The following is a 57671-nucleotide window of genomic DNA, read 5'->3' as shown; positions in this document are numbered from 1 at the left end:
GATCGCCGGGCTGGAGGAAACCTCGCGCGGGCAGATCGTCATCGGCGGGCGCGACGCCACCGCCGAGCCGCCGGCGCAGCGCGGGCTGGCCATGGTGTTCCAGAGCTACGCGCTCTACCCGCATATGTCGGTGCGCGAAAACATGGGCTTCTCGCTCAAGGCCGCAGGGGCGAGCAAGGACGAGATCACCAGCAAAGTGGACGAGGCCGCGCGGGTCCTGAAGCTGGAGCCGCTGCTGGAACGGCGGCCCAAGGACCTCTCGGGCGGGCAGCGCCAGCGCGTCGCCATCGGGCGCTCGATCGTGCGCGACCCCACCGCGTTTCTCTTTGACGAGCCGCTGTCGAACCTCGATGCGGCGCTGCGCGTCGAGATGCGCTACGAGATCGCCAAGCTGCATCAGGCGCTGAGCGCGACGATGATCTACGTCACCCACGATCAGGTCGAGGCGATGACGCTGGCTGACCGCATCGTGGTGCTGGAGGCCGGCAAGATCAGCCAGGTGGGCACCCCGCGCGAGCTATACGAGCAGCCCGGCAACCTTTTCGTGGCGCAGTTCATTGGCTCGCCGAAGATGAATGTCTTCGCCGCTACGACCTCCGGACTGACTATCGCCGAGCCGCTGCCGCCGGGAGCCGAACAGATCGGCATCCGTCCAGAACACATCACCCTGACCGGGCCCGGCACCGGGCAGATCGACGGCACGGTGGACGTGCTGGAATACCTCGGGGCCGACACCTATGTGATCGCCGACTGCGGCGAGGCCGGCAAGCTGACGGTGCGCGCGCAGGGCGAAACCGGGCTTGCGCCGGGCGACCGCTGCGGGCTCGCCTTCGACCCCGACCAGATGCACGCATTCGATGCCAAAGGGCTCGCCCTGCGCTGAGCCACGCCTCTTCGTCTAGACGCAAATATCCCGGGGGAGGCCGCGCCAGCGGACGGGGGCAGCGCCCCCAAGGCGCTCCTTGCCAGTCGCTGCAACACAGGGGCTTGTGCGCCCCCTCCCCTGCCGTGTCATGATGGCGCGGTACATTTGCTCAGCCGAAAGACGCCCAATGGTCCGGATCGCCTGTTTTGCCTCTTTGACGACCGCCCTGTTGCTGCTGGGGCCATCGCTGCTCGAGGGGCGCGGATCCGCCGCTGCGCAGGTCTCGCCGCAAAACATCGATGCCGCACAGAGCCGCGCGCCCGCCTATCGCTGGCCGTCTCGGCCCGGCTGGCGGCCCGATCACCACGATCGCCCGGACCGGCCGTGGCGACCGGACCGGCCCCACTGGCCCCAGCGCCCCTCATGGCCCGGGTATGGCGCAGGGATCGGCCTGTCACTGGACCTTGGCAGCAACCTGCCGGGCGCCGACGGATCGGTGCGCGAGCCGGTGATGACCATCAAACGCGACAGCGCCGCGGGCACCCGGCAGATCCGCAACACGCCCGGCGCCCCGGTCCCGCGCAGCGACAGTTCAACCGCGCGGCTGAGCCAGCCGCCGATCGTCGAGCGCGCACCCAGTGTCCTGCCCGGCACCCCGCCGCGGGCGCGGCAGGGCGTCGGCGAACTCAACGGCGGTGGCAGTGCGCTTGGTCAGGTGCTGAGCGCCGACGGCGAAAACTACGTGCTGCTGCTCACCTTGCCGCAGAGTCGGGTGACCTGCACAGGCCAACTCGACGGCCCGCCGGAGTTGTTTCCGACCATGGGCGCGGCGCTCGCCTGCACCGATGGCGCGCAAGGCAACGCGCTCTTTGCCACGCCGGAGACCGGCGAGGGCATCAGCGCCAGCTTCACGCTCGATGGTGGGCGCGGCGGCTATCTGATGTTTCCCTGAGACGGCTCAGCCAGCCGCCAGCGCCAGCGCCCGCGGGAACGAAGCCGCGAACGTCGCGCCGTGGCCCAGTCCTTCAAGCACCTCCAGTTCCAGCGCCAGATCGTCACGCCGCCGCAGCCGGTCGGCCAGCGCCATTGTGGCCGGCGCCGGACGCGGCTTTGCGGGCTGAGGCGTGCCCCGGCGGTGCTCGCGGTCACCCAGCATCAGCAGCACTCGCGCGCGCGCGCCGCCGCGCAGCGGAACGGCCGAGCGTTCCACTGCGCGCAGCGCCTCGCCTCCGAAACCCACCGAGGGGCTGACCGGCACATAGGCCCAAAACGCATCCGGCTGCGCGAAGAGCGTTGCGAGAACAAAAAGCCCGCCATAGGAGTGCCCCCAAAGGCTACGCCGCGCCGAGTCGAGCGGCGCGTGATCTGACAGGGCTTCTGCGATCGGCCCCAGCAGCCGCGCGCGAAACGCCGCCTGACCGCCGAACTGCCAGTCTCTGCCGCGTCCGTGGCGCGGGGGCTGCACCGGGACCGGCGTGTAGTCGCGCGCCCGTGATGCGCTGTCGAAGCCCGTCTCCATAGGATAGCCAACGCCGATCACCGCCAGCCCCGGATGCGCGGCAAGATGCGCCGCGCTCAATCGGCTGAACGCTGCGTTGCCGTCGAGCATCCACAGCGATGGCCAGCCCGCCGAGGGGGCCTCGGCGCGCGGCACGGCGATGAACAGCCGGTAGGTGATGCCATCCGCCCCGACATCGAACTGCGCCATGGCATGGGATGCGGGCGGTGCGTCGAACAGTGGGTAGCTGACCGGCGTATCCCGCCGCTGCGCCAGCACGGGGCCGGCGGTGCAGGCGAAAAGAGCGGCCAGCGATGTCATGAAAGGTCTGCGCGCGAGGTCCATGCGCCGTCTCCTGAACAATCGGAAAAGGGTCGGGCTGGCGCGGGCTGGCTCACGGCTTAGGGTGTAGACGAGCGCGCCGAACGAGGCAATGCGCGACGGGTCGGTCGAGGTGAGCCGGTTGAGGTGGGGTCGGGCGAGGCGGGGGTCAGTCGAGGTGGCGCACGAACAGCGCCGCGCCGCGCTGCGCCTGCAGGGCCCAGGTCATCTGCGCCTCGGTCTCAACCGCGCAGGGCCGCAGGTGGCGCAGCCGCGCCAGCGCCTCGTCGGGCGCTTCTCCGGCCTCGATCATCAGGCGCAGCGCCAGCATCCCCGAGCGGCCACAGCCGCCCCGGCAGTGCACCAGCACGCGCCCGCCGCCCGCAAGCGCCCGCAGCACCCGCGCGCTGATCTCTGGCCAGCGCGTTACCATGGCTTCGGGTGGCACGCCGAAATCAGGGATCGGCAGGTGCACCCAGCGCGAGCCATGCGCCTGCACATGCGCACCAAGGCCTTCGGCGCCGGCTGCCTCCATCTCGGCGACGGTCACCAAGGTGATCACCATCGCCGGGCGCCACTCGGCCACATGCGCGATATCTCCGGCGAAATCGCCGCTCGCCCCCGGCAGGGGCGAGATGGCAAGAATGCCGTCCGCAACCGCAAGCGCGTGGATGATCATCGGCTCAGATGTCATCGCTCGAAAACGTGTCGCAGGCGGCGATATTGCCCGCCTCGTAGCCGCGCCCGAACCAGCCCGAGCGCTGCGCGCTGGTGCCATGGGTGAAGGTATGCGGCTGCGGCACGCGCCCCGCGCGTTTTTGCAGCAAGTCATCGCCGATCATCCGCGCCGCGTTCAGCGCCTCTTCGATATCGCCGGGCTCGAGAATTCCATCGACGTAGCTCGCCCAGACACCGGACAGGCAATCGGCCTGCAGTTCGAGGCGCACGGTCAGCGCATTTGATTGCACCTCGCTGGCCTGACGGCGCAGGTTCTCGACCTCGGGCAGGATGCCCAGCAGGTTCTGCACATGGTGCGCGACCTCATGCGCGATCACATAGGCGGCGGCGAAATCCCCCTCGGCGCCAAGCCGCTGTTCCAGCGTGGCGAAAAACTCGGTGTCGAGATAGGCCTGCTGGTCGAGCGGGCAGTAGAACGGCCCGGTGGCCCCGCTGGCACCGCCGCAGGGCGAGGCGGTCTGGCCGGAGAACAGCACCAGCACCGGCGGCCTGTAGTCCACCCCGGCCTGCTCGGGCAGCACCTGTCCCCAGACCTGCTCGGTGGTGGCCAGCACCTGCGCCGAAAACTCCCCGGCGAGCTGTTCCTGCGGTGTCAACTCACGCGGTTCAGAGGAGGTCTGCATGCTGCCGTCGTTGAGCAGTGGCGTGACGTCGACCCCGGCGAAATAGCCGATGGCCAGCACCACAAGCAGCGCGATCCCGCCAAGCCCGCCGCCCATTGCCACACGACCGCCGCCGGACCGCCGGCGGTCTTCGACATTGCTGCTGCGGCGCACACCTCTCAGTCGCATGATAAAATTCCTTATATGAAAAAATGCCTGCCGGCAGCGCCAATGATAGGCCCTGCCGGGGCGTTAGGGAATATTTTTCCCGCATATGGCGAAGGCTAGCGGCGTCCTCTCCGGCTCAGACGACCTGCCCGGGATGCGCCTCGGCCCATTCCGAAAGCACCGCCGACAGGTCGCTGCGCCCGACCATCCCCAGCACCTTGCGCGGCAGCGCGACGCCCTGTTCCAGCAACAACGCTAGACAGCCGAGGTGGTCCCTCTCCGGTCGGTCTGGCGCGGTCTCGGCGCCATGCAGCAGCGCGCCAAGCAGCGTTCCCCCGTAGCGGTTCACGTGCCCAAGGTCGGGCCGCAGCGACAGGAAGTAGGCCAGCAGATCGGGATGGCCGCCCCAAGCCGCCGCCTGCACCGGGGTCACCCCGTCCGCCGCATCCGGCGCGTCATAGGGCAGCCCCAGAGCCACCAGCGCCTTGATCTGTGCCAACCGCTCTGGCCGCTCCGCCAGTCCACGCATCAGCCCGTCATAGGCGGGCGGCAGCGCCGCGGGGTCGATGTAGGCGCCGGGGGACGCACGGCCCTCGGCAGCCTCAGCCATCAGGGCTTCCTCGCGCGACAGCGGTGTGGCCAGCCCGCGCGCCTGCAGCGCCGCGGCCAGTGGCACAGACCCCATCACCCGCGCATAGGCATAGGGGGTCGACCAGCGCCACTCACGCGCCGGATCGGCCCCCGCCTGCAGCAACAGATCGATCATCGCGCGGTCGCAGCCGCGCCGCGCGGCGTGGTGCAATGCGGGGATCGGCGCGCCGGGCTCGTTGGGGTCGGCGCCATAGGCAAGCAGCAGGCGTACCGCTGCGTGATCGTTGAAATCAAGCGCCCGCAGCAGGGCGTTGGTGCCCGCCGGTGCCGCGCCATGCGCAAGCAGCAGCCTCAGCGCCTCGCCCCCGCCGGGCTCCGCCGCATGATAGAGCGACTCGCCATCATCGGGCGCGGCCCCCTGCTCCAGCAGCCACCGCGCCAGCGCGATATTGCGCCCTTGGCAAAGCGCACCGTAGAGCGCCGAATGGCGCGTGCCATCGGCAAGCTCCTCGGTCTCATTGACGTCGACGCCATGGGCGACCAGCAGCCGGGCAATCTCCAGCGCGGCCGGCACGGTGTCCGGGTGCCGCGCGGGCCAGCGCGAGAACGCAAGATGCAGCAACGGGCTACGCGGCCCGCGCCTCTGGGTGGCAAGGCCGGGCGTGCGTGCAAGCGCAGCCGTCACGGCGGGCAGATCGCACAGCGCGCATTCCAGCCCGAACAGCCCTTCGGCAAGGTCCGGCGTCTCGGCCAGCAGCGCCTCGGCCACCGCCATCTGCCCGTGATAGAGCGCGATCTTCAGCCGCTGGAGGCGCGCCGCGCGGTCCAGCCCCTGCGTCTCTGCCGCGAGCTTGAGCTTGGGCCAGCTTTCAAAGCCGCGCTCGCGGGCCACCACCTGCAGAAAGTCCGCGCGCCGAAGCACGCGGCCATCGCCACGTGGCGGCAGATCGCGCAACCGCTCACGCGCTCCGCGGTCACCCGCCTCATAGGATTTGTGCAGTCGGCGCGCCTCGCGGCGCAGATCGTCGATGGTCGGAATGGGCCCTGAAAAGAGCATGCCGGTATCCTCCGTCATCGCCCGTATGTCCGCTGGTCCGGGCAGGAGTGAAACCGAAAAGATCTGGGATCGGCTCGAAACGCAGGTGCGCGCGCTTTCCGCGGACGGGGCGGCCCCCTGCTATCGGGCCTGTGCCTTCATACCAGAGCGGCGGCGCGGGGAAAAGGGCGCGCTGGCCCGCCAGTTCGGACGGCAACAGGGGCGCGACCGGAGCCGAGGCTCCGCTTTACCTCCTCCCTCCCCCGCCTTACCTTGGCCGCGACCGAAGGAGCGCCACGGATTCCATGACTGACGACAGCCCCAAGTATCAGGTTCTCGCCCGCAAGTACCGCCCCGAGACCTTTGCCGATCTCGTCGGGCAGGATGCGATGGTGCGGACCCTGAAGAACGCCTTCAAGGCCGACCGCATCGCGCAGGCCTTCATCATGACCGGCATCCGCGGCACCGGGAAAACCACCACCGCGCGGATCATCGCCAAGGGCATGAACTGCATCGGCACCGATGGCACCGGCGGGCCAACCACCGAACCCTGCGGCCAGTGCGAGCATTGCCGTGCGATCATGGAAGGCCGCCACGTCGACGTGCTGGAGATGGACGCCGCCTCCAATACCGGTGTCGGCGACATCCGCGAGATCATCGACAGCGTGCACTACCGGGCGGCCTCTGCGCGCTACAAGATCTACATCATCGACGAGGTGCACATGCTCTCGAACAGCGCATTCAACGCGCTGCTCAAGACGCTGGAAGAGCCGCCCGCGCATGTGAAGTTCATCTTCGCCACCACCGAGATACGCAAGGTGCCGGTGACGGTGCTGTCGCGCTGCCAGCGGTTCGATCTGCGCCGCATCGAACCCGAGGTGATGATCGACCTGCTGCGCCGCATCGCCACCCGCGAAAGCGCCGAGATCACCGACGACGCGCTGGCGCTGATCACCCGCGCCGCCGAGGGCTCGGCCCGCGACGCCACCTCGCTGCTTGATCAGGCGATCAGCCACGGCGCGGGCGAGACCACCGCCGATCAGGTCCGCGCCATGCTTGGCCTCGCCGACCGCGGCCGGGTCATGGATCTCTTCGAAAAGATCATGCATGGCGATGCGCCCGGCGCGCTGACCGAACTGTCCGAGCAATACGCCGAGGGCGCCGACCCGATGGCGGTGCTGCGCGATCTTGCCGAGCTGACGCATTGGATCTCGGTGGTCAAGATCACCCCCGAAGCGGCAGAAGACCCCACTGTCGGCCCCGACGAGCGCGCCCGGGGCGCCGCGCTGGCGCAGAACCTCGGGATGCGCGCGCTGACGCGCATGTGGCAGATGCTGCTGAAAGCGCTCGAAGAAGTGGCGCAGGCGCCCAATGCGATGATGGCCGCCGAGATGGCGGTGATCCGCCTCACTCATGTCGCCGAACTGCCCTCGCCCGAGGAACTGCTGCGCAAGCTGCAGGACACGCCGCCCCCGCCCGCCCCCGGCCCCAATGGCGGCCCCGGCGGCGGTGGCTATGCCCATGCGCCCACGAGCGCGCCGGCCGGCGGCGGCGCGCAGGCTTATGGCACTCAGGTGCAGCCGACGCACCCCGGCCCCTCTGGTCCCAGCGCCAGCTATGGCAGCGCCGCGCCGGCTGTCGCGCAGCAGAGCGCCCTCGCCCGCTACCCCACCTTCGAGCACGTGCTGGAACTGATCCGCGCCAATCGCGACGTCAAGCTGCTGGTCGAGGTCGAGGGCGGTGTGCGCCTTGCCGCCTACCAGCCGGGGCGTATCGAATTCACCCCCGCGGGCAATGCCGCGCCCGATCTGGCGCAGCGGCTTGGCTCGGCGCTGCAGCGCTTCACCGGCGCGCGCTGGGGGGTCTCTTTGGTCAATGGCTGCGAGGCGCCGACCGTGGTGGAAAAACGCGACGCGGCAGAACTTGAGCTGCGCGCCGAGGCCGAGCAGCATCCGCTGGTACAGGCCGCCATCGCCGCCTTTCCCAAGGCCAAGATCGTCGACATCCGCACCCCAGAGGCCGAGCAGCAACAAGCCGCCGAGGAGGCGCTGCCCGAGGTCGAAGACGAATGGGATCCCTTCGAGGAGGACTGAGGCGGGAACATCCGCGGCGCTGCCGGGTTTGATCCCAGTCAGCTACCCGTCACACCCGGAGGACCCGCCATGGATTTCGACACCAGCAAAGCCACCGATCTCGCGCATAAGGCCAGCCTGCCGGCGCTGCGCGCCCGCGTCGGCGAGGCGCTGCCCGCCAGCCGCCGCGAGCGGCTTTCCCCGATGCTGTTTGCCGGCGGCCTGCTGGCCATCGGCGCGGTGCTGCTGAAGACCAAGCCGCGCATCGGCCATGTTCCCGAACCGCGCCAGTTCGGCAACCTGCCGCGCCGCTCGAAGGCGCGCCGCGCGGCCCTCGCAAGCCGCGATCAGGTCGCAACCTTCGCCCCCACCAACGTCACCGACTCGCTCGGTCGTTCGCTGATGATCGGCGGTGCCGCGCTGCTGCTCACCCGGCTGCTCGACGAGGCCGCGGGCCGCGACGGCAAGTAACGGCAGATAAGCGCGGGCGCCCCCACGCCGGGCGTCAAGACGCTTTCATCTTTCCCAAATACTCACGGCGCAAGGTCTCCAGCCCGCGCCCTGCCCTCTATTGTTCGGCAAATCCGTCCGGCCTGCCCTTGTCGCCTGCCCGCGCGATCCGTATCTAGAGAGCCAAGCCTCAGACAGGAGAGATCAGATGTTCAAAGGATTGGGCGGTCTTGGTGACATGACCAAGATGATGAAGGCCGCGCAGGAGATGCAGGGCAAGATGGCCGAGCTGCAGGAAGGCCTGCACACGACCATGGTCACCGGCGAGTCCGGCGCGGGCCTCGTGAAAGCGACCGCCACCGCCAAGGGAGAGCTGAAAGGTCTCGACATCGATCCGTCGATCTTCAACAGCGACGACAAGGAAGTGGTCGAGGACCTGATTCTCGCGGCGATCAAGGACGCGCAGACCAAGGCGCAGGAGCGCGCCGAGCAGGAGATGCGCAAGCTCACCGAAGAGATGGGCCTGCCCGCCGACATGAAGATGCCCTTCTAAGACGCCTGCCGCGAGCTGCGTCCGGCCATGAAGAGAGCGGAGCGCCCCGGTGCTCTGCGCTTCTGGTCCCGCCGCGCAAGCGCGCCCGAGGATGATCCCCACAATGCCCGACCGCAGCGAGATCGACGCGCTGATCGATATGATGGCCCGGCTTCCGGGCCTCGGGCCGCGATCCGCGCGGCGCACCGTGCTGCATCTCATCCGCAAGCGCGAATTGCAGCTGACGCCACTGGCCGAGCTGATGGGCCGGGTCGCGGCGACCGCGCGCGAATGCCTCAACTGCGGGAACGTCGGCACCGAGGAAATCTGTTCGATCTGCGCCGACGAACGCCGCGGCAACGGCCAGCTGTGCGTGGTCGAGGATGTGGGCGATCTGTGGGCGATGGAGCGCGGCGGCAGCTACAAGGGGCGCTACCACGTGCTGGGCGGCACGCTCTCTGCGCTCGACCGCATCGGCCCCGAAGAACTGCGCATCCCGCAGCTTGTGGCGCGGATCGAGAGCGAGGGCATCACCGAGGTCATCCTCGCGCTCAACGCCACCGTCGATGGCCAGACCACCGCCCATTACATCGCCGACCAACTCGAAACGCGGGTGGCGCTCAGTTCGCTGGCACAGGGCGTGCCCATCGGCGGTGAGCTCGACTACCTAGATGACGGCACGATCACTGCCGCGCTGAACGCCCGCCGCAAGCTTTGAACGCCGCGTAACGCTTCTGTGACGGGGGCCATCTGGGCGGCCCGCGACTTTGGCGCTAAAGCGCGGACATGAACCGTGCTCTCCCCCTCCCGCTCGCCATTCTCTTCAGCCTCTCCCTCACCGCCACAGCGGCAGAGGCGCAGGACGCCGCCGCGCTGTCGCAGATGGATCTGCTGTCGCGCGAGATCGGCCTTGGGATCGGCCATACCGCCATCGACACGCAGAAACAGAGCAGTTTCGCCTCGGGCTATGCCGCAGGTGGTGAGACCTCTCCCGAAGGTGCGCAGGGCTCCAATTACGACAGCCGTGGGCTGGTGCTGGGCTACGGGTTCGGCAGCGGTTTTTCGGCCTTCATGGGCTATGCGCAAGGGGCCTCTAACCTCGACGACGACACTCACGAAGCCCGAATCCGCTCGTATTTCCTCGGCGCGGGTTACACAGGCGCGGCACACGGCGTGGACTATGCCGCGGCGCTCTACATGGGGCGCACCCACAACAAGATCTCTAGCCCGGCGTGGGCCAGCGGCAGCACCGACCATGACGGCCGTCTCTTCGGGCTGAGCCTGCAGGGCGAAACCCTGCTGCGGCAGGGTGAGGCGCCGGGCACGGGCATCGATCTGCTGGTGTCGGGCGATGTGGTGCGCCACGCCACCGCCGACTACGACCTCACCGGCAAAGACATCGAGGTTCAAGACCGCGTCAGCTATGCCACGTCGATGCGCCTTGAGGTGGGTGCGCCGATGCGCGCGAAGGGCGGCCTGCTGCGCCCCTATGCCGCCTATGTGGTCAACGGCGGCGATCAGCCGGACCTCGACTACGCCTCCGCAGGCAGCCTCGAGGCCGCCGACCTGCTGAGCGAGGACCAGCTGGCCATCGGTCTGGAATTCGAGACCGGCAGAGGCCTTGGCGCGCGCATCGAGGCAGCCTCGGATTTCGACGGCACCGAGGCGCTGAGTGCGCGGCTGACCTACGCCTTCTGAGCCGCGCGGATCGGCGGCCGCCGCCTTATCCCACGCATCTACTGCAGCCTCGTTGGCGCCACGGGCTTCCAGCCATTCGCCAAGCCGGACCCAGCCCGCGGCCCAGCCGGGCACCGTCTCCAGCAGGCTCATCAACACCTCGATCGCACCGGCCATGCACCGGCCATGTCGCCGAGATGCGCCAGAGCCTCGGCAAAACTCGCGCAACGCCCGGGCGCGGGTTCCCCACAGGGAAAAAGCTGTACTCAGCGCCACTTGTCTGTTCCAAAGGCCCGCGCATTTGCCGCGATTGGCCGCGCGGCGGGCGATACGCCGCCCCCAAAGCCCGTCAATCGCGGCCGCGAGCGCCGCAGCCGCTGCAAGGCCCCGGCACGCAAAAGAAAAGACCCGCCACAAACACTTGCGGCGGGCCCGTCAGGCAAACACTGGACGCGAGGCTCAGCCGCGCGGGTCCTCGCTGTCGTCCTCATCTTCGTCCTCATCGCTGGACGGCAGGTTGAAGAAGCTGTCGGCGTCGGAGAAATCGCTCGGGCCCTTGTCCTCTTCGGGCTCGTCCTCTTCACCGCGCGGGTCGGACAGCGAGAAGGTCTCCAGACCCTCGATCGCCGACGGCAGGCGCGGCTCGGCGTCCATCCCGAGGCTCTGTTCGGTCGACACCAGCTTGCGGCGCTCGTCGTCGGTCATCACCTCGTCACGGTTCTTCGCGGCCTTGGCGACGGCGGCGTCCAGTTCCGACTGGCGGCACAGGCCAAGCGCGACCGGGTCGATCGGCTGCATGTTCTGGATGTTCCAGTGGGTGCGCTCGCGGATCGACTGGATCGTCGGCTTGGTGGTGCCCACCAGCTTCGAGATCTGGCCGTCGGTCAGCTCGGGGTGGAATTTCACCAGCCACAGGATCGCGTTCGGACGGTCCTGACGCTTCGACAGCGGGGTGTAGCGCGGGCCGCGGCGCTTGTCTTCGTCGACAGCGGCGGGGTTGTATTTCAGCTTCAGCTTGGCCAGCGGGTTCTTCTCGGCGCGATCGATGTCGATCTGCTCGATCTGGTTGTTGGCGACCGGGTCGAAGCCCTTCACGCCGCCCGCCACGTCACCGTCGGCGATGCCCTGGATTTCCAGCTCGTGCATGCCGGTGAAATCCGCGATCTGCTTGAAGGTCAGGGTGGTGTTGTCGACGAGCCAGACAGCGGTCGCCTTGGGATGCAGCAGTTTTGCCATGGGTCATCTCCTACGTAAATCTTCTCCCCTCCCCCAAGGCGCTGGCCTCGGGAGGTCCCGGATTACTTCTCCAGGACGGGTTACCGTTGTCGGGGAACTTCGGGCCTATATAGTCTCGCGCAACTCAAGAGGAAAGAGAAAATGCGTGCCCTGCTGATCCTGCTCGCCTGTAGCGCCCTTGCCAGTCTTGCCGCCCCCCTCCGCGCCGACGGCGACCGGGCCGGGAGTTTCGACTACTACGTGCTGTCGCTGAGCTGGTCGCCGACATGGTGCGCGCTGGAGGGTGAGGCGCGCGACTCGCCGCAATGCGACCGCGATCTGGGCTGGGTGCTGCACGGGCTGTGGCCGCAGTATCATCGCGGCTATCCCAGCTATTGCGACACCTCGGCGCGCCCGCCGAGCCGAGCCGAGACCGCCGCCATGGCCGACATCATGGGCACCGGCGGTCTGGCATGGTACCAATGGAAGAAGCACGGTGTTTGCGCGGGTATGCCCGCGCAGGATTATTTCGCCCTCGCCCGCCGCGCCTTCGCCGCCGTCGAGCGTCCCGAGATTCTGCGGCGCCTCGAAGAGCCGGTCACCCTGCCCGCGCATGTCATTGAAGATGCCTTCCTCGAGGCCAACCCCGGCCTCGAGCCGGACATGCTGACCGTGACCTGTAAGGCCGGGCGCATCCAAGAAGCCCGGCTGTGCCTGTCGAAAGACCTCGATCCGGTGCCCTGCGGACAAGATGTTGTTAAGGATTGCAGCCTGACAGACGCGCTGCTCGACCCGGTGAGATAAACACGGCGGAGCCCCAAAAAGAACCAGAGGATGGGCGGAAAACTGCGATCAAATGCTTGCCAGCATACAGAAAACGGAAACGACCGTCAGAAAGGCCCACCCTCTGGCGCGGCCCATATATGCTTCCGCTCGGGGCCACGCCGTCAGTCAAATCGCCTGCGCGTTAAGAAATGGTTAACAAAAATCGGAGCCGTCCATTAACTGACTTAATTCTTCGGTTTCTCTGCGCACTGCGCGAAGAGACAGCATTCTGCGCTCAGTCGAAGCGGTAGCCGAAGCGCGCGATGTCCTCGGCGCAGCAGTCGGCGACGTGCTGCGCCATCTGCTCTGAATAGTAGCCTCGGTAATCGCGGCGGCGCGCAGACGCATTGTCCCACGGCACCTCAAGCGCAAACCCCAGATGCGCCTCGAAGGGGGGCAGGTCCTCGGCGAGATGCTCCAGCCGCAGCCACAGATCACTTCGGTCCGCTCCGGCGGCATCACGCAGGTAACGCTTGCTTGGCCACGCGCGCAGGCTGGCGCTGGTCTGCGGGTGCAGCAGGAACGCCGGGAAGTCGCAGTGCTTGGCCAGCGCCACCTGCGGATGGGAAAACCCCTGCTTGCGCAGCCAGTGGTAATAGCTGACCATCCGGTCCCACGGGTTGCGGACCAGCGTCACCCGGCGCATCGACGCGATCTCCTCGGGGGTGACGACACCGTCGATATCGGCGAGCGTGGCGTGCTTCCACAGCCGCCCGCGCGGCGTCAGCCCGCGCAGCCGGCCGCGCCGTTTCAGCGCCTTTGGCGTGTCACCGATCAGGATGTCGTCGCGATGCGCCCGCGCCTCCAGCGCCCGCGCCAGCGAGGTGCCCCCGGTCTTGGGGATATGCACGAAGATATAGCCACGCCCGCGTGAGATGATCATGCCGCGACCCTAGCCAGGCAAGCGGCGCAGGAACATCGCCAAGCCCGATCCTCGGCGCGTCTTTTTCGCCACCGTGGCCGACCAGCCTGCCCCTGCTGGGCGCAGCGCGCGTGCGGGCGATTGCTCCTGCGCAGGGAGCTTGCTAATCAGATGCCAGCCCGAGGCGAGACGCCCCGAGACGGAGCAGAGAAGACCCGAGTGAGACCGCCCCCGAGACCGCCCCACGCATGACCGCCCTCAAGGAGTACCAACGCCTCGAAGCCACCGCGCTTTGGCGTCCCGAGCCCGACGCTCAGCGGCGCGAGGTGATCCTGTCGATGGGTGACGCCACGCTGACCGTGTCGGATATTTCCGGACGGGCGCTGTCGCATTGGTCGATGGCGGCGGTGGTGCGGGCCAACAAGGGCCGCTCGCCCGCGCTCTACCATCCCGACGGCGATCCCGGTGAAACTCTGGAACTGGCCGAGGACGAGGCGACGATGATCGACGCCATCGACCGCGTGCTGCGCGATATCGAGCGGCGCCGCCCGAAGCCGGGCAAGCTGCGCCTGCGGCTGATCGGCGGGGTGGCGGTGCTGGTGCTGGCGGGCGCGCTGTTCTGGCTGCCGGGCGCCCTGCTCAACCACGCCGAGCGCGTGGTGCCGCGGGCCAAGCGTGTCGAGATCGGACAGGCGCTGCTGACCCAGATCACACGCGTTGCGGGCCGCCCCTGCACCACTCCCGACGCGGCGCGCCCGCTGCGCCATCTGGCGGCGCGGGTGCTGGGCGACAGCCGCCGCACCGATCTTGTGGTGCTGCCCGACGGCGTGCGCGACACCGCGCATCTGCCCGGCGGGCTGATCCTCGTCTCGGGCAGCCTGCTGGAAGGCTACGACGACCCGGATGTGGCGGCGGGCTATATCCTCGCCGAGTCGCTGCGCGCCAAACAGACCGACCCGCTTGGCGACCTGCTGGGCCACGCGGGCCTCTGGCCGAGCCTGCGACTTCTGACCACCGGCTCGATGCCGGAGGCGGCGCTGGAAAGCTACGCCGAGCACCTGCTCACCCGGCCGCATGATCCACTGCCGCAAGACGACCTGCTCGCCGCGTTTGCGCGGATCGAACTGCGCAGCTCGCCCTATGCCTATGCGCAGGACATCACCGGCGAGAGCGTGCTGTGGCTGGTCGAGGGCGATCCGCGCGCCAATGAGGGCAGCGCACAGGTGGTCAGCGATGCCGACTGGGTGCGGCTGCAAGGCATCTGCGGCGGCTGACCGCGCAGGCCGCCTCCCGGGCAGGCGTTTTTGGGGGCGCTGCCCCCACCCGCTGACGCGGGCTCCCCCGGCGTATTTTTGAAGAGAAGAAGCGGTGGCGGTCAGCGCAGGGTCGCGGAGCGGTAGCCCGTGGCATGAACCTCGGCCAGCGCGCGGCTGGCCGCGCGGGCATCGCTGTAGGGGCCGACGCGCAGGCGGCGCATCTGGTCCGAACCGCGCTTGAGCATCTGCACAGGCAGACCGGCTGCCTGCAGGCGACGAGTTGCCTCGGCGGCCTTGGCACCGGTGGTGAAGGCCCCGATCTCGACAAACCGCGGCGCGGCGGCGGGCGCCGAGGCGCTGTCGGAGGCCGCCGCGGTGACCGTCGTGCTGCGCACCCGCGGGCCTTGTGCGACCACGAGATCCGGATCGCCCTCGAAGCGCACGCGGGGGGCGACCGGCGCCGTGCGGGTCCCGGCGGTCGAGGCGCGCGGCACCGATTGCGTCCAGACGCGCTGGCTATCGTAGTAACCGGCGACCGTTTGCAGCCCGCGATGCGGGTTGAGCCGGTCATCCTCCCACGCCGGGCGGTAGCCTGCGGGCAGGATCGTACGCTCGGCCGGGCCTTCCTCGTAGAGATGGCGCGGCAGGATGCGGGTGCTGCCGGGCACCATCAGCTTGCCGTCCTGCCAACTGCCGGTGCCGCCGCGCTGGTTGTAGTAGACGTTCTTGCCGGACGTGGGCGCCTCGCCGCGACGCACCTCGGTGATGAAGGGCTCGGCCTGCGGTCCGCAGCGCACGCTGCGGCCGTTGCTGATGATCTCTCCCGAAAAGCCCTGCGGACAGGCACCGCTCGACAGCTTGCTGCCGGGGGCCACCGGCGCTGGGGCACGGCTTGGCGCCGGCACGGTGGCAACGACGCGCGGCGCCGGGGCCGCGGGCGGCTTCGAGGCCGGCGCCTTGACCACCGGGGCCGCGGCACTGGCGGGTTTCGAGGCGACCGTCGTCATCGGCCGTGCCGCCGTCTCACGCGTGCTCGGGGCACGGCGGGCCGGCGCCACGGCGGGCGCTGTCGCTGCTGCGGTCGAGGCAGGCTCGGCGGCGGGCGCAGGATCGGGGGCTGCTGCCGGTTCCGGCGCCTCGACCGTGCGGGTGGCGGTACGGGCGCTGGTGCCGAGGCTGGGCGCATAGCCGCAGACCGGATCGCCGGCCCGGCTGACGCGCGGCACCCAGATCACCGCGTCATCAAAGCCCGCGCGCACAAAGACACAGCCCTTGCTGTCGACATATTGCGCAGCCGCGTAACTGGCCGGCGGCACCTCCGCCGGCTCGCTGATCGTGTCGATCCGCTGCGCCAGCGCGGGCGCGGCGGACAGGGCGCCGACGGCAAGGATGGCGGGACCCGCCAGGCTATTGGCCAGGACTTTGAAACGCATGTCGTCCCCCGGGAAACTACCCCGCCAGCTTTGCATGAAGCCCGCAAAGCTGTAAAGCGTTGCGAGGGCTTATTTTGTGCCGAACATGCGGTCGCCCGCATCCCCTAGTCCCGGAACGATATAGCCCTTCTCGTTGAGCTTCTCGTCGAGCGCGGCGGTGATGATCGGCACATCCGGGTGCGCCTCTTCCATCCGCTTGACGCCTTCCGGCGAGGCCAGAAGGCACAGGAAGATCACGTTCTTGGCGCCTGCCTGCTTCAGCAGGTCAATCGCCGCGACCGAGGAATTGCCGGTGGCCAGCATCGGATCGACAGCGATCACAGTGCGGTCTTCAAGGTTCTTGGGGACCTTGAAGTAATACTGCACCGGCTCCAGCGTTTCCTCGTCGCGATAGAGCCCGACGAAGCCGACGCGCGCGGCGGGGATCAACTCGAGGATACCGTCCAGCAGCCCGTTGCCGGCGCGCAGGATCGACACCAGCGCCAGCTTCTTGCCCTCGATGGTGGGGGCCGCCATCTCGCACATCGGCGTTTCGATCTGCTTGGTGGTGACCGGCAGCTCGCGGGTGACCTCATAGGCCAGCAGCAGGGAAATCTCGCGCAGCAACTGCCGGAAGGACGCGGTGGAGGTGTCCTTCTCGCGCATCAACGTAAGTTTGTGCTGCACCAGCGGGTGATCGACAACGGTTAGGTGTTTCATGCGCTCTCCAGTCTCTTCAGCAGCGCCTCGCGCGTCTCGGCCGAACAGAAGGCCGCGTTGGCAGAGGTTTTGGCAATCTCGATGAAGTCCTCTTCCTCCCATCCGAAGGTGCGTGCAAGGTTTTCATACTCCTGCACCATCGTGGCATGGAAGAACGGCGGATCGTCGGTGGAAATGGTGACCTTGGCGCCGCGCGCGCGCAGCTGCTGGATCGGGTGCTGGCTAAGCGAGGGGTAGACGCCCAGCCGTACGTTCGAGCCGGGGCAGACCTCCAGCGTGATGCCCTTCTCGGCGATCAGGTCGACCAGCGCCGGATCCTCGATGGCGCGCACGCCGTGGCCGATGCGCTCGACGCGCAGATCCTCGATGGCATTGCGCACCTCGCGCGGCCCGCGCCATTCGCCGGCGTGGGTGGTCAGCCGCAGCCCGGCCTCACGCGCCATGTCAAAGCTATAGGCAAAGTCGCGCTGCTCGCCCTTGTTCTCGTCGCCGCCCATGCCGAAGCCGACGATCCACTCGCCCGCCGTCTCGGCAGCGCAGAGCGCGGAGCGCTTCGCCACCTCGGGGCCGAAGTGCCGCACGCAGGTGACGATGCCGCGCAGGGTGATACCCATATCGCGCTCGGCCGCCTGCGCCGCCTCCTGCATCGCGTGCAGGTACTCGCGCCATGCGCCGACATCCCCTCCGCCGCAGAAGTCCGGAGAGATGAAGGTCTCGGCGTAGATCACGCCGTTCTTCGCGCACTCCTCAAGCACCGCTGACGTCAGCCGGGCGTAATCCTCGGGCGATTTCAGCACCGAGGTCGCCGCCTCGTAGGTCTGCAGGAAATGCACGAAATCGCGGTACTCATAAGACCCATCCGGCGCGAACACTCCGTCGAGCCGCACGTTCTTCTCCTGCGCCAGACCGCGGATGAAGGCTGGCGGCGCGGCGCCCTCGATGTGCAGGTGAAGCTCGACCTTCGGCAGCCCCTTGATCCGGTGCAGGCTTTCCTCGTCGTGATCTCGTGGGTCTCTCAAAGGAAGCTCCTCCCGGGTCCTTGCGCGGGCACCTTCAGATGCGCCGCGATACTGGCTGCCACATCGGCAAAATCGATCAGCCCGATCTGCCCCGACTTGCGGCCATGTTCAAGCAGATGCGCCAGCACCGGCACCCGCTCGCGGGTGTGATCCGTTCCGACCCATGTGGGATCATTGCCATGATCGGCGGTGAGCAGCAGCAGATCGCCCGCGCGCAGGCGCGGCAGAAGCTTGCCAAGCTCGGCGTCGAACCATTCAAGCGCTCGGGCATAGCCCGCAACATCGCGCCGGTGGCCGTAGAGACTGTCGAACTCGACGAAATTTGCGAAGGTCAGAGAGCCCTCCGCTGCCTCATCCACAAGGTCCGACAGGTGCTGCATGAGCGTGGCATCGTCGCCCTTGCGCACCTCGTCGATACCCTGCATCGAGAAGATGTCGCCGATCTTGCCCACTGCGTAGACCCGACGCCCGGCGTCCTGCACCCAGTTGGTGAGGATCGGCTGCGGCGGGGTGATCGCATAGTCATGCCGGTTGGTGGTGCGCGTGTAGCTGCCGGGGTCGCCGACGAAAGGCCGTGCGATGACCCGGCCAACCTTCATGTCGTGCAGCGTGGGCGCGATCTTCTCGCAAAGCGACAGCAGCCGGTCTAGCCCGAAGCTCTGCTCATGCGCAGCGATCTGGAAGACGCTGTCGGCGGAGGTGTAGCAGATCGGCCAGCCGCTGCGCTGGTGCTCTGCGCCATAGTCCTCCAGCATCACCGTACCCGAGCCATGGCAGTTGGCCAGCGTGCCTTCGACCCCAGCGATCTCGCAGACCTCGTCCAGCAAGGCTTGCGGGAACACCGGCTGCTGCTCGGGGAAGTAGTGCCAGTCCCAAGGCACCGGCAGCCCCGCCAGTTCCCAGTGGCCCGAGGGCGTGTCCTTGCCCTTCGAGCTTTCGCTCGCCGCGCCCCAGAGGCCCGACGGCTCCGCCTCCAGCCCCGGCACAGAGTCGCCGCTGGCCAGCCGGACCGCCGCACCAAGCCCCAGCGCATCCAGCACCGGCAGGCGCAGCGGCCCGCTGCGCCCCTCCTCGGCCCGGCCTTCGGCGCAGGCCTGCGCGATATGCGCCAGCGTGTTGGCCCCGGTGTCGGGCTGCCTCGCGTTGAAATAGCCTGCAGCATCCGGCGCGCCGCCGATGCCAACCGAGTCCATCACCACCAGAAATGCCCGCATCAGGCGATCCTTTCGCGTATCAGCGGCGTCTTTTCCGGTGCATCACCGATGCGGATGGCGGCGCTCACCGCCGCCGCCACCGCGTCCGCCGCCTCACGGCTGGCCGCGTGCACCCGCGCCATCGGCTGCCCCGGCTCAAGCCACGTACCAAGCCGCACCACGTTCGACAGACCCACCGCGGGATCAACTCGGTCGGTCTCGACCTCGCGCCCGCCGCCAAGCTGCACAACGGCAAGCCCAAGCGCTTCGCCATCCATTGCCGCCACATGGCCCGCCTCGCGCGCGGGCACCTCCAGCACCACCGGTGCCTCGGGCAAAATCTCCCGCCAACGCTCGGTGAAATCCGCCGGCCCGCCAAGACCCTGCACCATGCGGCCAAATCGCTCCGCCGCCGCGCCATTGCTGATGGTCTCGCGCAGCCGATCCGCGCCCCCCTCGATGCCGGCGCTGGCCAGAAGTTCAGCCCCCAGCGCCACCGACAGGTCCAGCAGTGGCCCCGCCGCGCCCTCGGTCAGCACCTGCATGACGCAGCGCACCTCCAGCGCGTTGCCAAGCGCATCTGCGAGCGGCTGGTCCATATCGGTGATCAGCGCCGAGGTCGGGCAGCCCGCGGCATTGGCCGTCCCGACCAGCGAGCGTGCGAGCGCCCGCGCCTCCTCCATGGTCTTCATGAAAGCCCCCGATCCGACCTTGACGTCAAGCACCAGCCCCTCGAGCCCCGCCGCCAGCTTCTTCGACAGGATCGAGGCGGTGATCAGATCAAGGCTCTCCACTGTGCCGCTGACGTCGCGGATGGCGTAGAGCCGCTTGTCCGCCGGCGCGATGCCCTCCGAGGCCGAGACGATGGCGCAGCCCGCGTCCTGCAACACCGCGCGCAGCCGGTCTTCGCTCGGCGCAGTGTCATAGCCGGGGATCGCCTCGAGCTTGTCGAGCGTGCCGCCGGTATGGCCCAGCCCGCGCCCCGAGATCATCGGCACATAGACCCCGCAGGCGGCCAGCATCGGCGCCAGAACGAGGCTGACGCAATCGCCCACCCCGCCGGTGGAATGCTTGTCGAGCACTGGCCCCGGCAGGTCCCAGTGCAGCACATGGCCGCTGTCGCGCATGGCCAGCGTCAGCGCCGCGCGCGCCTCCTCTGAAAGCCCCCGCAGGCACACCCCCATGGCGAAGGCCCCGGCCTGCGCATCGCTCACCGCGCCGCTGGCCAGACCTTCGGCGAACCAGCGCAGCCCCGCCTCCGAGGGCGCCTCGCCCCGGCGCAAGGCCGCGATGACACTCCGCGCATCCATCAGGTGCGGTCCATGTGCCCCGTGCCAAAGGCGCCGGGCAGCAGGTCCCCCACGGTGGTTTCCAGCGTCGCACCATCGGTGGTGGCCAGCGTCACCTTGGCATGGGTTTTGCCGAACTCGGCCAGCTTCTGCCGGCAGCCGCCGCAGGGCGGCAGCGGATGCTCGCAATCGGCGATGACATAGGCCTCGACGATCTCGGTCTCACCGGCGGCGACCATGGCCGCGATGGCGCCCGCCTCGGCGCAGGTGCCTTCCGGGTAGGCGACATTCTCGACGTTGCAGCCGGCGTAGATTTTCCCCGACGGCGCCAGCATCGCCGCCCCCACCTTGAATTTCGAATAGGGAACATAGGCGTTTTCACGCACCGCGCGGGCGGCTTTCTCCAGCGACATATCGCACCTCTTGTGGTCTTTCGCCGCGCATGTTGCGGGCCACCCCGTGCGAATGCAATCCCCGTGCGCGCCCCGCCCTTCGTCTAGAGAAAAATATCCCACGGGGGTCCGGGGGTGTGAAACGCCCGGTGGCGCGACCTGCAGGTCAGGTCGATCCCTTCGGCAACGGCGTGCGGCCCTTGTTGTAATCGGACCAATCCTCGATCTGCGGGTACCACTGCCGCCGCCACGCCTTCACCTTGGGGTTCATCACCCGCCGCCACACCGGCGGCACCATCGCCGCCATGGTCATCACCGGGTAGCCGTAAGGCAGCTGCGGCGCCTCGCTCTCGGCGTAGGTCTGCAGCAGCGGGAACCGGCGGTCGGGCTTGTAGTGGTGGTCGGAATGGCGCTGCAGGTTGATCAGCAGCCAGTTGGTCGCCGTATGCGCCGAGTTCCACGAATGATGCGGTTTGACGTGCTCGTAGCGTCCGTTTCCGAGGTGCTCGCGGGTCAGCGCGTAGTGCTCGACATAGTTGGTCAGTTCCAGCTGCCAGATCGCCACGCCCGCCTGCACGACGAACAGCGCCAGCCCGCCCCAGCCGCCGAGCAGAAGCGCCAGCGCCAGCATCGCCGCCTGCAGCCCCAGATAGAGCCAGAACGGGTTGCGCCGGTGCCACCATGGCAGGCCACGCCGGGCCAGCATCTTGCGTTCGGCCCGGAAGGCCGAGACCGGGCATTCGCGCAACACCCGAGGGTAGTAGCGGTGAAACCCCTCGTTGTAGCGCGCGGTCACCGGATCGCGTGGCGTGCCGACCCAGACGTGATGCACCAGCAGGTGCTCCGAGCGGAAATGCGAGTAGAGCGCCATGGCCAGCAGCCAGTCCCCGAGCCGCCGCTCGAGCTTGTTGCGCTGGTGCAGAAGCTCATGCGCGTAGACGATCCCCACCGTGCCGGTCATCACGCCGGTGCCGAAGAAGACGCCGAACTTCTCCCAGCCCGTCAGACCGTCGTTGCCGCTGACGTACCAGATCAGCGCAAACAGGGTCATGAATTGCACCGGAGCCCAGAGCATGACGCCGGCGCGGTACCAGAAAAGCGCCCGCTCCTCGGTCTGCGGATCGGCGTTTTCGGTGTTGAGCCCCAGCGCCGCGTCCAGCGCCGAAAACAGGTACCATGTGGCCAAGGGCGGCAGCAGCACCCACAGCCCGCCGTTCAACGCCCCCACCCAGATGAGTACCGGCAGCAGGTAGACCAGCCAGAACGGCGCGGCGGCGGTCCAGCGCGAGAATTTGTCAGCAGAGATCATGCACTCGTCCCCAACGGCGGCACTCAACATCGCCTCTGGCTGGCGCACGGCGCGTGCTGAGGGCCTTGCGCTACAGCTTGTCCCGATCCGGCGGGCCCGGTCAATGCGACGCGACAGCCGATTGGCGCGCGACGTGGGCCGTGTGGCGTGGCCGCCCAGCCTTAGCCAGAGATCAGCGCAAAGGCCTTGCGCATCACCGTGGGCAGGTCCTTGGGGTCAAACACCTCGGCCTCGACAAAATCGCCCCGCTCGGGGGCGCGTTCCATCGGCACCAGCGCGGTCTTCACGGTCAGGCGCAGGTGGAAATGCGTGAAGGTATGGCGTGCCTCGGCGTTGAGCGTCTTCCACTCGGCGCGGATCGGCGGCGCATCTGCGGGCGCCTCCTCGGCCCAGTCAGAGCCCGGCCAGCCCAGCATGCCGCCCAAGAGCCCGCTGTCTGGGCGACGTTCCAGCAGCCACGCGCCGTCCACGCGCTTGACCAGATAGGCGATGCCGTGGCGCGTCGGCTTGCGTTTCTTCGGCGCCTTCTTTGGCAGCTCGGCTTGTGTGCCATGATCCCAAGCGGCGCAGGCGGTGCGCCACGGGCAGAGGCCGCAGGCGGGATTGCGCGGCGTGCAGATGGTGGCGCCCAGATCCATCACAGCCTGCGCGTAGTCGCCGGGCCGCTGCTGCGGCGTCAGCGCGGCGGCGTAGTCCGTCAGCACCGGCTTCGACTGCGGCAGCGGCATGTGTTCATCGTGCAGCCGCGCCATCACCCGCTCGACGTTGCCATCGACCACGGTCTCGGGCAGGTCGAAAGCGATCGCCGCCACCGCAGCAGCGGTATAGGGCCCCACCCCGGGCAGCGCGCGCAGCCCGTCCAGCGTCTGCGGAAACACGCCGCCATGCTCCTCGGTCACCACCCGCGCACACTTCAACAGGTTGCGGGCGCGGGCATAATATCCAAGCCCGGCCCATGCGGCCATCACCTCGGCGTCCTCGGCGGCGGCAAGGTCGGTGACGGTCGGCCAGCGCGAAGTGAATGTTTCGAAATAGCTTTTCACCGCCGCGACGGTGGTCTGCTGCAGCATGATCTCGGACATCCAGACCCGGTAAGGATCGGGCCGCACGCCTGCCGCATGCGCAGCGGGGCTCACCCGCCATGGCAGGTCGCGCGCGTGGCGGTCATACCAGGTGAGCAGATCCTCGGCCCGCGCGCTGTCACGCATGGCTGACATTCCCTTGATCATCGACGACAAAAGCGATTCCTTGCTGGCACGTGAATGCGGGGTCACTAGAATAGGTCCGCAGAGAGGGATTCAAGATGGCACGGCGCAACACCACCACATATGGCTTCGCCAAGACGTCGGGGCTGCTCAACGCGCAGATCCGCAAGGCCAGCGAGAGCCGTGGCTTTGCGCAGTCGCGCCTGCTGACCCATTGGGACGAGATCGTCGGTGCCGACGTGGCGGCCATGGCCCGCCCGGTCGAGGTCAGCTACGGGCGCCAGCAGGGGCTTGGCGCGACGCTGACGCTGCTGACCACGGGCGCGATGGCGCCGCTGCTTGAGATGCAAAAAGAGCAGCTGCGCGAAAAGGTCAACGCCGTCTACGGCTATAACGCCATCGCCCGCATCCGCATCACCCAGACCGCCAGCACCGGCTTCGCCGAGGGCCGCGTCGCCTTTGGCCACGCGCCAAAGGTTGAAAAGCCCGAACCCTCGCCCGAGATCAAGGCCGAGGCCCATCAGGTGGCCGGGGACATCCATGACGACGGGCTGCGGCAGGCGCTGGAGCGGCTGGCCGGCAACGTCATTTCGAAATCGCGGCGCTGACCGCCGCGGCAAGGCAACCACAAGAGGACCTTACATGACCCGCATTCTTCCCGTCGCCGCGCTTGCGACCGCCTTTGCCCTCGGTGGCGGCTGGCTGCTCGAAGCGCCCCGCGTGACGTCCACGGGGATCGCCCTGCCCGGCGGCGCCGCCGCACAGGAGGCCAGCAGCGAAGCCGGCTCCGAAGACGCGCCCGAGATCATCGAGATGGTGAAGGGCAATGCCGACGCACCGGTCGAGATCATCGAATACGCTTCCTTCACCTGCCCGCACTGCGCCCGCTTCTCCAACGAGGTGCTGCCGCAGATCGAAGAGAACTACATCGACACCGGCAAGGCCAAGCTGGTCTACCGCGACGTCTACTTCGACAAATACGGCATGTGGGCGGCGATGGTCGCGCGCTGCGGCGGCCCCGAAAAGTTCTTCGGCATCTCCGACATGATCTACGAAACGCAATCGTCCTGGGTGCAGGCGGGCTCGGATCAGGGCATCGCCGACGAGCTGCGCAAGATCGGCCTGATGGCCGGTATCGGCAAGGACAAGCTCGATGCGTGCATGAACGACGGCGCCAAGCTCCAGGCGCTGGTGGAATGGTATCAAGAGAACGCGACCCGCGACGACATCACCGCGACGCCCTCGTTCATCATCGACGGCCAGTCCTACTCGAACATGTCCTATGACGAGTTCGCCGAGGTGCTCGACGAGCACTACGAAGACGCCCAGTAAGCGCGATGACATGCAGGCTGCCTTTTGCAGCCACCATTCCGGGGCGTGCCATGCGGCGCGCCCCTTTGCATGTTATCCGTGTGCACATGCCCCTCCGCACATCCTCTGCCGGACCGTATGTCTCGAAACCGGTACATCTTCGTTCGAACGGCTGCGTCGCAGCGGTTCCCCTCGCCTGAAGCAGGGGCTAAAGCTGGATTCCCCAAGAGCACAGAATTTCATCGAATCGAAGGTGACCATGGCAAAGGAAATCGAGCGCAAGTTCCTCGTTGCCGACGACTCATGGCGCAGCCGCGTCGCCCGCAGCGAGCAGTTGCGCGACGGGCTGCTGGCGACTGAGAACGACCGCAAGGTGCGCGTGCGCTTCTACGACGCAAGGGCGACCATCTCGGTCAAAGGACCGCGCGACGGGCTGGTGCGGGACGAGTTCGAATATCCGATCCCTGCCGAGGACGCGCAGGACATGCTCGACAACCACTGCCGCGAGGTGGTCGAGAAGCGCCGGCACTACATCCCCGAGAACGGGCTGGAATGGATCGTCGACGTCTATTCGGGCCTGCTTGCGGGCGTGGTCATCGCCGAGGTGGAACTGACCTGCCCCGATCACGTGCTGACACTGCCCGCGTGGGTCGGCACCGAGGTGTCGGGCCGCCAGGAATACCGCAAGACCAACATGATCCGCGCCCGCCGCGGCGCGCGCGACAGCATCCGGAGCGCTTGACGCCAGGTTCCCGGCGGCGCAACAGTTCCGGCGCCGCGCCCCTGCGCCTGCCGCCCCCGCCTCTCGGGGCCATCGGGGGGCGCGCTGCGACAGGGAACCGACATGCTGATCCGCACCGGAGATGACCGCACGACGCGCGTGGACCTGCTCCTCGCGGCGCTGCTCTCGTCGATCGCCGGGGCGCTCAACGCGGTCGGCTTTCTGATCGCTGGCTCGTTCACCGCCAATATGACCGGGAACGTCTCGGCTTTGGCCGATCACTTGGCGCACGGCGAGGTGCTCGCGGCGCTGGCCTTCGCCGCGCTCACCGCCGCCTTCATCTGCGGCGCCGGCCTTGCCGCGCTCGGCGTGCAATGGGGAACGCGGCGGCGGATGGGCGCGATCTATGCTCTGGCGATCGCTGTGGAGGCCGGTCTGCTCCTGCTGCTCGGCGCCGCCCTGATCGATGCGCCGGGCGGCGGCGCGGAAACCCTGCTTGTCCTTGGACTGAGCTGCGTGATGGGGCTGCAGAACGCGGTCACGACGATGATCTCACGTGCCCGCGTGCGCACCACCCATGTCTCGGGCATGGCCACCGATATCGGCATCAGTTTGGCCGCACTGTTTGACGGAGAGACGGCAAAGCGCGAGGCCCTGCCGAAACTCACGCTGCACGGGCTGACGCTGGGGTGCTTCGCCCTCGGCGGCATCGGCGGCGCGCTGCTGTTCGGGTGGGTCGGCAACTGGCTCTTCGTCATCGCCGCCGCGGCGCTGCTGCTGATCGCGCTGTGCGAACTGGCCCGCGCCCGCCGCATGTGACCGCCGGCCACCCCCCGGCGCGCATGAAAACGCCCCCGCAGTAACCTGCGAGGGCGCAATCCTGATACGAGGCCCCAAAACCGGAGCCGCGCCGGGTCAGCCTGCCTGATCGACGCGCATCATACGCTGTGCAAGGCTTTCGACCCCGCCCAGCCAACGCGACACGAGCTTGGGATCAGATGGCGCCGCCGAAACGCCCGGCTTGATCTCGCGGTTCTGCACCGCCTCGATCGCCCAAGACACCGGCATCGACACCAGCCGCGCCATGGCAGAGCCACGCGCGTCGCCCCAAGCATCCATCACCCAGGTCTTGTGCCAGACCGCCTCGCCCGCCTTCTCGGCTTTCAGCGACACGCAGAGCACCACGCGGTCGGGCTCGCCCTCTTCGTATTTGTTCTCGGCCAGCAGTTCCCCTGCCAGCGCTGACAGCCGCGCATCGTCGGCAGTCTCGACCTCGGCAAACACATCCTTCCACGCTTCCGACCAGCCGTTCAGGCGCAGCGTGCCGCGCACGAAGTCCTTCACCTTCCAGTCCTCGCCGAACTCGTACTGCTTGATGAACGGCAGCGAGTCGCGGTTGGGGTAGACCTCGAAGCTCTCGGGCGGATCGAGCGGCGCGTCATAGCGCGACAGCGCGTCCCACGGGCGCTGCACATTCAGTTCCTCGAAGTGGCGGATCGAGCGCGAGGGCGAGCGCAATGCCTTCAGCACGCCGACCGGCGCCCAAGAGAATTTGTAGCGGAAGGCGTTGGCCTCTTTCGGCACGCCGCCGCAGTAACTCAGGAAGCTGATCTCGTTCTCGGCATCGAAGGCGTCGGACGCCCGGTAGGCCGCGACGAGGTCATGCGCCATCAGGTGGTCGATGCCCGGGTCGAGCCCGACCTCGTTGACCAGCGCCACACCAGCCTCTTCAGCCTTGGCCGCCAGCGCCTGCATCTCCGGCGAGATATAGGACGACGAGACGAAATGCGCCTTTTTCTTGATCGCGATCTCGGCCAGCTTCACGTGCCAGTCACCCGGCAGCATCGAGACGATCACGTCGCCTTCCTGCACCGCGGGCTCCAGCACCTCGGGAGCGAAGGCGAGGATGCGGTTGGTCAGGTCGCCCACCGCCTCGCGGGCCTTGGTTTCGGTCCGGTTCCACACCATCACGTCATGGCCAGCTTCGATCAGGCGTCGCAGCCCCGGGATGGACGAAAGCCCCGTTCCGCACCAATGAATCATGCAAGTTCCTCCTTGAGGTATCTGTTATAAGTCGCCGCCGCCCGGCCCCAGACACCCGCGTCAAGCGCGGGCAGGGTCAGCAGATGCGGCAGCAGTTGCGCGGCGAAATCCTCCGAACTCTCGCGCGGAAGCAGCGAGGGGAGGTTGTCGATCGCCATGACGTCGAGCGGCGGCTCATCGTGAACCCGCAGCGCCGGCGTCTGCCAGTCAGTGACGCGGTCATAGACCTTCACCGGCGAGAAGTCACTGTCGGGATCGCAGGCGATGTCGCCGATCGCGCGCAGCTTGCGCGCGTCGGTGGTCGCCGAGGCCGGCACGAAGACCGGCGTGCCGGGCCGCGCGAGGATGCAGTTGAAGAAGATCTCATGCGCCAGCACCTGCGGAAACGGCCCGCCATGCGCGGTCTCGGCCATGTCCCACTTGGAGACCTGCAGCCCCAGTTTCTCGCACAGGTCGCTGGCCCCGGTCCCGACGCGCCCCAGCGCACCGATCACCAGCGCCTTCGGCCGCGCGCCGCCCGCCGCGTCCAGCGCATCGCGCACCGCCGCCTGCATTGCCCCGGCGCTCGGCCAAACCGACACCGGGCCGCACAGCGCGCCCTGCTGCTGCGCCGCATAGGCCAGCAATGTCACCGCCGCGCCCGCATACCCCGCCCAGTAGCCGAAGGCGGCGACGCGCCGACCGCTCGGCTCGACAAGATACTCCAGATCGTAGAGCGCGCCGCCGCCCGCGACAAAGCGCTTCAGCAGCACTTGCCCCGCCGGCTGGCCCTTGAACGCATGGCCGAACATGATGTGGCGATGGCGCAGCGGGGTGCCGTCTTCGGGCAATTCCTTGAGCCCGAAGATGATCGCATCGGCGGGCGCCTCGGGCCAGCTGTTCTCGGGCGCGATCTCGGCGCCGGCGACGCGATAGCCTTCGATGCCGATCACCCGCGCGCGGCTTTCCTCGACGGTGACCCGCAGCCCCGCCGCGATCAACGCCTTCACACCCTCGGGCGTCACGCCCACCCGGTCCTCGTTCGGCCGCTGCTCGGCGCGCACCCACAGATGTGTCATCTATCTCTCCACAGCCATCCTCCCCGCATGCCTATAGAAAAGCAGGCGAAGGTGAAAGCCGCCGGGCAGAGATGGCTCAGATGTGCGTGCGCGACAGCGCCCGCTCGGCGCCCTCAAGGTGCGGCACTGCATTGAACAGCGTCAGGCACAGGCCAGTGGAAATCGGCTGGAAGCGATGCACCGAGGTGTTCTCGATGGCAAGGCAGGCATGCGCAAGCGCCTTCATCTCCAGCCCCATGGTCACCCGCATCGCCATGCCGATCAGCCCGCCCGAGGTCACCACCACCGCGCGCCCCGCACCGGCGCTGATCTCGGCCAGCACGTCATCCACCCGCGCCTCGAAATCGGCAAAGCTCTCGGGCGCGCCTTCAAGCCGCCCCTCGCGCCAATAGGTGAAGAGCTGCGGCAGGTGCAGGATGAACCCCTCGCGGTCGGGCGGCAGCGCAATTCCGTGCTGCTCGTGCATGAGCGTGGCCATGGTGAAGTATTCCAGCTCGTTGAGCCGCGCGTCTTCCACCACCTCAAGACCCAGTTCCATCTCGGACGCCGTCTCGCGGTGGCGCCGCAGCGTGCCGCTGTAGGCGCGCGCAAAGACCTCGCCGGTGCTGCGCATATGGCCGCCCAGCCAGCGCGCCTGCTGCCGCCCAAGATCGCTCAGCCGGTCGTAATTGATCTCGTCCTTGGCGTGGGTATTGGCCTGCCCGTGCCGCACGAGGGTGACATGCGACATGCCAGCACCTTTCATCTTTCCGAAAATACTCCGCGGGTGAGCCGCGCAGCGGCGAGGGGGCCGCGCCCCCTGCCACGCTCAGCGCCCAGCAAACCTCAGCAATAGCTCTCCGGCCCGTTGGCCTGCCCCGCCGAATAGCGGTCGCCATGCGCCCAGCCCACCGGCAGCACCTCGTCGATCAGCGTCAGGTCCTCTGCCGACAGGGTGATCTTCATGCCCGCCAGAAGCTCCTCTAGGTGCGTTACAGAGCGCGTGCCGGGGATCGGAATGATATGCTCGCCGCGGCTCAGCAGCCATGCGATCGACAGGCCCGCCGCAGGCACGCCCATCTCGGCGGCCAGCGCGCGGAACCGGTCGGTGATCGCAAGGTTGGCGGTCAGGTTGGGCTCCACGAAGCGCGGGTTCACCGAAAGGAACGCGCTGGCGGCAACCGCCTCGCGCGACAGCGGATGGTCGGTCAGCAGCGAGCGGCCCACCGGCGAGAAGGCGACCAGCGCGGTGCCCAGATCGGCGCAGGCCTGCACCAGCCCCAGTTCGGTAATGCGGGTCTGCAGCGAGTATTCCGACTGCACCGCCGCCACCGGATGCACCGCTGCGGCGCGGCGCAGCGACGACGGGGCGATCTCGGAGAACCCGAAGGCGGCGATCTTGCCCTTCTTCACGAGGCCGGCCAGCGTTTCGGTCACCTCTTCGATGGGCCGCGCCTGCTCGCGCCGGTGCACGTAGAAGAGATCGACCTGTTCCACCCCGAGCCGCTTCAGCGAACCGTCGAGTTCGGCCTCCAGATGCTCGGGCGCGTTGTTGAAGCAGCGCTTGCCCTCGGCGTCCTTGGTGATCCCCGCCTTGGTGGCGATATGCAGCAGCTCGCGCCCGCCCGGACGGGCCTTGAGCCAGCTGCCGATGGTCGTCTCGGAGCGCCCCATGCCGTAGACGTTGGAGGTGTCGACGTGCCGCACCCCGGCGGCGACCGCCGCGTCCAGCACCGCGTGCGACTTCGCCTCGGTCGTCTCGCCATAGAAGTCGGCAAAAGACATCGCGCCGATACCGAAGGCGGGCAGTTCGGGGCCGTTGGCGCCCATGCGCATGGTCTTCATTGCGCCCCCTCCCCGGCCACGGCGCCGCGCGCTTCGATGGCGCTGATCGCCGCCGCAACGGCGGCATCGATATCCATTTCAGAGGTGTCGATCATCACCGCGTCCTCGGCCGGTTTCAGCGGCGCATCGGCGCGGGTGGCATCGCGGTGGTCACGCTCGCGGGTGTCGCTGAGGACGGTCTCGTAGTCCGCGTCCTCTCCAGCGGCGACAAGCTCGTCATAACGCCGCCGCGCACGCACCTCGGCGCTGGCGGTGACAAACAGCTTGGCCTCGGCCTCGGGGCAGATCACCGTGCCGATGTCGCGCCCATCCAGCACCGCACCGCCATCGCGCCGACCGAAGGCGCGCTGAAAATCGAGCAGCGCGGCGCGCACCTCTGGAATCACCGCCACGCGCGAGGCGGCGATGCCAGCCTCGGCGGTACGCAGGCCGTCCGCCTGCAGATCCTCGGGCACCAGCGCCTGCGCCGACTCGATCGGCTCGACGCCTTCCAGCATCTTGCGCCCCACGGCACGATACAGCAGCCCGGTGTCGAGATGGGCAAAACCGAAATGCGCCGCCACGGCGCGGCTGATGGTGCCCTTGCCGGCGGCAGCGGGCCCGTCGATGGCGATGGTGAAAGCCATGAGGCGTCCTTTCGTCAGGTCGCGGCCTTTATCGCGTGCCACCCGGCGCGCTGCAAGCACCCGGCCCCCGGGGACCTATCAGCGCCAGCGCCCGGCGCGCCACAGGCTGAACAGCATCACGCCGCAGACCGCCAGCAGCACGAATTTGAGCCGGGTGAAAAGGCTCGCCCACTCGACCAGCGCACGGTCGAGCGCCACCGGCCCGCGCAGCAGCATCTCGTTGATCAGCAGGTTCTCTGCCGCGTCCGCCCCGATCCACGCCAGCGCGAGCAGCACGAAGACGCCGCGCCGCCACCACGCCCGGCCACGCGACATCATCAGCGCACCAAGGATCAGCGCAAGGCCGAAGGCCACGCGGAAGGCCATGCCCAGCCAGCGCATTTCCAGCAGGTAGACCGCGCGCGCCGCCTCACTCAAGGCCAGCAGATATTGCTGCGCGTCGAGGGCCGAATAGCCGAGCGCCCGCATGTCGAGCGGCCACAGCCCACTGGCACCGGGCCAGAGCACGGTGGCCGCGTAATACCCCATGCAGAGCAGCAGCGCGGCGGCCAGCGCCGCGACAACCGGCAGCAGGCGGCTCACGCCTCGCGGCCCAGATCGGCCCCCAGCGCGGTCATCAGACCCTCGAAGATCGGGAAGGAGGTGGCGATCGGCCCGCCATCATCCACCCGCACCGGCTCCTCCGAGGCAAGCCCCATCACCAGAAAGGACATGGCGATGCGGTGGTCGAGATGGCTTTGTGCCGTGGCACCGCCCTTGACGTTGCCGAAGCCGCGGCCATGCACCGTCCACCAGTCCTCGCCCTCGTCGACCTCGACGCCGTTGAGGCGCAGGCCGGTGGCCATGGCGTCGATGCGGTCGCTCTCCTTGACGCGCAGTTCCTTGACCCCGGGCATGTAGGTCTTGCCCTGCGCGAAGGCCGCCACCACCGAGAGCACGGGGTATTCGTCGATCATGCTGGCGGCGCGCTCGGCGGGCACCTCGATGCCCTTGAGATCGGGCGAGAACTTCGCACGCAGATCGGCGACGGGCTCGCCGCCCTCCTCGCGCATGTTCTCGAAGGTCAGATCGGCGCCCATCTCCTGCAGCGTGAAGAAGAGGCCAGCGCGGGTCGGGTTGAGGCCGATGTTCGGCACCAGCACGTCCGAGCCTTCGGTGATCAAGGCGGCGCAGACCGGGAAGGCCGCCGACGAGGGATCGCGCGGCACGACGATGGTCTGCGGCTTCAGGTCGGGCTGGCCGGTGAGAGTGATCACCCGGCCCTCGTCGGTGTCTTCGGTGACAACCTTCGCGCCGAAGCCGGTGAGCATCCGCTCGGAATGGTCGCGGGTCGCCTCACGCTCGATCACCACGGTCTCGCCGGGGGCATTTAGCCCGGCCAGCAGCACCGCCGATTTCACCTGCGCCGAGGGCACGGGCGTGGCGTAGCGGACCGGGATCGCCGCCTCGGCGCCGACGATGGTCATCGGCAGCCGCCCGCCCGAGCGCCCGTAGGCGCGCGCGCCAAAGAGCGCCAGAGGGTCGGTGACGCGGGCCATCGGCCGCTTGTTCAGCGAGGCGTCGCCGGTGAAGGTCGCGGTGATCGGCGTGGTGGCCATCGCCCCCATGATCAGCCGCACGCCGGTGCCGGAGTTGCCGCAGTCGATCACATTGCCCGGCTCGGCAAAGCCGCCGACGCCGACGCCATGCACATGCCATGTGTCGCCGCGTTTCTCGATCTCGGCGCCGAAGGCCTGCATCGCCTTGGCGGTGTCGAGCACGTCCTGCCCTTCCAGCAGGCCGGTGACCTTGGTCTCGCCCACCGCCATCGCGCCAAGGATCAGCGACCGGTGCGAGATCGACTTGTCGCCGGGCACGTTGGCTTCGCCCTTAAGGCCCGCAGACTTGCGGGCAATCATCGGAATGGGGTCCCCGTGGCTCGACATGGCGCCTCTCCTGTTATCGCTCGCGCGCCTGATAGCAGCGCGATGCGCCTGCGTCCATCGCCCGTGGCGCGCGTCAGGGTCGATGCCGGGCCGATGCAGGGGCCGCTGCGACACAGGCGCCGCGGCCAGCCCTTCCGCCCGCGGGGCGCAGGCCACACCCGGCGCGCGCACCTGCCGGGGCGGCCACGCAACTTCGCGCCCCCCCTTGCCGATCGGGTTGCCCGCTGCCGCTGTCCGACCTAGGTCTGCGCGCAGGGAGGCGCACATCCGGGATCCCTGACCGATTCCCCGCACATCAAGAAGGTTCGCATGACCGATACAACGGCCGAACACGCCGCCGATCCGATGGCGCGCGGCGCGAAACAGGCGTCGGCGCGCATGGTGCTCTTCGCGCTGTCTCTGGGCGGCTTCGCCATCGGCACCACCGAGTTCGCCGCGATGGCCCTGCTGCCCAGCTTTGCCAGCGATCTCGGCGTCAGCGAGGCGCGCGCCGCCGATGCCATCAGCGCCTATGCGCTTGGCGTGGTGGTCGGCGCGCCGGTGCTGGCCGTGGCGGGGGCGAAAATGCGCAAGCGCATGCTGCTGATCTGGCTGATGCTGGCCTTTGCGCTGTTCAACACGCTCTCGGCCTTTGCACCAAGCTTCGCAACCTTCACCGTCGCGCGCTTCTTCTCCGGCCTGCCGCATGGCGCCTATTTCGGGGTTGCGGCGCTGGTCGCAGCCTCGATCGTGCCGCACAACAAACGCGCCACGGCGGTCTCGCGGGTTCTGCTGGGCCTGACCGTCGCCACAACCATCGGCGTGCCGGCGGCCAGCTGGATGAGCCAGTTCTTCGGCTGGCGATCCGGCTTTGCCGTGGTGGGCGTGCTGTCGCTGGCCACGGCGCTGGCGGTCTATCTCAAGGCCCCACGCACGCCGGCGGACCCGGACGCCAACCCGCTGCGCGAACTGGGCGCGCTGAAGAACCGTCAGGTCTGGCTGACGCTGGCCACCGGCGCGGTCGGGTTCGGAGGGTTCTTCGCGGTCTATACCTACATCGCCTCGACGGTGAAGAGCACGCTGGGCGCCTCCGAGGACATGGTCGCGCTGATGCTGATGGTCGCGGGGCTTGGCATGACGATCTTCAACCTCGCAATGGGCGCGCTGGCCGACCGCAACCTCAACCTCACCGCCTATGTCGCCTTCGGCGGCGGTGCCGTGGTGCTGGCGCTGTTCCCCGCTGCGGTCTCGGGCGGGCTGTGGACCATGGGCATCGCGGTGCTGTGCATGAGCGTGCTGGGCGGCGTCTCGACGGTGATGCAGACCCGGCTGATGAACGTCGCCGGCGACGCGCAGCAACTGGCCGCCTCGCTGCACCACGCAGCGTTCAATATCGCCAATGCAGTCGGCCCGTTCCTTGCCGCGCGGGCGATCGCCGCGGGCCATGATTTCCCCGCCTCCGGCTATGTCGGCGCGGCGCTGAGCGCGGGCGGCTTCGTGCTTTTCGCCGTGACGCTCTGGGATGCCCGCCGCAGCGGGATCGAGTAACGCGACATCGGGCAGAGCGCCTCGCACCGCGGCGCTCTGCCCTGAGGCCAGCCAAAATCGCCCCAAATTCGCCGGTCTGCCCAACTGCGCGGCAACAGCGGAAATAAGAACAGCGTCTTGCGCGATGCCGCGCCGGGGGGAGAGTTTCCCAGCTTCGGCGCTCTGCCTAATCACCGGTCCATGCTAGGCTTTTCAGCTAGAGCACCGTCCCGCCCGGCTCCTCCCGGCACGGCCGGCGAAAACTTGCAGACCCCCGCCTGCGCGCCGAAATAAGGCCCAATCCAAAGACATATCGAAAAGGCCACACCCATGACGTACAAAGCGACAGCCCTTAGCGCCGCGATCTTTGGTTTTTGCGCAACCACTGCACTGGCGGCCGACCTCGGCCCGCTGATCTCCGCCTCCGAGCTTGAGGCCGCCCTTGCCGAATCCGATGCCCCCACCGTGCTGGACATCCGCGGCGATGCCTATGACGACGGCCACATCGACGGCGCCATTGCCGCGCCCTACGGCCTGTTCCGCGGCCCGTCCGAGAACCCCGGCGAAACCGTTCCCGTCGACCGACTGGAAGCCACCTACGAAGAGCTTGGCCTCGCGCCGGACGCGCCCATCGTGATCGTCGCGCAGGGCGCCACCGACACCGAGTTCGGCGCCGCGGCGCGCGTCTACTGGACGCTGAAAAGCTCGGGCTTCACCGAGTTGTCGATCCTCAACGGCGGCGCGCAGGCCTGGGTCAACGCCGGGCTGCCGGTCAGCCAAGAGGCGGTGACGCCCGAGCCGACCGACCTCGACATCACCTGGAACGACGCTTGGACCGCCGAAACCCCCGAGGTGGCCGACGTTGTGGCGGGCGAGCAGCAGGCGCTTCTGCTCGATGCACGCCCCGAGGCGTTCTTCGAGGGCAAAAAGGCGCATGGCGCCGCCGAGAAGCCGGGCACCCTGCCCGGTGCCGAAAATTACCCCTACACCCGCTTTTTCCAGAGCGGCGCTACGGCGATCGGCCAAATCTCGGACGTGCAGGAACTGAAGGCCTCGCTGGGCGTCAGCGATGGGCAAGAGATCGTCTCGTTCTGCAACACCGGCCACTGGGCGGCGACCAACTGGTTCGCGCTGAGCGAGATGGCGGGCCTCGAGAACGTCAAGCTCTACCCCGGCTCAATGGTCGAATACTCCAAGACCGGCGCTGAGATGCAGAACTCGCCCGGCCTGCTGCGCAACCTGCTGAACCAGGTCACCGGGGGCAACTGATGAGTCAGGCAAGCCTACAGGGGGCGGCCCAGACCGCCCCCGCAGGAACCTTTGGAAAGCGCGCCGGGCTGATCCTCGGCGCGCTTGTCCTCGTTGCGCTGGTGGCGCTGTTTGCCGGCGCGCGCTACGGGCTGCTGCTGGCGATCGGACTGGGTTTTGGCATCGCGCTCGAAGGCATGCGCTTCGGCTTCGCCGGGCCGTGGCGGGCGATGATCCTGCGCCGCGAACCCTCGGGCGTGCTGGCGCAACTGCTGTCGATCGCGCTGGTTTCGGTGATCGCCATCCCGCTGCTGACCAGCCACGCCGGCGAACTGGTTGGCGCGCAGGCCCCGATCGGCTTTGCCATGGTCGGCGGCGCCTTCGTCTTCGGCGCCTGCATGCAGATCGTGCTGGGTTGCGGCTCGGGCACACTGGTCAACGCTGGCAGTGGCAACCCGGTCAGCCTGCTGGCCCTGCCGTTCTTCGCGCTCGGCAGCTTTGCCGGGGCCTACAACCTGATCTGGTGGACCGATCTTGGCTCGCTGCCGATCCTCACCCTGTCGGGCACCAGCGGCCTTGGCGTGACGCTGGTGCTGCTGGCGCTTGCCGCGGCGATCTTCCTGTGGCGCGCCGCGCCGGGCACGGTGAAGCTGAGCCGCCGCCATGCCATCGCCGCCGTGGTGCTGGCGCTGCTGGCGATCGGCAACCTGCTGGTGGCGGGCCAGCCGTGGGGCGTGGTCTACGGGCTCGGGCTCTGGGTCGCCAAGGGCTACGCGGCGGTCGGCGGAGACCTCTCGGCCTCGGCCTTCTGGGCCGCGCCGGGGTCGATGGAGCGCGTGCAATCGAGCGTGCTGACCGACTACACCTCGCTGACCGACATCGGCATCATCGCGGGCGCCTTCGGCGTTGCCGCATGGCGCAGCGGCGCGCTGGCCGCCAAGCTGCCCACCTACCCCGCCCGCGCGTGGGGGGCGACCATCATCGCGGGATTCCTGCTGGGCTATTCCTCGCGGCTGGCCTTCGGCTGCAACGTCGGCGCCTTCTTCTCGGGCATCTCCACCGGCAGCCTGCATGGCTGGGTGTGGTTCGTCGCGGCCTTCGCGGGCGCTTTCCTCGGCATCCGGCTGCGGCCGCTGCTGGGATTGGAGGCGCGCGCATGACCCGCGCCGTCCCCGCCTCGCTGGCGCTTGCGCTGCTGGCCGCGCTGCTGCTGTTCGATCTCGCCAACTGGGCGCCGAACCCCTATCAGGCTCCGGCAATCCTGGCCTTTGGCTCCGGCAGCGCCGCCAGCGGCGGCTTCTGCGGCGCCCTGCCGAACTGACCGCCCTGCCCAACACGACGCCGAGCGCGGCCCTCTTCAGAGTGGCCGCGCTTTTCTTTTTCCGGACCTGTCTTTTCCGGACCTGCGATTCTCCGCTGCAACCGGCTGAAATAAGGCGTAAATCGGCTTTTTGCGAAAAATTCACTCTGCCCGCCCTAAGGTCACTGCAGGGTTTGCGTTTGTGTGAATGGTGCTTGTTTGACCCTGCCCCTTGGGAACACCCGGTTATTTCTCTGGCCCGGGGGGTGTTTGTTTCTTTCGATTGCCGATTTTCATAGCTCCGCCCGGCATGGCCCCGCGCCCTGCCGGGCGTATTGCTTTCGGGCTCCGGACCCTTTGCCCACAAGCGTGCGGATCGGCGGCCAAGCCGACGCCCAGACGGCGGTCCCCGGCTTGGGGGGTGTCATTTCCGGCGCAATACACTATGTAGCTGCCCTGCAACCTATAAAATCAAACTCTGGCGATGCCGGAGGTCCCCAGCATGGCTTGCCGCCCCGCCGGGGCTCGCCGCGTCGCGACCTGACCCAACAGGGGACCTATGAAGAAATATCTGCTTACCACCGCTCTTACGCTCACCGCCGCCGCTGCCCACGCGCAGGACGACAGCTGTGGCGAAATTTCGATCACCGAGATGGGCTGGGCCTCGGCCTCGGTGGTCACCAATGTCGCCGATTTCATCCTGACCCAAGGCTATGGCTGCGACGTGACTGTGGTGCCTTCGGACACCATCCCCGCGATGACCTCGGTGGCCGAGAACGGCGATCCGGACATTGTGACCGAACTGTGGATCAACGGCGCCGGCGCGGCCTATGACCGGCTCACCGGCGAGGGCAACCTGATCGAGCTGGGCTCGGTGCTGGAACCCGGTGGCATCGACGGCTGGTACGTGCCCGCCTATCTGGTCGAAGAGTACCCGGAACTGGCCGAGATCGACGGCATCCTCGAAAACCCCGACCTGGTCGGCGGACGGTTCCACAACTGCCCCGAGGGCTGGGGCTGCCGCACCATCAACGACAACATGCTGCCAGTCTTCGGCGTCGAGGACGCGGGCATCGAGATCTTTGACCACGGCTCGGGCGAGACGCTGGCAACCTCGATCGCCGCGGCCTACGAGGACCAAGAGCCGTGGTTCGGCTACTACTGGGCGCCGACCGCCGTGCTGGGCAAATACGACATGGTGCGCGTCGACATGGGCGACTACGTCGAGGAATCCTACGAGGCGGCGCAGGACGAAGGCGCAACCGGCCTCGTGCGCAGCTCCTACCCGCCTGCCCCGGTCAAAACCGCCGTCACCGACAGCTTTCAGGAAGAGCACCCGGAACTGGCGGACTTCCTTTCGAAGATGACCTTCCCGGTCGACGACATGAACGACATCCTGCGCTGGATGGACGATAACTCTGCCTCGGGCGAGGAAGGCGCGGTCTACTTCCTGACCTCGCAACCCGGCGTTTGGGCAAACTGGCTCGATGACGCGGCGCGCGAACGTCTGAAATCTGTGCTGGATTAATGGCTGCGGCCTGCTGCATTGCAAACACCGCACCGGCCCCGCGCAGCACGCGCGGGGCCGGTTTTGACTCTACGGGAGGGGATCAGCCCCCCTGACCGCCCGAAAGCTCGACCCGCTGGCCCGACATCCACGCCATGTCATCCGACAGCAATGCCGCAACACCAGCATCGATGCCGTCCGGCTCGCCGACCCGGCCAAGGGCGATCATCCCCGCGACCTTCGCGTTGACCTCGGCAGTGTCGCGCAGCATGGCCCGCTGAAACCCGTGGCGATCTGGAAAGCTCGCCTGCATCACCCACGTTTTCGACAGCAGCAACACCCTGCCTTGGTCATTCGACCGCGAGGGTTAGGCGTTCGATCGTGTCCCCAGCAGGCGGCGGGCGGTGAACTCGACCGCCGCCGCGCGGGTGCGGCGGGTGCCGGGCACGGGCTGGTCTACGGGTTCGACAAATACATGCAGCCGGATCGGCCCGCCGGCCATCTGGTGCAGGGTCTCGGCGACCGGACACCGCCCTTCCCCGGACCGTCGCTCACTTTCACCGAACGGCGCCTGATGCCGCCAGCGCTGCGCGCCTTCGTCGATCATGTGAAGGCCGTCGCGCGCTGATCTGCCAAAAAGCTGCGCGCCCCCGAGGTCTCCCCCGGAGGCGCGCTTGGCGAGGGTAACTCAGATCACGACACGAAGACGTAGTCGAGATAATCGATCCGCAGCGGTTCGCTGCCGTCCGGCGTGCCCGACAGCGACACCACGTCTCCCGCTTCGAGCGAAACGCCGAAGGTCTGATGCGTGGCGAAGGAGGTGCTGTTGACGTAGTCGCTGCCCGCGTCCGCATCCCAGATGAAACTGTCGACCACCAGTTCGTTCACCAGCAAATCGAGCTCCGACTGGCCATCGGCTTCGTCGAAATACCCCAGGGTGAAGTTATACTGACCCGTCGCCTCGGCGAAGTCGAAGCTGGCGACATGCCCCCCCGAGCCGGTGGCCTCGATGAGCTGGTCTCCCGAGCCGTGTCCGTTGTTTTTCACCGTGAAGCCCTGCTCCAGCGTCATCGCCTCGGCCTCGATCCGCACCGGGTCCGAAGACGGCGGCGGCGTGGTCGGAACCCCGACGGTGAAGCTGGCGACAGAGGCGTTGGCCGCGACGGCATTGCCGCTGGTGTCTAGGACCTCCGCACCATCCAGCGCGACGCTGTAGACCCCGTTGTCGCCGGCATCCCAGCTGCCGCCGGGCGCGGAGACGGTGTAGGTCGCGGTGCGCGGCGTGCCATCGCTGCCCGCACTGAGGCTGACCCCCGTCACCGCAAGCGCCCCGCCCGGCCCGGTCACCGTGATGTCGCCCGGGTCGATGCTCGAGACATCGATGCCGGCGTTGTCGCTGAAGGTGATCGACACCGTGGTGCTGCCGCCGCCCGCCGAAGACACGCTGGAGGCGCTGGCCGAGGCGACCACCGGATCGGTCGTGTCCGGATCACTGCCACCGCCGCCTCCGCCGCCGCCACCACTCGTCGGCACGAAGTCGAGGAAGTCGATGCGCAGCGGCTCACCGCCATCCGGCGTGCCCGACAGTTGCACAACGTCCCCTGCGTTCAGATCCAGCCCCGAGATCGTATACTGCGCCGCAGAGGTGCCGTTGACGTAATCGGCCCCCGCGTCCGCATCCCAGGTGAAGGTCTCGATGACCGAATTGTTGACCAGAACGCTGAGCTGCGACTGACCGTCGGATTCATCGTAGTAGCCCAGCGTCAGATCGTAGGTGCCCGGCCCCTCGGCAAAGGTGTAGCTCGCGGTATGCGCCCCCGAGCCCGACGCCTGGATCATCTGGTCGTTCGAGGCATGGCCGTTGTTCAGCACCGAGAAACCCTGCAGCGAGAGCGTTTCGGCCTCGACGCGGAACGGATCACCCACCGGCTCAGTGCCGATCTCGACATCGAAGCTGGCCAGCGTCGCATCCGCGGCCACCGCGTTGCCGCTGGTGTCGAGCACTTCACCCGAGAGCAGGGCAACGCTGTAGCTGCCTTCATCCGCAGCGTCCCAGCTGCCGCCCGGGGCGGCGAGCGTGTAGGTCGCGCTGCGCGGCGTGCCGTCGCTTCCGGCACTGAGGCTGACCCCGGTCACCGAAACCGCCCCGCCGGGCCCCGACACTGCGATGTCACCGGTATCGATGGTCGACACGTCGATGGCCACGTCGTCACTGAAGGTGACGGTCACCGTGGTGCTGCTGCCGCCCGCCGACGACACGCTGGACGCGCTCGCCGAGGTGACGACTGGATTGGTGGTGTCGGTCGGATCACCGCCGCCACCACCGTCGCCACTTGTGGGCAGGAAGTCGAGGAAGTCGATGCGCAGCGGCTCGCCGCCGTTCGGGGTGCCCGACAGCGTCACGACATCCCCCGCGTTCAGCACCAGATCAGAGATCGTGTACTGCGCCGCAGACGTGTCGTTGACGAAGTCAGAGCCCGCGTCCGCATCCCAGGTGAAGGTTTCGATGACCGAATTGTTGACCAGAACGCTGAGCTGCGACTGACCGTCGGATTCATCGTAGTAGCCCAGCGTCAGATCGTAGGTGCCCGGCCCTTCCACAAAGGTGTAGCTGGCGGTATGCGCCCCCGAACCCGACGCCTGGATCATCTGGTCGTTCGACGCATGGCCGTTGTTTTGCACCGAGAAGCCCTGCAGCGACAGCGTTTCGGCCTCGATCCGGAAGGGATCGCCCACCGGCGCGCTGCCGATCTCGACATCGAAGCTGGTCAGAGAGGCATCCGGAGCCACCGCGTTGCCGCTGGTGTCCAGCACCTCGCCCGAGAGCAGCGCAACGGTGTAGCTGCCCTCATCCTCCACATCCCAGCTGCCGCCGGGGGCCGCGAGCGTATAGGTTGCGCTACGCGGCGTGCCATCGCTGCCCGCGTTCAGGCTGACGCCGGTCACGGTGAGCGCCCCGCCCGGCCCCGACACCGCGATATCGTCGGTGTCGATGGTCGAGATGTCGATCGCCACGTTGTCGCTGAAGGTCACTGTCACCGTGGTGCTGGTGCCGCCCTCCAAGAAGACATCAGGCGCGCTGGCCGCGGTCACGACCGGATCGAAGGTGTCCTCCCCGGTCGAGATAAAGGCCGAGTTGGAGGCGCCGCTCGAAGGCGAGCTGCCCTTGTACATCTCCCAGAAGTCGACGTGGAAACCCTGACTGCGGCCCGCCAGCGTGATGGTGTGGAAGCCTGCCGACAGATCGAACGACGCGGTGAAGTTGGGATCGGAGTCCGACACGCTGTCGATCTGCCCGGCATAGCCCCAGTTCGTCGAAGCGCCGTAGAGCTTGACGAAGCCACCGCTCGAGACGCTGTTGGTCGAGTTGGTCTGCAGCGCCTCGGCGTCGTCGTCGATGCGCAGCCAGATGTCGTTGCGTTGGTCGCTGGGATCATTGGTGTCACGCGACGAGCGGACACGGAAGTTGTAGATCCCCTCTTCGCCCTCGGGGATGAACACCTCGTAGACCAAGAAGCTGTTGTCCTGCGGCGCGTTGATCGAGGTACTGCTCTCCTCCGCACCCCAGAAATAATGCCCGGTGCCTTGGGTGTTGTCCTGCGTGCCGGGATCGTCGCCTTCCACATAGGTCCACTGGCCGCCCGGGTTGGTGCCGCCGTTGGCGTTCGGGTCCTCGATCTGCACCTTGAAGCGCGCCGAACTGCCCGAGCCGATGATCTGGTAGTAGCCCTCGGCACCCGGCGTTCCACCGCCGCCGCCTTCGACCGGTCCGCCTTGATTGGTCAGATAGACCCGGTCGGTGCTGCCCAGCGGCATCTGCGAGGACGCATCGATGACCGACGCGCCCACAACTGCCGGCGCAGTGTCGAAACCGTTGGTCCATGCGGTGCCGTCGAAGTCCTCGCCGCTGTCGGGGGTGGTCCAGTCAAAGGCATTGTCCGGCAGGGTGGCGGTGCCGCCAGCGCCGATGACGATGTCATAGAACTGGAAGTCAGCGGCGTTGCTGGCCTGGAACTCGGGCTGTGCGTCGGCCAGCCGGTCCTCGACCAGCTGCGCGATACCGCCCGAGGTGTTGGTCACCGGGTTGAGGCCACGGCTGAGCGTGACGCGCACGGTGTCCCCGGGCGTGCCTGCGACGATGATCTCGGGGATCGTGCCGCCGTAGGTGCCGGTCGAGGACGAGCCGGTGCCGTTCACCGAAACCGTCGCCGTGGCCGCGCTGCCGTTCTGCGACGCAAAGCCGGTGCTGCCAGCCTGCGTGCCCTCGCCGCCCAAGTAGCCCGTGGCGAACGTGCCGTCATCGAACATCACGGTGAAGCTCGACCCGATCAGCTCGGCGCCCGAGACACCGCCCACGTCCCAGCCGTTGACCGCGCCCGAGTCGATCGCGTTCTTGGTCAGGCCGGCCACCGAGTTGGGGTCCATGTCGCCTGAGAACCCGATGGTCTCGCCGGTATCAAAGCCACTGCCGTCGGCCTTGATCACCAGCCCGCGGAAGCCGCCGCTGGAGGCAATGCCGTTGCCCGTGGTGTTGGGCAAAGGATCGTCTCCGGCGAAGATATAGCCGCTGTTGGTATCGAAGTACGCGCCGGTCTCGGACCCGCCGCTGTTGATGTCGAAGTCCTTGGCAACGCTGTCACCGCCAGACCCGTCCGCATCGACCACGCTGTCGCCGTAAAGCGCGTTGCGGAAGTCGACCACCACCGCGGCGATCTGCTTGTCGCCGGTGTTCTGCAGTTCGAACGAATTGCTGCCGTAGTTGGAAGACTGGACGTTGTTGTTGCCATCCATGATCCGCAACTCGGCGCTGCCGACGTCTCCGGAGCTGTAGCTGCCGTTGGCATCCACGTCGGTCAGCGCCTGCAGGATCGACAGCGCATCGTCCGGATCAGAGGGCGGATCGACCGGCCCGCCGCTGCCCTCGGTCAGCTTCATGCTCTCGACCCCCACGGTGAAGGCACCGCCCGCCCCGAAGTCGGTCGAGGTCACCCCGAAGGCCGGGACGATCGACGATGTGCCCGCCAGAATTCCAGCCATGGCACTGCCCGCATCCGGGGTGATCGTGCCCACGGTCCCAGAGGCCAGCACCGCGCCGCTGTCATCAAGCAACTCATAGAAGCCGGTGAAATTGCCCGCCGAGACATCGGCCGCCAGCGACAGCTTGACCTGCGCGAAGCTGGTCGCCGTGACGCCGCCCGGATAGGGGATCTTCAGATCCGTGCCCGAGAAGCTGCCGCGCCCTGAAAGCTCGAACCCGTCGCCGGGGTTGCCGGTGACCAGCTTGAGGAAGTCTCCGTCCGCACCGGTCGAGGCTCCCGCCGCGCCGGTCAGCGAGACGATGAGGCCGTATTGCGAGAAAGTCTGCAGTTCCGCTCCGCCGAACACCGGGTTGTCAAAGACGCCCTCGAAGGTGAAGTCGCTGGCGACATCGGCAAGGAAGGTAAAGGCCTGCTGGCCGTCGTTGGTGTCGGGATCGGTGGTCTGGAACTGCAGCCGCCCGCCGCTGACCTGCGCGCCGTTGTTGGTGGCGTAGTTCAACTCGGCCGTGCCGTCAGCGGTCTGCGCCGCGCCGGTGAATCCGGCGGCGAAGGGCGAAGTGCCATCGGCCATGGTGGTGAAGTCGAGCATCACCTCGCCCAGATCGGACAGCACCACACCGGCATTGCTGGCATCATAGGCGGCGCGATCGGCGAGGTTGGCGATGCCGTCCCCATCGATGTCACCATCTGCCGAGTTAAGCAGACCGTCACCGTCGAGATTGCCGCCAAGCTCCTTCGCCGGATCATAGCCCACAGGCGGCTCGCCGCCGCCCAGCGACAGGGTCAGCCCCTGCGTGGTTTCGACGTTGAGGTTTGGCGTTTCGGCCAGATCCGCAACCTCGCCAGCGCCCAGCGTCACCTCGATGGCGCTGCCGTCCACCCAGCCGCCGCTCGGTGCGGCGATTTCGTAGCTGGCAACCGCCCCGGAGAGGCCAAGGAAGCTGACCGCGGCCGCGACCGGCGCGCCGCCGATGGCAAGCGACAGGTCGCTGTCGCCCAGCGTGCTGGCGTCGATGCCGCTCAGGTCGCTCAGCGTGACGTTCACCAGCAGCGGCGACGTCGCGTCCGACGGGTTCGACAGGGCGATCACCGCCGTTGGCGCATCGGTGTCGACGATCGGTTCGCCCGACAGGATCTCGATGGCGTTGATGATCGGGTTGTCGCTGCCGTCGATGCCATCCTGCAGGAACGAGATATCGAGCACCCCGTCGCTGACCGAGGCCTGATAGCTGATCACCGACACATCGCCCGCCGCACCGCTGGCGGACGGATCGAAATTGTCGAGAACCCCGCTGGTCGTGCCCTCGACGCTGATGTCGAAGACCCGCTCTCCCACGGTTTGATTGGGGCCATAAAGCTCGGCCATGTAGAGCCGCACAAGGTAGCTACCGTTGCCCAGCAGGTCGCCCACCGGGATGCTGTAGGTGAACGGGTCATTCGACGAGCGCGCCGTGTCGAGCACCGCCTCGGGCACATCCTCGGGGATCGCGGCAAGCGTGCCGCTGTAGCCTTGCACATCGCCCCGGTCGTTGGTGGTGCTGAGATAGGGGCTGTTGGGCGCACCATTGCCGTCACCGCTCCACGCCGGACCATCGTCCAGCGCCGCGACCTCAGGACCGTAGGCGTTGATCCGCAGCAGAACACTCGGGCCGGTCGCGCCATCCGTCACGTCGAGCGCGAAGCTCACCGGCACCTCACTGTCGAGCAGCCCGTCGTTGGCATAGACGGTAATGTCGTAGCTGCCCGCCGCCGTGGTGTCGGCCACCTGCAGCGTGGTGCCGTCAAGCGTGACGCCCGCAGGCAGAGGCGCGCCGCCGGCCAGTTCCACCCGCAGCACCGGCACATCGCCCAGATCGACATCCGTCAGCACCAGCGCCGAGAGATCGACGCTCGTCGGGGTGCCTTCTTCAGTGGTGGCCGGCGCAATGGTGCCGGTGATCGTCGGCGCCTCGTTGACCCCGGTCACGGTGACCTCGAGGTTCGCAGATGTCACGGAAGCCCCGTCGCTGGCCGTGACCGTCACCTCGTAGACGTTGTCGCCCTCGACGTCGGTCGGGGCCTCGAAGTCCGGTGCCGTGTTGAAGGCCAGAGCGCCCGTGCCGGGATCGATCGAGAAAAGCGCCGCATCCGCCCCACCGTCGATCGCATAGGTGATCCCGCTGCCTTCGGGATCGGTCGCCGGGATCACCCCGAGATCGGTCTCGTTTTCGGCAGTCTCCAGCGCCGTGTCTCCGGTGAAGACCGGCGGCAGATCAGCCAGCGCCGAGGTCAGCTGCACATTCGAGAAGGTCAGATTGCCGATTTCATTGTCATCGTCGTCGTTGATGAACACCATGTGCGAGAAGGTCTGCCCGGCAAGCTCGCCCAGAGGAATGACGAAGCTGACGGTGCCATCTTCGACGCTGTAGCCGCCGTATTCCTGCTGCGCGTAGTTCGACCAGTCCTGTCGGCCCGCCAACTGGAAGATGATCTGCTGCGAGTTGCCGAAGGAGTTGTTGGTCTCCAGACCGATGGCCATGATCTCGCCGATCTCGGTGGCGCTGAAGTCAAAGCGCAGCACCGTTTCAGCGTCGATGGTGAAGCCGCCCGGCAGCGCCACCTTCTTCCAGGTGTTGCCGGTCATCTCGAGCGAGTTCGGCGTCACCGCGATCCCTTCGGGGGTCAGGTCATTGCCGGCGTAAGAGCTGATCTCGAAGGTGCTGAAGTCGACGTCGAGAACGCCATCGTCCACCGGCGTTCCGACCACCACAGTCGCCGTGCCGGTGGCCGTGCCGCCGCGTGCGTCGGTGATCTGGTAGTCGAACAGCGCGGTGCCGACAAAGCCCGCCTCCGGGGTGAACACCACCTGCCCGTCCTCCAGCGACACCGTGCCGCCGCTGCGCGCGGTGACACCGGTCAGCGTGATCTCGTCGCCGTCGGCGTCGCTGTCGTTGCCGGTCAGATCCGCCGGGACCAGCGTCAGCGCCACGTCGGTGTCGGTGGCAAAGTCATCCTGCACCGCCACCGGCGCGCTGTTGACGTTCAGCGTCACCGTCGCCGTGTCGACCCCGCCATCGGGATCGGCGATGGCGTAGACAAAGCTGGCCGTCCCCGCAAAGCCGGGCGTCGGGGTGAAATAGATCAGCCCGTCTTCGAGAACCACCTCGCCGTTCACCGCCGCCGAAACCTGCGTGACGGTCAGCGGGTCGCCATCGGGATCGCTATCGTTGGCCAGAAGATCGGCGGGGAAGATCGTCGCCGTCTCGCCGCTGGCGATCGACAGATCGGGGTCATCCACCGCGATCGGATCGAGGTTGGCCGCGGTGGTGCGCACGAACTGCAGGTTCGAGAAGATGCCCGTGGCCGCATCCGCCACGTCGTCATCATTGATGAAGTGCAGATACTGGAAGCTTTCGCCAGCCCATGCCCCAAGCGGGATCTCGAAGCTGACCGAGCCATCGCCGGCCTCGTAGGTGCGGAACCCCTGCTCGGAGTACGAGCCCCAGTTCTGGCTGCCGCCAAGCTGGAACAGCACCTGATCGCCTTTGCTGAGGAAGCTGTTGTCGTTGCCAAGGCCGATGGCCATGATCTCGCTGGTCTGGTCCGACGAATAGGTGAAGCGCATCACCATGTCCGCGGTCACTTCCAGCGGCTCGGCCAGCAGCAGCTTTTTCCACGTATTGCCGGTCAGAGCCAAGGTCGCCCCGGCGTCTTGGATGCTATAGGCGCCGTTGAGGTCTTGATCGTCGAAGGCGCTGAGCGCAGCGGCATCGAACACAACGTCGGTGATGCCGGTATCGGGCGTCTCGGGCAGCACCTCGAGGGTCACCGTGGCGGTCGCCGGTGCGCCAAAGGCGTCGCTGATCGTATAGTCGAAGCTGGCGGTGCCGGTGAACCCGGGCGTCGGCGTGAAGGTGATCTCGCCATCCTGGAAGTCCACCGTGCCGTTCAGCGCATTGCTCACGCCATCGAAGCTGATGGCATCGCCATCGGGATCACTGTCGTTGCTCAGCAGCATTGCCGGGGTGAGGATCAGCGCGCTGTTGATCAGCACCTGCCCCTCGTCAGGCGTGGCGGTGGGCGGCGTGTTGGTCACGCCGTTGACGGTGATGATCAGCTTGCCGTCCTGCACAATGCTCTGGATTTCGCTGTCGCTGTAGGTCTCCTCCAGCGTCACCGTAGTGTCCACGGCCCCGTCGCCATCGGTATCGATGCCGAGGGTTGTTGAGCCTGGGGTAGCGCTGATGACCGTCGCATTGGCATCGGCCCCCTCGACCACCAGTTGATCGCCGGCGGTGAAGCCAGACACCATGGTGCCATCCAGCTCTGCGCCGGTGCCTGTGACCGTATCATTGCCGCCGTCGGTGAGATTGACCTCGTCGCCCGCGCCCGAGCCGACGCCGATCACGTTGTCACCGCTGGTGCCCTGCACGTAGACCGTGCCCGTGCCCGTGGCGTCGAAATTCTCGACGGTGCCGGGCATCTGGTACGGCGTCTCCGAGGCGCCGACCTGACCGGTCCCGCTGTAGACCAGCGTGTCGATCTCGTCGGTGCCGCCGCTGTCGTCCACCGGCAGGTCCTGCGGGTCATCGACCTGCTGCTCGCGCTCTGTGGCATCGTTCACATCCAGCAGCAGCGCCGCGCTGTCATCGGGCGAAACGCCAATGGTGATATCATCCACATCCACGCTGACCGACAGCTGCGCGAGCGTCTCAAAGTCGAGCATCACGCCCGCCTGCAGATGCAACTCGGGACCGGTGCCGGGATCGACGATCTCGAACAGTGCCGCATCCGCGCCCGACAGGGTCAGGTCATTGCTGCCCAGTGCGTCGTCGGTAATCACGATGTCGGCGATCTTCACCGAGGTGGTGGTGTCGACGTTTTCGTCGATCGAGGGGAGTGCGTTGGCCAGCGCGACGCTCGGGGCCACATTGGCCACCGGCCCGCTGATCTCGAGATAGTCCCATTCCCCGACAAAGCGGTTGGCATCGCCATTGCCCCAGTCGGTGATCGACACGCCATAGGCGATGCCTCCGGTGCCGCCGGTGAGCGTGTTCTGCCCCTCCAGCGCCGCCGCCAGAGACCCGGTGATCTCACGGGCCGCCGTGGTGATCGTGGCGATCTCCGCGTCGCTGGCATCGAGCAGGATCGCCGTGCCGATCAGCGTTGCCACGTTGCCCGACTTGTCGACGTCGATCCGGAAGACAACCGCGGCCACGTCCTCTTCGACGACCGGCGGATTTTGCCCGCTGAGAGCGATGTTCTCTTCCTTGACGCCGGTCAGGCTGTTCTCCTGCGCCAACTGGATGCGCGGATTGCTGCCCGCCCCGCCCAGAACGAACTTGATGTAGTCGTCGGTGCCGCCCGCTCCGAGGGTGATGCCAAAGGACGCGTATTGCAGCGGGATCGAGCCGAGGAAACCAGCCTCTATCCGCCCCTCGACCGAAAAGCTGTCGACGCCAGAGACATCGGCCCCGGACTGATAGTTGTCCTTGACCGAGTTATTGGCCCCCGTGCCGGTGTCGTAGACGTCGGTTTCGCTCGACTCGATCTTCAGTTTGCCGCCTTCAATGAGGCTCGTCGCCTCGGTCGTGCGGTCACCATAGGGGTCCTCGGCAGAGGCGCCCGCCGGGCTGAGGGCCGGGTTCACGAGGATCCCCGAGAAGCCCGCCTCGGCGCTGAACAGATCGGCCGTGTCGGTGTCGAAGTCCTGCCGGAAGCTGACGTTCTCGGCGAGCACCTTGCCCATGCCGTTCTCGCCGTCATAGGCAAAAGGATCGGCGGTGTTCGCAATACCGTCGCCGTCGATGTCGGTGGGATCAGAGCCATCGCTCTCAACCACCGCGCGCAGTGTGACGCTGGTCAGCGCACCGCCCTGGTTGAGCCACAGCGTGTATGTCCCGGCCCCAAGCGGCGCGGTGAAGCCGGGGAAATCGGCCCCCTGCGCATCGTTCGGATCGCCCGCGGCAAGGAACGGCAGCAGGTCGTTGTTCAGATTGCCGTCGCCATAGACCATCCCCGCCAGCAGCCCGTCACTGCCATCGGGCGCGCCGGTTACCGGATCGACGGTGATCGCGCTGCCCTCCTGCAGCCCCATGAAGCCCGCGTTGTCCGTGCTGGTCGACGCGTAGCCGTCTAGGAACAGCGCGCTCAGCACCATGCCTTCAGGCACGGTGAAGGTGATGTAATCGCGATCGCGATCGCCGGGCTGACCATCCCCCTGCTGGCTGGCATAGAGGACGTTGTCGCCGATCTGCATCGCGCCGACGTCGCTGGGCGCAAGCCGGTCGTCCGAGAAATCGCCAACGACCACCGGATCGGTGCCACCCGCGCCATCGAGATCATGGCTGTCGGCCGGGTCGTCCTCGGTCAGCGTCGCGGTGCCGGTCGCGGCTGCCGCGTTCACCGCGTAGCCTGCGGTTTCCACCGAAAGCAGCGCCACCGAGACGGACTCCGCCCCGTTCCAGCGCGTGTCCGTCGGAACCGGCACCACATAGCTCGCCGCGCCATCGACAAAGCTCAGCGTGACCGGGGTCGAGACGCCATCCACCGACAGGGTGAGGTCCAGATCGCCGGTGAAGCCAGCATCCGGCACGGTGAGAGTGAAAGTGACGTCCTGATCTAAGCCATCACCGATCTCGGCGATCTCGCCGGGCCCCGTGATCGACACCAGCGTGTCGCCCGAGCTGGGCGCGGCGCGCACCACGATGGCGCTGATCTTGGCGTTGTCCATCGCGTCACTACCAAGCGCGTCGAACACGACGTTGAGCTGACCATCTGCCACCACGGCGTCGAAACTCTTGACGATCTTCACCAGCGGCGCGCCGGTGTCATTGCCCAGCACCCCGTCGCCATCGTCGAAGAGATCGTAGTCATCCAGCACCGGATCGCCCTCGATCTCCACGTCGAAGATGCGCGAGCCGACGCCCTCGCCGTTGCTCACCCCCTGGTAGGTCTCTGCGAGATAGAGCTCGACCACATAGGTGCCATCCGGCAGGTCCACGTCGAGCGAGAAGCTGTTCGCCCAGCGTTCCGAGGTGAACACGTCGTCGGGCAGCGCCGCGCCGGTGAAGGTCTCGCCGCTGCCGTTGTTGTTGGTGCCGCTGCTGGTTGCCCCGGAGAGGTCCCAGAACCCGGCGTCATCGGCGACGAAATCCGCATCGCCCAGCCCATAGGCCGCGCCGTCCACGGCGGCGCCACCGGCGTTGATCGCCAGCAGCACCTCGCCCGGCTGCGGAGCCGAGCCGAAGGTCAGGGTCACACCGTCGCTTTCGCCGCCCGTGTTGAGGTTCGGCGTGGTCGCCAGATCGGCAACCTCGCCCGAGACGACGCTGGCGGTATAGGCCCCCTCGGCCCATCCACCCACCGGCGCGGCCACGCTGTAGATCGCCGTATTGCTGGCGTCATCGAAGGAGCTGAGGCTGACCGCACCCGCCGCGCTCGGCCCGCTGACCGAGATGTCCTCGGCGCCGATGCTGGTGGGGTCGATGTCCGACGCGTCGGTATAGACCACGGTGACGAGCATCGGATCGGTCTCGGAGGCCGGCGCGGTGATCTCGACCGCCGCGCTCGGCCCGGTGGTGTCGCCCACCGGTTCGCCGCTGTACTGCGGCGACGAGACCTGCAGGAAGTCCCAGCTCGCCTCGAAGCTCTCGAAATCGTTGTTGAAGTCTGTCGACGTCACGCCGACCTGCGCGCTGCCCGCCTCGATGGCCGACAGCACCTCCGGCGGCAACGGCAGCGGCGCCGCCGTCAGGAAACCAGCGGTCGCCTCGGGGCGCACGCCACCAAGGATCGCGCCGCCCGCGTCATAGAAGGTGACGATCTGCGCCGCCTCGTCGGCAACCGTGTCGATACGCAGCGAAAGTTCGACCTTGGCAATATCAGCCAGCGCGAAGGGTACGGCGGCGGCGGCAGAGATATCGCTGAGCATCGGCTTCTGATCGAGCACATTGTGCGACCACATCTGCACGGCGTTGCCGCCATTGCCGCCCAAGATCAGCTTGAGGTGCTTGCCCGCATCCTGACCGAGCCCGTCGGCCGTGGCGATAACGATGCCCTGCTGTGCGTAGTTGGGAATGACGCCGGAGGTGATGCCCTGATCGGCCAGCGCCTGCGGGAAGGGGTTGTCGAACTGCGTGGTGATGTAGATCTGCTCCAGCGCGCTGTCCGATAGGTCCATGGTCTTGACGAAGTCGTTCTTCGAGGCGGTCGAGTCCGCCGACGACAGGTCGCCGTTCGAGGTGTTGACCACCAACTGGCCGCCGGTGACCGAGACATCCACCGACGCGTCCAGCGCCCCGCTGCCGCCCAGCGCCCCGTCGAAGCCGCCTTCCACCAAAGGCGCGCCATCGGTTTCGAAATCGAGGTTCAGAAGCGTGCCGCCCGAGGGGATCTGCAGGCTGCTGTCGCTGGCCGCGATGGTGACCGTTCCGGTCCCACCGTCGATCGCCGCATCCCCCGAGCCCATGGTGGCCGAGGTGATCGTCACATCAAAGCTCTCGGCCCCCTCCTCGGCGGCGTCGTCGACCGTCGGGATGGTCACCTGCACAAAATTCTGTCCGGCCGGGATGACGACGGGCGAGGCCGGGGAGGCCACACCATAGTCATCGCTCGTCGCGCTGCCCGGCGTCACCGTGAAGGCGATGGTGACATCTTCGCTGGTGTCGCCGATGCGGGTGAAGGTGAGCACCGCGTCCTCACCCTCGTTGACCGCGACATCGGCCACGGAAACCGTGGCGGGCGTATCTGCCGCGATGGCATCGTAGACCACGATGGCGTTCCAGCCCGGCTCGCCGCTGTCGGCGTTCACGTCGATGACGATCTGCCCATCGGTCACGGTGACGGTCTTGGTGATGGAGGTCGGCGTGTCCGCCCCACCCGCATCCGTGAACGCGTCATAATCCGACACCCACGGCTCGCCGTTGATCGTGTAGTCGCCCTGACGATTGCCGCCCGTGGTGTGATAAAGCTCGGCGAAATGCAGCTCGACCACATAGACCCCGTTCTCGATGGGATAGCTCGCGGTGAAGGAGCCCGCCGCGGAGTCGCGGTAGGTGTGCAACGCCGAGCCGTCGAGCGCGAGGTTCGATCCGGTGGCACCCAGCAGACCGTCAATGTTGCTCGAGGTCTTGGAACTGGGGCTGTAGTAGGACGGATCATCCGCCTGCAGGTCGATCCCGAGGATCGTATCGCCGGTGATCGCGCCGCCATAGGTGGTGTCGTTGTCACCATCCAGCGCCGCGGTGCCGTTGCTGACAGGGCCGACGTTGATCGCCAGCGCCAGCGCGCCTTTCACCAGCGTGTCCAGTCCCGGCTCCAGAATGAAGGCGCCGCTGGACGCACCGGTGCTGTTGCCCGCCGCATCCTGATAGGCGCCGGCAGCAATCGAGATCTCGCCTTCGCCATTCGGCCAGGCACCCCCGGTCGCGGTCAGCGTATAGTCCAGCGTCGCGGTGGTGCCGCCGTTGCTGAACGTGACCTGCGGCGCCGAGACGGTTTCGGGCACGATGCCCGAGAAAACCAACTCAGAACCGTCGAGCCCGCTGAAATCCGCAGCATCGAAACCGGCGTTGTCCTGCAGCACCACGGTGGCGGTGCGGGTGCCGTCCTGCACGCTTTGCGGGTTGTCCACGTCGATCGAGACGATCTCGGGGTTGGTGGTGTCCGCCGGCGGCTCGTAGGTGCCGCCCAGCTGCCAAACCACCAGACCGGAGAGCTTGGCTTGGTTCTCGTCGGCGACGGGGAAATTGATGTCGAGCGAGCCGTCGGTCACCTCGACCTCATAGCTCTTGATCAGCAACTCACCGTTGCCGCCCGCTTCGGCGTAGACGTCGATGTTCGAGAAGACCTCGCTGCCTTCGACCTGAAGATCGAAGACGCGGCTGCCGACACCGCCCGGCCCCGGGAACGGATCGCCGCCGAAGTAGATTTCGGAGAACAGGAAATCGACAAGATAGGTGCCGTTCTCCACGTCCACCTGATAGCCGAAAGAGCTGGCGTTCGAACGCTCGGAAGCGAGGATCGCATCCAGATCGGTGTCCGGGAAATCGTAGGATTGCGCGGCGCTGTTGGTATAGGCCTTGGTCGATCCCGGCGTGGTCCAGAAGCTGCCGTCTGCCGAGCCACCCCCATCACCGAGGAAGTCGAGCTGAAACTCGCGCAGGGTGCCGCTGACCGAGCTTCCCGCATCCCCGCCCGCGTTGATCGCCAGCAGCGGTGTCAGCGCCGGTGCGGTGGTCACCACCAGACCTTCTGAACTGTCGGTGAAATTGAAGATGCTGTCGCCCTCTGTAGGGTCGAAATCGACAAAGTCCGGCCCGGTGAAGGCGATCTGGCTGCCGTTGATTGTCACCAGCGCTGATCCCGCCTCATAGCTCACCACCAGCCCGTCGGTGCTGGCATCCGAGACGACAAGCTGATCTTCAGGCGTGAAGTCGGTGATTGCATCACCTGCAAGGTCTGACAGCGTGCCGACAATCGTGTCGTCGCCATCGCCCGATGTGATCGTATTGGCCCCGGCCCCGACGACAATCTTGTTGCCCAGATCGTTGGCCGCAATGGTGAAGTCGGCATCCGAGCCCGATCCGTCGAACTCCTCCACATCCGAAGCAAGCGCAAGCTCCGTGTCGGTGCCGGTATAGATCACCCGGTCATAACCGCTGGTGCCCGCCTGCCCGACGTCCGCCGCGGTCGCAGCCTCGATCTCGTTGCCAAAGGCTTCGATCTCGATGTTGTGGAAATCGATCGCCTGCAGCGGGTTGCCATCGCTGGTCTCTGCCACAACGCCAATGGCCGCGCCCGAACTGAGCGTGGTGTCGCCGTCGCTGATCGTATGATCGCCAGTCAGCACATCCTGCAACACCCCGGCGGGCAGGCTGAAGCCGCCAAGGTCGATCTCGGTAAAGGCCGTACCGCTCAGGCTGGCGTCATCGCCCAGCCGGTAAAAGGCGCTCACAGCAAAGCCGTCGTCGATGTCGACCTCGAGGCGCAGATCGATCAGATCGTTGCCGCTTGTGGTGAGGTCAGGCACCGCGACCTGAGCCAGCGCCGTGTAGCCGCTATCGCCCAGTTCATAGCCGACCTCGATTCCGGGCACGCCACCGACCTCACCAAACACCAGACGCAGGAAGTTCGACTGTGTACCGTCGCCATAGACCATCCCGACCAGTTGGTCGGCGGCGACGCTCGTGCCCACCACCCAATTCTTGGCGGTGACCGTGGCCACCACACGCCCGACATCCGGATCAGGATTGAAGGCGGTCTGCAGGGCGTCGCGCGCAGTATTGGCCTGACCGACCATCGTGCCCGGCACCACCTCCTTGATCTGCAGGATCGGCGCATTACCCCCGGGGATGATGTTGCCCGCGATGTCAAACAGGCCATCGGCCTGCTCGGAGGAATTCAGCAGATCGCCCGCGTTCTGCAGGTAGGTGCCGGTGCGCGCGTCTTGGTTCGCGGTCGCCCCGGCCTCTTGGATGTTGTCGGTGCCGGTGCTGCCTGCCAGCGGCCCGGCCAGCGAATTCGGCCCGTCCAGCGCCGCGCCCAGCAGGCCGGTGTTGCCCGCCAATGTCCCATTGAAATCCGTCGACTGCGGGTTGAAGTCGAGCACGATCTTCTGCCCCGCCGACAGGTCGAACCCGTTGCTCGCGCTGAACTCGAACGGGTCGTTGTATTTGTCGACACCATCGAGATCCCAGTCGTCAGGATCGACGATTTCGGATCCGGCAAGCGGCACCGCGCCATTGTCGGGCTGCAGCACCTCGATGTAGACGGTGAAACCGCCCTGATTGTTCTGGCCGTAAACCGCCGACCAGATCGAGCCCTGAAACGGCTGGCTCAGCCCGCGCTCGGCGAAGTCATCCCCGATGGTGGCCAGACCCAGCGGCTGGCCCGAGCCCTGATAGACCGCGCGGTCGGTGGCCTGCGCGTTGGTGCCGCCGGTCGAGGACATCGAGCCATCCTCGTTGCGGCCCATGATGATCAGGTCGCCGCCGTTGTAGACGCTGGCGATGATCGCGCCGGACATCTTGACGTCGCCCTCGTCCATGATGGTCGAGGTGTATTCGGTCAGGCCGTTGATCGAGCCCTTGCCGCTGTCGAGCGCCCCGTCGGTCTTGCCAGCTTCAAGGTAGTCGCCCTCGATCGGGTTACGCCAGTCGACGATATCGGCGATGTCCGACGGCAGCCCCGCCTGCCCCAGCAGCGTGCCGCCCGACGGCGCGGAGCCGCCGGTTTCAACCGCCACGCCCGAACCGTCTGACAGGGCGTAGATATCGTATTCGACGCCCGGTGTGACGGCGATGATCTTGTCACCCAGATCTCCGGTACCAAGCGCGCCGCTGGCGGACTCCACCTCTGCCATCCACGCCTTGACCTGCGCGTAGTCATCGCTGCCCTCGTCGTAGCTCGACAGGTTCGACACAAGCAGGAAGGCGTTGTCCGTGCCGCCATCGGGCGAGAACAGCAGCCCGGCCTTGGCACCTTCGGCCCGCGTCGGGTTGGGATGGCCGCCGTAGACATAGGTCAGCCCATCCGGGCCGGTATAAGTCGCCACGGGTCCGTTGCCGCCCACCGACAAGGTCCGCCCATCAAGATCGTCCGAGCGGGTCACCTCGTGGAAATTGTCGTTGTTCGACGGATTCCACCCGCTGGGTTCGTTGATATCGTCGCTGGAGTTGCCGTCGCCGTTGTTGAGGTTGGTCGCGATGTAATCGGGATCCTGCGCGTAATCTGTGGTGCTGCCGTTGTCGCCTGCCTCGCCGATCGGACGCCCGCCCCAGCTGTTGTTGGCGCCATTGTCGTAAGTCCAGACGCGCCCGTCTTCGGTCACCTCGACGTCATAGGCATTGCGATAGCCGGGCGAATAGATCGAGACCAGCCCATCGTAGTCCAGCTTGGCGCTGTTCAGGCCATCGTTGCCGCCATTGGGATCGTTGTTGTCCTCGGCGCCCGAACGGGTTGGATCGTCGAGCGTGGGGAGATCGTAGATATAGCTGCGCCCGTCGCCATCGGTCTGCGCGCCGATCGCCTTCAATCCGCTGACATCAACCTCGAGGATCGCCGCCGACAGCGGTTGCTCCTGTTGGCCGGCAAAGTTGTTGGAGGGCGCCCCGGTGTTGGCGTTGCCCCCTTGCGCCACGATCAGCCGTTCCGAGATCAGGATGCCGTTCTCGTCCACCTCTTGGATCATCTCGAGGCCGTTGGTCGCGTGGTTCTCTTCCGATCGCGGCAACCCGCGAATGATATCCACCTGATCCCAGCTGTCGGCGCCGGTCTGCTCCATCATCGTGATGACACCGGAATTGGTGTCGAGGTCGACGTCGTTGCCAGAGCCCCCGGCCCCGATGCGCTTGTCGCTGGAGGTAACGTAGATGGTCGTGGCCGCAACGTTGCCCGCGGCTTCGGTCGTCAGATTTCCGCTGGCATCAATATAGAGCGCATTGCCGGCTGCGTCGTATTGCTGCGTTACGTCGATCCCGGTCACCTGACGGCTGGTGCTGCTGCTCAGGCTGCCGTCGTCATTGTGGTTCTGGATGTCGAGTTGCATCGACTCGGCGGATTCGACGTAGAACGAGACCGTATTGTCGTCGTCATTCGGATCCGGGTCGCCAAACTTCACCGTCAGAACGTTCACCGTCCCGCCATTTTCGGTGACGTAGAGCCGCCCATCCGGTCCCCAGACCAACGCGGTGGGCTGCGAAAGCGAAACCTGACCATTCAGATCAAGCGAGCTGGATGAGAAATTGTTCGAGACGACCATGATGATGCTCCGGCGCATAAGGCGGCCAGAGAGCAAAATTTCTTGAAAATCTTTAACTTAAAAATACCAAAAAACCGGGCAAACCCGAAAACACGTGAACCGCATAGAGATTTAAAAGAAACTCTCCCCCAGACCACAAAAAATTAAATATGAAATAAAATACCTATCGAAACCCTAGAAACAAAAACAATACCTGTCAAGAACTACAAATTTCATCCAAATCAGCAACTTACCCAAAGAATCGCGCAAGCGTTTTGGAACCGGGTATTTAATAAACAAAGCAGAGGCGAAAAAACAACCCAAGGGTGTTCATCGCCCCAGCCACTCCACCAAAATAGGAAGCTCGCAGTGCGGAAGCCCCCGTGACCCTATGGTGAATTTAATCAGATGCGATGGTCTTCGAATAACACCTAGGAAAACCGCCTGGTCAATTCAGAACAACCATAAGATGCAAGTCATCAAGTGACCGATGGTTCCAAACGTTTAGGGTCAGGACCCATTGATTTGGTTGGACGAGCGTGATTCACCGTTCGAAAACGAGCGGTGAACATGTCTGATCTTTTTTGGCTGAGCGA

General features: G+C 67.0%; 42 protein-coding genes (1 of these 42 running past the window's edge). 18 read left to right on the top strand and 24 right to left on the bottom strand.

Translation table 11 applies throughout. From position 1 onward, the window contains the following. Positions 1 to 883, top strand: partial view of an ABC transporter ATP-binding protein gene (locus ACXAJT_RS08770; RefSeq protein ID WP_475234578.1) — the 3' portion only. The gene continues 143 nt to the left of window position 1, outside the view; 883 of the gene's 1026 nt are visible here — the last part of the coding sequence; its start codon lies beyond the left edge, outside the window; its stop codon occupies positions 881 to 883. A 169-nt stretch (positions 884 to 1052) separates the two neighbouring features. Next, a complete protein-coding gene (locus tag ACXAJT_RS08765; protein ID WP_475234577.1) occupies positions 1053 to 1817 on the top strand; it encodes a hypothetical protein in 765 nt (254 codons plus the stop codon). A 6-nt stretch (positions 1818 to 1823) separates the two neighbouring features. Here ACXAJT_RS08765 and ACXAJT_RS08760 read toward each other — a convergent pair whose 3' ends face one another. From ACXAJT_RS08760 to ACXAJT_RS08745, 4 genes are all read right to left on the bottom strand, one after another. Continuing rightward, positions 1824 to 2708 carry an alpha/beta hydrolase gene (locus ACXAJT_RS08760; RefSeq protein WP_475234576.1) on the bottom strand — a complete coding sequence of 295 codons (885 nt, stop codon included), beginning with the start codon at positions 2706 to 2708 and terminating at the stop codon, positions 1824 to 1826. Positions 2709 to 2853: 145 nt separating this feature from the next. Further along, complete coding sequence (locus ACXAJT_RS08755) at positions 2854 to 3363, bottom strand: protein-tyrosine phosphatase family protein (RefSeq protein WP_475234575.1); 510 nt, start codon at positions 3361 to 3363, stop codon at positions 2854 to 2856. A 4-nt stretch (positions 3364 to 3367) separates the two neighbouring features. Beyond that, on the bottom strand, positions 3368 to 4213 hold the full coding sequence (ypfJ, locus tag ACXAJT_RS08750) for a KPN_02809 family neutral zinc metallopeptidase (RefSeq protein ID WP_475234574.1): 846 nt from the start codon (positions 4211 to 4213) through the stop codon (positions 3368 to 3370). 115 nt (positions 4214 to 4328) lie between these two features. Continuing rightward, entirely contained in the window at positions 4329 to 5858 is a 1530-nt protein-coding gene (locus ACXAJT_RS08745) for an ankyrin repeat domain-containing protein (RefSeq protein WP_475234573.1), read from the bottom strand. 266 nt (positions 5859 to 6124) lie between these two features. Here ACXAJT_RS08745 and ACXAJT_RS08740 point away from each other — a divergent pair, with 266 nt between their 5' ends. The 5 genes from ACXAJT_RS08740 to ACXAJT_RS08720 all read left to right on the top strand — a co-directional run bounded on the left by ACXAJT_RS08740 (position 6125) and on the right by ACXAJT_RS08720 (position 10571). Beyond that, positions 6125 to 7912 (top strand): DNA polymerase III subunit gamma/tau, encoded by a 1788-nt coding sequence (locus ACXAJT_RS08740; protein WP_475234572.1) that lies wholly within the window; start codon positions 6125 to 6127, stop codon positions 7910 to 7912. Between the two features lie 69 nt (positions 7913 to 7981). After that, positions 7982 to 8362, top strand: coding sequence for a hypothetical protein (locus ACXAJT_RS08735; RefSeq protein ID WP_475234571.1), 381 nt, complete (start codon positions 7982 to 7984; stop codon positions 8360 to 8362). A gap of 187 nt (positions 8363 to 8549) precedes the next feature. Then, complete coding sequence (locus ACXAJT_RS08730) at positions 8550 to 8894, top strand: YbaB/EbfC family nucleoid-associated protein (protein ID WP_475234570.1); 345 nt, start codon at positions 8550 to 8552, stop codon at positions 8892 to 8894. A gap of 103 nt (positions 8895 to 8997) precedes the next feature. Continuing rightward, a complete protein-coding gene (recR, locus tag ACXAJT_RS08725) occupies positions 8998 to 9591 on the top strand; it encodes a recombination mediator RecR (RefSeq protein WP_475234569.1) in 594 nt (197 codons plus the stop codon). A 68-nt stretch (positions 9592 to 9659) separates the two neighbouring features. Further along, a complete protein-coding gene (locus ACXAJT_RS08720; RefSeq protein ID WP_475234568.1) occupies positions 9660 to 10571 on the top strand; it encodes a hypothetical protein in 912 nt (303 codons plus the stop codon). 438 nt (positions 10572 to 11009) lie between these two features. Here ACXAJT_RS08720 and ACXAJT_RS08715 read toward each other — a convergent pair whose 3' ends face one another. Then, entirely contained in the window at positions 11010 to 11786 is a 777-nt protein-coding gene (locus ACXAJT_RS08715) for a DUF1013 domain-containing protein (RefSeq protein WP_475234567.1), read from the bottom strand. Between the two features lie 141 nt (positions 11787 to 11927). On the opposite strand from ACXAJT_RS08715, the gene ACXAJT_RS08710 reads away from it, so the two are divergent. Continuing rightward, the gene (locus tag ACXAJT_RS08710) at positions 11928 to 12569 is read left to right on the top strand and encodes a ribonuclease T2 family protein (protein ID WP_475234566.1); all 642 of its coding nucleotides are present in this window, start codon (positions 11928 to 11930) and stop codon (positions 12567 to 12569) included. 256 nt (positions 12570 to 12825) lie between these two features. On the opposite strand, the gene ACXAJT_RS08705 is transcribed toward ACXAJT_RS08710, so the two are convergent. Beyond that, positions 12826 to 13473 (bottom strand): sulfotransferase family protein, encoded by a 648-nt coding sequence (locus tag ACXAJT_RS08705; protein WP_475234565.1) that lies wholly within the window; start codon positions 13471 to 13473, stop codon positions 12826 to 12828. Between the two features lie 227 nt (positions 13474 to 13700). Between ACXAJT_RS08705 and ACXAJT_RS08700 the strand changes: the two genes are divergently transcribed. Further along, a complete protein-coding gene (locus ACXAJT_RS08700) occupies positions 13701 to 14726 on the top strand; it encodes a hypothetical protein (protein ID WP_475234564.1) in 1026 nt (341 codons plus the stop codon). A gap of 101 nt (positions 14727 to 14827) precedes the next feature. Here the strand turns inward: ACXAJT_RS08700 and ACXAJT_RS08695 are convergent, their stop codons facing one another. The 8 genes from ACXAJT_RS08695 to mutY all read right to left on the bottom strand — a co-directional run bounded on the left by ACXAJT_RS08695 (position 14828) and on the right by mutY (position 23250). Beyond that, complete coding sequence (locus ACXAJT_RS08695; RefSeq protein WP_475234562.1) at positions 14828 to 16141, bottom strand: SPOR domain-containing protein; 1314 nt, start codon at positions 16139 to 16141, stop codon at positions 14828 to 14830. Between the two features lie 69 nt (positions 16142 to 16210). Beyond that, on the bottom strand, positions 16211 to 16840 hold the full coding sequence (gene upp, locus ACXAJT_RS08690; RefSeq protein ID WP_066108741.1) for a uracil phosphoribosyltransferase: 630 nt from the start codon (positions 16838 to 16840) through the stop codon (positions 16211 to 16213). Beyond that, on the bottom strand, positions 16837 to 17859 hold the full coding sequence (locus ACXAJT_RS08685; RefSeq protein WP_475234560.1) for an adenosine deaminase: 1023 nt from the start codon (positions 17857 to 17859) through the stop codon (positions 16837 to 16839). The genes upp and ACXAJT_RS08685 overlap by 4 nt, the downstream gene beginning before the upstream one ends. Beyond that, a complete protein-coding gene (locus tag ACXAJT_RS08680; RefSeq protein WP_475234879.1) occupies positions 17856 to 19076 on the bottom strand; it encodes a phosphopentomutase in 1221 nt (406 codons plus the stop codon). Before ACXAJT_RS08680 ends, ACXAJT_RS08685 begins: the two co-directional genes overlap by 4 nt. Continuing rightward, a complete protein-coding gene (locus ACXAJT_RS08675) occupies positions 19073 to 20362 on the bottom strand; it encodes a thymidine phosphorylase (RefSeq protein WP_475234558.1) in 1290 nt (429 codons plus the stop codon). Before ACXAJT_RS08675 ends, ACXAJT_RS08680 begins: the two co-directional genes overlap by 4 nt. Continuing rightward, complete coding sequence (locus ACXAJT_RS08670) at positions 20362 to 20754, bottom strand: cytidine deaminase (protein ID WP_475234557.1); 393 nt, start codon at positions 20752 to 20754, stop codon at positions 20362 to 20364. Before ACXAJT_RS08670 ends, ACXAJT_RS08675 begins: the two co-directional genes overlap by 1 nt. Positions 20755 to 20899: 145 nt before the next feature. After that, complete coding sequence (locus ACXAJT_RS08665) at positions 20900 to 22042, bottom strand: alkane 1-monooxygenase (RefSeq protein ID WP_475234555.1); 1143 nt, start codon at positions 22040 to 22042, stop codon at positions 20900 to 20902. A gap of 161 nt (positions 22043 to 22203) precedes the next feature. After that, positions 22204 to 23250 carry an A/G-specific adenine glycosylase gene (gene mutY / locus ACXAJT_RS08660; RefSeq protein ID WP_475234553.1) on the bottom strand — a complete coding sequence of 349 codons (1047 nt, stop codon included), beginning with the start codon at positions 23248 to 23250 and terminating at the stop codon, positions 22204 to 22206. A 95-nt stretch (positions 23251 to 23345) separates the two neighbouring features. Between mutY and ACXAJT_RS08655 the strand changes: the two genes are divergently transcribed. From ACXAJT_RS08655 to ACXAJT_RS08640, 4 genes are all read left to right on the top strand, one after another. Further along, the gene (locus ACXAJT_RS08655; protein ID WP_475234552.1) at positions 23346 to 23855 is read left to right on the top strand and encodes a DUF721 domain-containing protein; all 510 of its coding nucleotides are present in this window, start codon (positions 23346 to 23348) and stop codon (positions 23853 to 23855) included. Positions 23856 to 23889: 34 nt separating this feature from the next. Further along, complete coding sequence (locus ACXAJT_RS08650; RefSeq protein ID WP_475234550.1) at positions 23890 to 24579, top strand: DsbA family protein; 690 nt, start codon at positions 23890 to 23892, stop codon at positions 24577 to 24579. Positions 24580 to 24817: 238 nt separating this feature from the next. Beyond that, complete coding sequence (locus ACXAJT_RS08645) at positions 24818 to 25300, top strand: CYTH domain-containing protein (RefSeq protein WP_475234549.1); 483 nt, start codon at positions 24818 to 24820, stop codon at positions 25298 to 25300. Between the two features lie 102 nt (positions 25301 to 25402). Then, the gene (locus tag ACXAJT_RS08640; protein ID WP_475234548.1) at positions 25403 to 26098 is read left to right on the top strand and encodes a YoaK family protein; all 696 of its coding nucleotides are present in this window, start codon (positions 25403 to 25405) and stop codon (positions 26096 to 26098) included. A 96-nt stretch (positions 26099 to 26194) separates the two neighbouring features. Here ACXAJT_RS08640 and ACXAJT_RS08635 read toward each other — a convergent pair whose 3' ends face one another. From ACXAJT_RS08635 to aroA, 7 genes are all read right to left on the bottom strand, one after another. Continuing rightward, on the bottom strand, positions 26195 to 27322 hold the full coding sequence (locus ACXAJT_RS08635; protein WP_475234547.1) for a saccharopine dehydrogenase C-terminal domain-containing protein: 1128 nt from the start codon (positions 27320 to 27322) through the stop codon (positions 26195 to 26197). After that, positions 27319 to 28380: a saccharopine dehydrogenase gene (locus ACXAJT_RS08630; protein WP_475234546.1), complete on the bottom strand. Its 1062-nt coding sequence runs from the start codon at positions 28378 to 28380 to the stop codon at positions 27319 to 27321. The genes ACXAJT_RS08635 and ACXAJT_RS08630 overlap by 4 nt, the downstream gene beginning before the upstream one ends. A 76-nt stretch (positions 28381 to 28456) precedes the next feature. Beyond that, positions 28457 to 29110 carry a histidine phosphatase family protein gene (locus tag ACXAJT_RS08625; RefSeq protein ID WP_475234545.1) on the bottom strand — a complete coding sequence of 218 codons (654 nt, stop codon included), beginning with the start codon at positions 29108 to 29110 and terminating at the stop codon, positions 28457 to 28459. 95 nt (positions 29111 to 29205) lie between these two features. After that, a complete protein-coding gene (locus ACXAJT_RS08620; protein ID WP_475234544.1) occupies positions 29206 to 30204 on the bottom strand; it encodes an aldo/keto reductase in 999 nt (332 codons plus the stop codon). Next, a complete protein-coding gene (locus ACXAJT_RS08615; RefSeq protein ID WP_475234542.1) occupies positions 30201 to 30830 on the bottom strand; it encodes a (d)CMP kinase in 630 nt (209 codons plus the stop codon). Before ACXAJT_RS08615 ends, ACXAJT_RS08620 begins: the two co-directional genes overlap by 4 nt. A 78-nt stretch (positions 30831 to 30908) precedes the next feature. Beyond that, positions 30909 to 31412, bottom strand: coding sequence for a hypothetical protein (locus ACXAJT_RS08610; RefSeq protein ID WP_475234540.1), 504 nt, complete (start codon positions 31410 to 31412; stop codon positions 30909 to 30911). Further along, positions 31409 to 32755, bottom strand: coding sequence for a 3-phosphoshikimate 1-carboxyvinyltransferase (aroA, locus tag ACXAJT_RS08605; protein WP_475234539.1), 1347 nt, complete (start codon positions 32753 to 32755; stop codon positions 31409 to 31411). Before aroA ends, ACXAJT_RS08610 begins: the two co-directional genes overlap by 4 nt. Before the next feature lie 309 nt (positions 32756 to 33064). Here aroA and ACXAJT_RS08600 point away from each other — a divergent pair, with 309 nt between their 5' ends. From ACXAJT_RS08600 to ACXAJT_RS08580, 5 genes are all read left to right on the top strand, one after another. After that, on the top strand, positions 33065 to 34282 hold the full coding sequence (locus tag ACXAJT_RS08600) for an MFS transporter (RefSeq protein ID WP_475234537.1): 1218 nt from the start codon (positions 33065 to 33067) through the stop codon (positions 34280 to 34282). A gap of 309 nt (positions 34283 to 34591) precedes the next feature. Further along, positions 34592 to 35530 (top strand): sulfurtransferase, encoded by a 939-nt coding sequence (locus tag ACXAJT_RS08595; RefSeq protein ID WP_475234536.1) that lies wholly within the window; start codon positions 34592 to 34594, stop codon positions 35528 to 35530. Further along, positions 35530 to 36669, top strand: coding sequence for a YeeE/YedE family protein (locus ACXAJT_RS08590; protein ID WP_475234535.1), 1140 nt, complete (start codon positions 35530 to 35532; stop codon positions 36667 to 36669). The genes ACXAJT_RS08595 and ACXAJT_RS08590 overlap by 1 nt, the downstream gene beginning before the upstream one ends. Beyond that, complete coding sequence (locus ACXAJT_RS08585) at positions 36666 to 36830, top strand: hypothetical protein (RefSeq protein WP_475234534.1); 165 nt, start codon at positions 36666 to 36668, stop codon at positions 36828 to 36830. Before ACXAJT_RS08590 ends, ACXAJT_RS08585 begins: the two co-directional genes overlap by 4 nt. A gap of 538 nt (positions 36831 to 37368) precedes the next feature. Further along, the gene (locus ACXAJT_RS08580; RefSeq protein ID WP_475234533.1) at positions 37369 to 38337 is read left to right on the top strand and encodes an ABC transporter substrate-binding protein; all 969 of its coding nucleotides are present in this window, start codon (positions 37369 to 37371) and stop codon (positions 38335 to 38337) included. 82 nt (positions 38338 to 38419) lie between these two features. Here ACXAJT_RS08580 and ACXAJT_RS08575 read toward each other — a convergent pair whose 3' ends face one another. From ACXAJT_RS08575 to ACXAJT_RS08565, 3 genes are all read right to left on the bottom strand, one after another. Continuing rightward, the gene (locus ACXAJT_RS08575) at positions 38420 to 38653 is read right to left on the bottom strand and encodes a hypothetical protein (protein ID WP_475234532.1); all 234 of its coding nucleotides are present in this window, start codon (positions 38651 to 38653) and stop codon (positions 38420 to 38422) included. Between the two features lie 30 nt (positions 38654 to 38683). After that, a complete protein-coding gene (locus ACXAJT_RS08570; protein WP_475234531.1) occupies positions 38684 to 38923 on the bottom strand; it encodes a hypothetical protein in 240 nt (79 codons plus the stop codon). Between the two features lie 86 nt (positions 38924 to 39009). Then, positions 39010 to 57096: a malectin domain-containing carbohydrate-binding protein gene (locus tag ACXAJT_RS08565; RefSeq protein WP_475234529.1), complete on the bottom strand. Its 18087-nt coding sequence runs from the start codon at positions 57094 to 57096 to the stop codon at positions 39010 to 39012. Positions 57097 to 57671: the final 575 nt, after the last annotated feature.

The sequence above is a fragment of the Salipiger sp. ABF4_146 genome (assembly GCF_056161345.1).
The sequence above is the reverse complement of the archived record's forward strand: the minus strand, read 5'-3'. Positions and strand labels throughout refer to the sequence as shown.

What these genes read in the sequence shown, in the direction of transcription:
- ACXAJT_RS08620 (WP_475234544.1), bottom strand. Translation starts at nt 30,204, where the DNA reads ATGAAGACCATGCGCATGGGCGCCAACGGCCCCGAACTGCCCGCCTTC.
- ACXAJT_RS08635 (WP_475234547.1), bottom strand. Translation starts at nt 27,322, where the DNA reads ATGATTCATTGGTGCGGAACGGGGCTTTCGTCCATCCCGGGGCTGCGA.
- ACXAJT_RS08675 (WP_475234558.1), bottom strand. Translation starts at nt 20,362, where the DNA reads ATGGATGCGCGGAGTGTCATCGCGGCCTTGCGCCGGGGCGAGGCGCCC.
- ACXAJT_RS08585 (WP_475234534.1), top strand. Translation starts at nt 36,666, where the DNA reads ATGACCCGCGCCGTCCCCGCCTCGCTGGCGCTTGCGCTGCTGGCCGCG.
- ACXAJT_RS08650 (WP_475234550.1), top strand. Translation starts at nt 23,890, where the DNA reads ATGACCCGCATTCTTCCCGTCGCCGCGCTTGCGACCGCCTTTGCCCTC.
- ACXAJT_RS08735 (WP_475234571.1), top strand. Translation starts at nt 7,982, where the DNA reads ATGGATTTCGACACCAGCAAAGCCACCGATCTCGCGCATAAGGCCAGC.
- aroA (WP_475234539.1), bottom strand. Translation starts at nt 32,755, where the DNA reads ATGTCGAGCCACGGGGACCCCATTCCGATGATTGCCCGCAAGTCTGCG.
- ACXAJT_RS08615 (WP_475234542.1), bottom strand. Translation starts at nt 30,830, where the DNA reads ATGGCTTTCACCATCGCCATCGACGGGCCCGCTGCCGCCGGCAAGGGC.
- ACXAJT_RS08655 (WP_475234552.1), top strand. Translation starts at nt 23,346, where the DNA reads ATGGCACGGCGCAACACCACCACATATGGCTTCGCCAAGACGTCGGGG.
- recR (WP_475234569.1), top strand. Translation starts at nt 8,998, where the DNA reads ATGCCCGACCGCAGCGAGATCGACGCGCTGATCGATATGATGGCCCGG.
- ACXAJT_RS08625 (WP_475234545.1), bottom strand. Translation starts at nt 29,110, where the DNA reads ATGTCGCATGTCACCCTCGTGCGGCACGGGCAGGCCAATACCCACGCC.
- ACXAJT_RS08595 (WP_475234536.1), top strand. Translation starts at nt 34,592, where the DNA reads ATGACGTACAAAGCGACAGCCCTTAGCGCCGCGATCTTTGGTTTTTGC.
- ACXAJT_RS08740 (WP_475234572.1), top strand. Translation starts at nt 6,125, where the DNA reads ATGACTGACGACAGCCCCAAGTATCAGGTTCTCGCCCGCAAGTACCGC.
- ACXAJT_RS08580 (WP_475234533.1), top strand. Translation starts at nt 37,369, where the DNA reads ATGAAGAAATATCTGCTTACCACCGCTCTTACGCTCACCGCCGCCGCT.
- ACXAJT_RS08665 (WP_475234555.1), bottom strand. Translation starts at nt 22,042, where the DNA reads ATGATCTCTGCTGACAAATTCTCGCGCTGGACCGCCGCCGCGCCGTTC.
- ACXAJT_RS08670 (WP_475234557.1), bottom strand. Translation starts at nt 20,754, where the DNA reads ATGTCGCTGGAGAAAGCCGCCCGCGCGGTGCGTGAAAACGCCTATGTT.
- ACXAJT_RS08600 (WP_475234537.1), top strand. Translation starts at nt 33,065, where the DNA reads ATGACCGATACAACGGCCGAACACGCCGCCGATCCGATGGCGCGCGGC.
- ypfJ (WP_475234574.1), bottom strand. Translation starts at nt 4,213, where the DNA reads ATGCGACTGAGAGGTGTGCGCCGCAGCAGCAATGTCGAAGACCGCCGG.
- ACXAJT_RS08590 (WP_475234535.1), top strand. Translation starts at nt 35,530, where the DNA reads ATGAGTCAGGCAAGCCTACAGGGGGCGGCCCAGACCGCCCCCGCAGGA.
- ACXAJT_RS08715 (WP_475234567.1), bottom strand. Translation starts at nt 11,786, where the DNA reads ATGGCAAAACTGCTGCATCCCAAGGCGACCGCTGTCTGGCTCGTCGAC.
- ACXAJT_RS08700 (WP_475234564.1), top strand. Translation starts at nt 13,701, where the DNA reads ATGACCGCCCTCAAGGAGTACCAACGCCTCGAAGCCACCGCGCTTTGG.
- ACXAJT_RS08730 (WP_475234570.1), top strand. Translation starts at nt 8,550, where the DNA reads ATGTTCAAAGGATTGGGCGGTCTTGGTGACATGACCAAGATGATGAAG.
- ACXAJT_RS08745 (WP_475234573.1), bottom strand. Translation starts at nt 5,858, where the DNA reads ATGACGGAGGATACCGGCATGCTCTTTTCAGGGCCCATTCCGACCATC.
- ACXAJT_RS08760 (WP_475234576.1), bottom strand. Translation starts at nt 2,708, where the DNA reads ATGGACCTCGCGCGCAGACCTTTCATGACATCGCTGGCCGCTCTTTTC.
- ACXAJT_RS08765 (WP_475234577.1), top strand. Translation starts at nt 1,053, where the DNA reads ATGGTCCGGATCGCCTGTTTTGCCTCTTTGACGACCGCCCTGTTGCTG.
- ACXAJT_RS08565 (WP_475234529.1), bottom strand. Translation starts at nt 57,096, where the DNA reads ATGGTCGTCTCGAACAATTTCTCATCCAGCTCGCTTGATCTGAATGGT.
- ACXAJT_RS08755 (WP_475234575.1), bottom strand. Translation starts at nt 3,363, where the DNA reads ATGATCATCCACGCGCTTGCGGTTGCGGACGGCATTCTTGCCATCTCG.
- upp (WP_066108741.1), bottom strand. Translation starts at nt 16,840, where the DNA reads ATGAAACACCTAACCGTTGTCGATCACCCGCTGGTGCAGCACAAACTT.
- ACXAJT_RS08710 (WP_475234566.1), top strand. Translation starts at nt 11,928, where the DNA reads ATGCGTGCCCTGCTGATCCTGCTCGCCTGTAGCGCCCTTGCCAGTCTT.
- ACXAJT_RS08705 (WP_475234565.1), bottom strand. Translation starts at nt 13,473, where the DNA reads ATGATCATCTCACGCGGGCGTGGCTATATCTTCGTGCATATCCCCAAG.
- ACXAJT_RS08720 (WP_475234568.1), top strand. Translation starts at nt 9,660, where the DNA reads ATGAACCGTGCTCTCCCCCTCCCGCTCGCCATTCTCTTCAGCCTCTCC.
- ACXAJT_RS08570 (WP_475234531.1), bottom strand. Translation starts at nt 38,923, where the DNA reads ATGATCGACGAAGGCGCGCAGCGCTGGCGGCATCAGGCGCCGTTCGGT.
- ACXAJT_RS08695 (WP_475234562.1), bottom strand. Translation starts at nt 16,141, where the DNA reads ATGCGTTTCAAAGTCCTGGCCAATAGCCTGGCGGGTCCCGCCATCCTT.
- ACXAJT_RS08645 (WP_475234549.1), top strand. Translation starts at nt 24,818, where the DNA reads ATGGCAAAGGAAATCGAGCGCAAGTTCCTCGTTGCCGACGACTCATGG.
- ACXAJT_RS08630 (WP_475234546.1), bottom strand. Translation starts at nt 28,380, where the DNA reads ATGACACATCTGTGGGTGCGCGCCGAGCAGCGGCCGAACGAGGACCGG.
- mutY (WP_475234553.1), bottom strand. Translation starts at nt 23,250, where the DNA reads ATGCGTGACAGCGCGCGGGCCGAGGATCTGCTCACCTGGTATGACCGC.
- ACXAJT_RS08640 (WP_475234548.1), top strand. Translation starts at nt 25,403, where the DNA reads ATGCTGATCCGCACCGGAGATGACCGCACGACGCGCGTGGACCTGCTC.